The sequence below is a fragment of the Stenotrophomonas sp. Steno-C17 genome, assembly GCF_056393165.1.
Map to the genome: position 1 here is coordinate 56,717 of NZ_JBWJPD010000011.1, position 56,488 is coordinate 113,204.

Here is a 56,488-nt window from a genome sequence, read left to right on the forward strand (position 1 = left end):
GCGAACGCATGCTCGCCCGCCTGTGGGAGCCGGGTCTGGTCGGTTCGATGCTGGGCGCCGCCGGTGCCGAAGCCTCGCGTCCGGAAGACCTGCCCAAGGGCGTGGGCCTGATCGAGGGCGGCTACCAGCTGACCGAGATCCAGGCCACCCAGATCCTGGAAATGCGCCTGCACCGCCTGACCGGGCTGGAGCAGGACCGCCTGACCGAGGAATACAAGCAGCTGCTGGAAGTGATCGCCGGGCTGATCCACATCCTGGAAGATCCCGACCGCCTGCTGCAGGTGATCCGCGAAGAGCTGATCAACGTGAAGGCCGAGTTCGGCGACGAGCGTCGTACCGAAATCCGCCACAGCGAAGAAGACCTGGACATCCTGGACCTGATCGCGCCGGAAGACGTGGTGGTCACCGTGTCCCACGCCGGTTACGTGAAGCGCCAGCCGGTCAGCGTCTACCGCGCGCAGCGCCGCGGTGGCCGTGGCCGCAGTGCCGCGGCGACCAAGGAAGAGGATTTCATCGAACAGCTGTGGCTGGTCAATACGCACGACACGCTGCTGACCTTCACCAGTTCGGGCAAGGTGTTCTGGCTGCCGGTGTACCAGCTGCCCGAAGCCGGTTCCAACGCGCGCGGCCGTCCGATCATCAACTGGATCCCGCTGGAGCCAGGCGAACGCGTGCAGGCCGTGCTGCCGGTGCGTGAGTACGCCGATGGCCAGTTCGTGTTCTTCGCCACGAAGAACGGCACGGTGAAGAAGACCCCGCTGAGCGAGTTCGCCTTCCGTCTGGCCCGCGGCAAGATCGCGATCAATCTGGATGAAGGCGATGCCCTGGTCGGCGTCGGCCTGACCGACGGCGAGCGTGACATCCTGCTGTTCGCCTCCAACGGCAAGACCGTGCGCTTCGGCGAAGACAAGGTCCGCTCGATGGGCCGTACCGCTACCGGCGTGCGCGGCATCAAGATGCCGGCCGGCGAGGAAGTGGTCAGCCTGATCGTGGCCGAAAGTGCCGGTGGCATCGAGGACGAAAACGAGGACGACAACGGTGTCGAGGAAACCGCCGCCACTGGCGATGCGGTGATCGACGGTGCCGACGACGCCAGCGTGCAGTACATCCTCACCGCTACCGAAAACGGCTATGGGAAGCGCACCCCGCTGCCGGATTACCCGCGCAAGGGTCGTGGCACGCAGGGCGTGATCGGCATCCAGACCACCGAGCGCAACGGCAAGCTGGTCGCCGCGGTGCTGATGGGGTCGGGCGATGAAGTGCTGCTGATCTCCGACGGCGGCACCCTGGTGCGTACCCGCGGTTCGGAGATCAGCCGCGTGGGCCGCAACACCCAGGGCGTGACCCTCATCCGTCTGTCCAAGGATGAGAAGCTGCAGGCGGTGGAGCGCATGGATGCCTCGATCGACGAGGACGAGGACGAGGTGGCCGCTGCCGCCCCGGCCGAAGTCGCCGCACCCAGCGAGGACGCGCCGCAGGCGTAAGCCCGCGTCGCAACGCCCTCTCGACAACGCCGGCCTCGTGCCGGCGTTGTTGTTTCCGGACTCACAGCACGCGCACTTCACGGCGACGATGGGATAACAGGCCATGCTGCCCCCGGAGATCAACGATGTCCGCCACGCCGCAGTCCGCCGCCCCCGTTGTGTCCCGCCACCCGTTGGTGACCGTGCTGGCCCTGCTGCTGGTCGTGCTGGGGCTGGTGATCGGTGGCCTGGGGGCGTGGCTGGGTCAGCTGGGTGGTTCCTGGTACTACGCCATTGCCGGCGTCGGCCTGCTCGCCAGTGGCATCCTGCTGTGGGGCAATCGACGCAGCGGCGCGCTGGTCTACGCGGTGCTGTTCGTCGGCACCCTGCTGTGGACCTGGTGGGAATCGGGCAGCGACTATTGGCGCTGGGTGCCGCGGCTGGGCATGGTGACCGCGCTGGGCATCGTGCTGGCCTTCGTGGCGCCCACCCTGCGCACGCCGGTGCCCAAGCGGTTGTCGCGCAGCGTGGGTGGCGTGCTGGTGCTGGTGTTCGTGGCCGCCTTCGCGCTGGCGTTCGCGCCGCACGGCGAAGTGGACGGCCAGCAGCCGTACCCCGAAGCTGCGGTCAGTGCCGGCCTTGACCCGACGCGTGACACCACCGGGCTGCAGCCAGCCGACCAACCCGCCGAAGAGGACTGGTCCGCATGGGGTCGCAGCAATGCGGCCACGCGTTTTTCGCCGCTGCAGCAGATCACCCCGCAGAACGTGGGCACGCTGCAACTGGCCTGGCAGTTCCGCACCGGCGACGTACCCCGCAAGCGCTGGGGCGCGGAGACCACGCCGCTGAAGATCGGCAACCGGCTGTACCTGTGCAGTGCGCGCAACCAGTTGATCGCGCTGGATGCAGCCAGCGGCAATGAAGTCTGGCGGTTCGATCCCAAAGTGCGTGACGCCTCCATTCCCTATACCGCCGCCTGCCGCGGCGTGGCGTATTACGAACAACCCAGCGCGCCCACGGTGGCCGATGCCGTGCTGGCCGATGTGGCCGCCGACCTGGCGCTGCCGGCGCCGCCGCCCACGCCGGTCAGCCGCACGGCCGCGGGCGGCAGCCGGCCGTTCTGCAGTGCCCGCATCATCGAAGGCACCCGGGATGGCCGCCTGATCGCCGTCGATGCGGACACCGGCCGACCCTGCGCCGCCTTCGGCAACAACGGCCAGGTGGACATCACGCTGGGCATGGGCGAGGTGCCGCCGGGCTATGTGTCCATCACCTCGCCACCGGCCATCGTGCGCGGCCTGGTCATCACCGGCCACCAGGTGCTGGACGGCCAGCGCCGCGATGCGCCGTCCGGGGTCATCCAGGCCTACGACGCAATGACCGGCAAGCTGCGCTGGGCCTGGGACATGGACCAGCCCGAGCGCAGCGGGCTGCCGCCCCGCGACCAGACCTACACCCGCGGCACACCCAACATGTGGACCACGGCCACCGGTGATGAGCAGCTGGGCCTGGTCTACCTGCCGATGGGCAATTCGGCCGGTGACTACTGGAGCGGTTCGCGCACCGAAAACCAGAACCGCTACGCCACCTCGCTGGTGGCCATGGACGTGACCACCGGCAAGCCCGCCTGGCACTTCCAGGCCGTGCGCAAGGATGTCTGGGATTACGACCTGGGATCGCAGGCCAGCCTGATCGATTACCCCACTGCAGCGGGCAAGGTGCCGGCGATCCTGCTGCCGACCAAGCAGGGCGACCTGTACATCCTGGACCGGCGCAATGGCCAGCTGCTGACACCGGCCGAAGAGCGGCCGGTGCCGCAGGGCGGGGTGGAACCGGAACAGCGCTCACCCACGCAGTTGTTCTCGCTGTACCACACGCTGCGCCGCGACCATGACCTGACCGAGCGTGACATGTGGGGGCTGACCCCCATCGACCAACTGGTCTGCCGCATCCAGTTCCGCAAAGCGCATTACGAAGGGTTCTATACGCCGCCCACCAGCGACCGCCATTCCATCGAATACCCCGGTTACAACGGCGGCTCGGATTGGGGCAGCGTGGCCATCGATACGCGGCGCGGCATCATCGTCGCCAACTACAACGACATGCCCAACTACAACCGGCTGGTGCCGCGCGCCGAGGCCGACCGCAAGGGCTGGCTGCCGCGCGAACAGATCCGCGCCGACAACAAGGGCGGTGCCGAAGGGGCGGGCGACCCGCAGGTAGGCACGCCGTATGCGATCGACGTCAATGCCGGTTGGCGCCTGCCGTTCACCGGCCTGCTGTGCAAGCAGCCGCCCTATGGCGGCATCCGCGCCATCGACCTGCGCAGTGGCAAGCTGCTGTGGGACCGCCCGTTCGGCAGTGCGCGCGGCAACGGCCCGTTCGGTATCCGTTCCGGTCTGCCGATCGAGATCGGCACGCCCAACAATGGTGGCGCCGTGGTGACCGCCAGCGGGCTGATCTTCATCGCCGCCGCCACCGATGATCTGCTGCGCGCCATCGACCTGAAGACCGGCAAGGAACTGTGGCATGCCAAGCTGCCGGCCGGCGGCCAGGCCAACCCGATGGTGTACGCGCAGGGCGGCCGCCAGTATGTGGTGATCGTCGCGGCCGGTCACCATTTCATGGAAACCCCGAAGGGCGATTACGTGATGGCGTACGCGTTGCCGCAGTAAACGAGCCCGGTAGAGTCGACCGTTGGTCGACTGCCTTTCGCGACCACCTGACGCCCGCGCTGCGCGCGATGGTCGACCAACGGTCGACTCTACCCACGCATGGCCACGGCACTCCCTGATCGATGAGACGGCACCTCTCCGATGCCGAAGATTGCCAACAACGGGCACGCTGGTTGACATGCCCAGTCCACAACTCCTCGTCGGCCGCCGCTCCGTCATCGGCAATGTGTACGCCATCACGATGATCTGCAGGGATCGTCGTCCCATCTTCGAAGATCCCGGCCACGCCCACATCGCAATGCAGGTGCTGGACGCATTGGACCATCAAGGCCTGACCACCTCGGTCGCGTGGGTGGTCATGCCCGACCACCTGCACTGGCTCGTGCAGCTGCGAGAAAAGTCACTCGGCTACTGCGTGCAGCGGTTCAAGGGACGCAGCAGTTTCCTGATCAACAGGCTGCGGGAGCGTGAGGGAGCCTTGTGGCATCCTGGCTACTACGACCATGCCATCCGCAGTGAGGCGTCACTGCGAAAACAGGCGCGCTACATCCTGGGCAATCCCGTGCGGGCGGGATTGGCAACCCGGCTGGGCGAGTATCCGTATGGATGGTGCCGCTGGCCGCTGGACAACGAGGCGGGGTAGAGTCGACCGTTGGTCGACTATCGCGCGCAGCGCGGTGTCAGGTGATCGCGAAAGGCAGTCGACCAACGGTCGACTCTACCGCGCAGCGCGGGTGTCAGGTGATCGCGAAAGGCAGTCGACCAACGGTCGACTCTACCGCGCAGCGCGGGTGTCAGGTAATCGCGAAAGGCAGTCGACAAACGGTCGACTCTACCGCGCAGCGTGGGGGTCAGGTGATCGCGAGAAGCAGTCGACCGTCGTTGCCGCTGGCGATCGGCTAGGATGGCCGCACGCCCCGTCTGCGAAGGAATCGCAATGTCCGTGCGCTGTCTTGCTGTCCGGCCCGTGGTGTCGGCTCTGTTGTTGTTCCTGTACATGGGGGCTGCACCCGCTGCGCAGCCGGCGGAGGCACGCAGGCTGCCCAGCGGCGCCCAGCTGCTGGCCGGCGATGCGCGCCACCTGAGTCCGGCCTATGCCCCCTGCATGGCCAGCGCCGATGCGCTGGACGCCCGCCGGCGCTGCGTCGACGCCGAGTTCAAGGTGCATGACGATGCGCTCAACGCGGCTTACCTTGCCGCGCGATCGGCGATGTCCAGCAGCGACCAGGGCGTGCTGCGCGCCCTGCAGCGGCAGTGGCTGGCCCAGCGTGACAGCCGTTGCCCGGACAGAGGCGATGCCGCCGACCCGCTGGATGCGCAGCAATGCCGCACGCACATGACGCTGCTGCGCGCCCGTCAGCTGCAGGGCAGCGGGGCGGCGGCACTGGTTGCCGAAGCGAAGGCAAACCCGCCCACCCACGCGCAGGTCGCCGCCCTTACCGCCGATGCCGCGCCCGATGACCACGGCACGATCACCCTGCAGCCCGGCCCGGGGGTGATGTCGCCCGCGTTGCAGGTGACGTTCAAGGTGGCCGATTGCAGCGGTACCGACAACGTGACCACCTGCCAGGTACAGGCCATGGACGTGACCCGCGACGGTCGCGCGGTGGCCGTGACCGGCGTGCAGCCGCGGCTGACCCGTGCCGGTGACGATGCGCGTGGCGCGGCGGCGGTGCTGTTGACCGTTGCGGATCTGAACGGAGACGGCGCGCCGGATCTGCAGGTCTGGCAGGACAACAACGGTGTCTACAACGTCCCCGTCTACGCGTTCTACCTGTTCGATACCCACGGCAACCGCTATGTGCGTGCCAGCGCACTGGAAGCGGCCATTGCTGGGCGGGACATCGACCGGATCGACAATGGCAGGTTCGTTCTGCGCGCCCAGGTCAGCCCCTGCGTGCGCGAGGACAAGGTCATCCAGTTGCGCGCAAGCCAGACGCGCACGTTGCTGGATCGCCGCTACGACACCTGCAAGGGCGAAGCACCCACGGAACGGGAGCTGTTGAACCCGGAACTGCCCTGACGAACCAGCATCCGTGCGCCGGCGGCAGGGCAGTCACAGCGCCGCTTAAAGCGTCACCACCACCTTGCCGATCTGCTCATTCGATTCAAGGTAACGGTGTGCGTCCTGGATCTGTTCGAACGGGAACACTCTGGCGATCTTCGGTGCCAGCGTGCCCTTGTCCAGACCCTCCACGATGAACGCCTTGGCGCGCGCCAGGGCAGCGTCGTCTGCAACGATCTCCGAGTACAGGTAGCCCTTCAGCGTCAGCGATTTGCCCAGCACGTTGAACAACGGGAATGGGGTGGGATCGCTGCTGAGCGCACCGTACTCCAGCAGGATGCCGCCACGGGCCATGGCCTCGGTCAGCGGTACGAACTGCGGACCGCCAATGGGGTCGAACACCACGCGCGCGCCTGCGCCGTGGGTGATACGCGCCACTTCTGCTGCCAGGTCCTGCGCCTCGGTGGCAATGACATGGGCGGCACCGGCGTCCAGCAGGGCCTGGCGCTTGCCAACGCCGCGGGTGACGGCGATCGGCGTTGCGCCCACCGCATTGGCGATCTGGATCGCGGCCAGGCCGACGCTGCTGCTGGCGGCGGTGATGATGACGAAATCGCCGGCGGCCAAATGTGCCTGCTCCAGCAATGCGCCCCAGGCGGTGACGTACTGCATCCAGACCGCGGAAGCCGCTTCGAAGCCCAGCGCAGGCGGATGCTTGACCACCAGCCGTGCCGGCACGTTGGCCAGCTCACCGTAGGTGCCCCAGCGGGCGATATCCAGCGGCGGCACCACGCTGACCGCATCGCCTGCGCTGAAACCGCTCACCGCGCTGCCCGCCGCTTCGACCACGCCGGCTGCTTCGTAGCCCAGCCGGCTGGGAAACTGCGCTTCCTGCAGATAGGCGCCGTTGCGGAACATCACCTCGGCGCGGTTCAGGCCAATGGCCTTCACCCGGATCTGGATCTCGTCGGCGGCGGGGGCGGGCACATCGATGTCCTCGATGCGCAGCACCTCGGCGGTGCCATAGTCGTGAATGCGGACAATCCTGCTCATGGGGGGCTCCAGAAATAGGGGAGGGCGCGCGAGCGCCTGGGAAGGCTGCCCACTGTGCGCGTGGTCGACTCGGCAGAGAAGGGGTAATCTGGGGTTTCATTGAAAAACAATTGTTTGCAATGGACCTTATCGCGCCGCTTCGAACCTTCGCCAAGGTGGCCGAGGCCGGCTCCTTCGCCGCAGCCGCCGAAGCGCTGGACCTTTCACCGCAGCTGGTGGGCAAGCACATCCAGGCGCTGGAACAGCACCTGGGCGTGCGCCTGCTCAATCGCACCACACGCAAGCAGAGCCTGACCGACTTTGGCCAGGCCTACCTGACGCGTGCCCGGATCATCCTGGAGGAGGTGGAGGGCGCCGAGCAGTTGGCCGAAGTTGCGCGCGGACGGCCGATGGGCCGGCTGCGCATCAGTGCGCCGGTCACCTTTGGCGTGCACGCGCTCGGTCCAGCAGTGGTGGCCTACATGCAGCAGTACCCGGACGTGCAGGTGGACCTGAACCTGTCCAACAGCCTGGTGGACATCGTCGATGAGGGCTATGACCTGGTGTTCCGTACCGGTGACCTGGTCGACAGCGGCTTGGTGGCGCGCAGGCTGGGGCCGTATCCGCTGGTGCTGTGTGCGGCACCCGGTTACCTTGCCTCGCGCCCGGTCATTGCCCATCCCAGCGATCTGAGCCGGCATGAGTGCCTGGGCTTTGCCCACTCGGTCATACGCACGCGCTGGAGCTTCCGCGGCGGCGACGACCACGTGCTGACCGTAGCGGTGTCCAGTCGTCTGCTGGTCAATCAGGCGGAACCGCTGTTGACCGCCGCGCTCGGCGGCCTGGGGCTGGTCCTGCAGCCCTATGAAATGCTGGCCCCTGCGTTGGCGCGCGGTGCACTGGTGGAGGTGTTGCCTGACTACGTGCCGGTGTCACCGTGGGTGAACCTGGTGTACCCGCGTGATCGACAGCTGACCCCCAAGCTGCGCAGTTTCCTGGATTTCTGCCTGGCGCGCTTCAGTCCGCAGAGCATGGCACGGCCGGGCCGCGCGATCGGCTAGGATGTGCTGACGCTCCGTTCGCGAAGGAATCGCCATGGCTGTGCGCTGTCGTTCCGCCCGCCTGCTGCAGCGGGTGCTGTGGGCTCCACTGCTTCTGGCCCTGGTCGCCGCGAACGCGACGCCACCGGCGCCCGATGCCCGAACCGCCGCCGATGACTGGCTGGCCGCGTTCAATGCCGGCAGCCTGCAGCAACTGCAGTCCTTTGCCCAGCGCTATGCCAAGACCGAAGGCAGCACCCCGCAGGACTATCTGGAATTCCGCGACTCCACCGGGCCGCTGAAGCTGTTGGAAGTGCGGCAGAGCACGCCGATGCAGACCACCCTGCTGGTGCTGGGCGAGCGCAGCGAGCGCGCGCTGCTGGTACATGCACGGATGGATCCGGCCCATCCGGCACAGCTGAAGCAGTTCCAGCTGGAAGGCACGCCCACGCCGGAGCAGTACCAGCCGGCCCGCGTTCCGCTGCCGCAGTTGATGGCCGATGCGCGTGCGAAGCTGGATGCGCTGGCGGCCCAGGATGCGCTGTCGGGCAGCGTGCTGGTCGCGCAGAACGGGCGCGTGCTGCTGGACTGGACGGGCGGTATGGCCGACCGTGCCGCGAAGACGCCGGTGGCGGCGCAGACCCGCTTCCGGCTGGCGTCGTCCAACAAGATGTTCACCGCGGTGGCCATCCTGCAGCTGGTGCAGGCCGGCAAGCTTGGTCTGGACGATACGGTCGGCAAACACCTGCCGGACTACCCCAACACGACCGTCGCAGAATCGGTGACCGTGCGGCAGCTGCTGAACCACACCAGCGGCCTGGGCGATTTCTTCGCGGATGATTTCGAACAGTACTCCGCATCATTGAAGACGCTGGACGACTACGTGCAGCGCTTCGCCAAGGATGCGCCGCAGTTCACCCCGGGCAGCCAGGACAGCTATTCCAACTACGGGTTCATCGTGCTCGGGCGCCTGATCGAGGCGGTGTCCGGCCAGTCTTACTACGATTATGTGGATGCGCACATCCTGCGCCCGACCGGCATGACCGGCACCGGCTTCGAGCCGGAATCGGTAGAAGTGCCGCAGCGTGCCGTTGCCTACACCCGGGTGCAGGGGCAGTGGGCGCGCGAAACGAAGACGCTGCCCTGGCGTGGCATGTCCGCCGGCGGCGGCTACAGCACCGCCGCCGACCTGCTGAAATTCTGCGAGGCGCTGCGCAGCGGCGCACTGGTCGCGCCGGAGCTGCTGCAGCAGGCCACACGCGCACAGAACCACAAGGGCTGGTACGGCTATGGGTTCGTGGTGCAGGGGCAGGACCGCCAGCGCCAGTACGGGCACGAAGGCGGCGCGCCGGGGTCGAACAGTGCCATCGTGGTGCTGCCCGAGCAGGGTTATGTGGTGATCGGGCTGGCCAACGTCGATCCGGACGCGGTGGGCAATGTGGTCAACTACATCGCCCGGCGCCTGCCGCTTTGATCAACGCTTGCCGGGCACCGGCGCATCGGCGGCAATCAGTTTTTCCTGCTTCAGCTCGGCCCAGAAATCGGCGGGAATGGCGATGGCCATCGAGGCGACGTTCGCCTGCACCTGCTCGGCGCTGCGCGCACCGGGAATGATCGAGGACACCACCTCGGGTGCATCGGCGAACTGCAGGGCCGCGGTGCGCAGGTCGATGCCGTGGCGTTCGCAGATGGCGGCGATGCGTGCACGTTTGGCCGGTGCCCACTCGGGAACCGGACTGCCGTACAGGTAGCGCTCGCGGCCGGTCAGATAGCCGGCCAGCAGGGGAGAGCCGACCATCACCGACACGCCTTTCTCGGCAAGCTTCGGGAAGGTGTCGTGCAGGGTGGCTTCGTGGTCCAGCAGCGAGTACTGGCAGGCCAGCAGCATGATGTCCGGATCGGCTTCGGCCACCGCGCGCAACGCGGGCTGCGGCCGGTTCACCCCGAAGCCCCAGGCCTTGATCAGGCCTTCCTCGCGCATCCGCGTCAGCTCGGGCATGGCGCCCTTCAGGGCCTCGGCGAAGCGTTGTTCCCAGGGCATGCCCAGGTCGGTGTTCTCGGGCGAAAGATCATGGATCAGCACGATATCCAGCTGCGCCACGCCCAGCCGGTTCAGGCTGTCTTCCACCGAACGCCGCGTGCCGGCCGCGGAATAGTCGTAGGCGTAGCGGAACGGGGCCGGGTCGTGCCAGTTGGTTTTCTGCAACGGCCCGGCGGTGCCGGTCAGCAGGCGCCCGGTCTTGCTGGACAGCGTGTACTGGTCCGGCGCATGGGTATGCAGCTCGCGGCCCATGCGCCGCTCGCTCAGGCCCAGCCCGTACCACGGCGAGGTGTCGAACGTGCGGATGCCAGCGGCCCACGCGGCGGCCATGGTGGCCTGCGCGGCCGCATCGGTGGTGGGTGCCAGGCTGCCGCCCAGCGGCGCCCCGCCCAAGCCCAGGCGGGTCTGCGGGCGGTAACGGCCACCCGCGTGCGGTGCGTTGCGGGCCAACGTGGCCCCGGGGCGCGGTGTGCCGCGGGTCGGCAGCACGCTGCCCGGCGCAGGCGATTGCGCGAACAGCGGTGCAGTGGCCGAGAGCGCGGCCGCCGCAGCGGCCAGGGAAAGGAAGCGGCGTCGTGAGGTCACGTCAGTCTCCTGTGCGGAAGGCGGGCGGGTGTCTCGCAGAGCCGGTTCACTGTACCGCGCAGGTGTGTCGGGCGCGTTCACGCGCGGCGCCCGTTCGCTTGCTCAGCGCTGCGGCACCCGCACCATCCTGTTCATCAGGTGCTCCACCACGCCGGCCGGTTCGGCGCTGCGGCCCACGTGCGTGCTGGACATCTGCACGATGGAGCTGCGCTTGGCGGTGAGGAAATGGAAACGCGCGCGCGCGGGCAGCTGCGCGATCGGGCCCGCATTGGCGTCGCCGCGGCAGATCGCCACGATGGCGTCCAGCCACGGCTGCAACGCGTCCTGGTCAAGCGCAGGCGCGAACGCATGCAGCCGCGCCGCGTCGATCTCGATGGCCGCTTCAAGATGGCGTGCGCCGGGGCAGGAGACGATCACCCCGACGTTGATGAACTCTTCGCGTTCCACCCGCGGTACCACGCGGATGACCGCATAGTCATACGTGTGCAGCGTGGGCACGGATGGCCTCCTGCACGAACACAGCACGTACCTTCAGGCGGTGCTTGAGATAGTTGATGTAGCCCTGGCGATACGCCTGCGGGCTGTCGAAGGCCGGCTCGTTGACCAGCCAGCTGTCCGGTACCAGGCCGACGATGCGCTCGATTTCCGCATCGGGAAGGCGCGCGGCCAGTTCGGCATCCACCTCGGCGATGCGGCTGGCGAAGGACAGCAGCACGTGGTCGCGGATCAGTGTGAACGGCTTCTCGCACGCATCGGCGGCGTTGTCCCAGTCGTGATGAAAGTACATCGCCGCACCGTGGTCGATCAGGTACAGCTTGCGGTGCCAGACCATCAGGTTGGGGTTGCGCGTGGTGCGGTCCACATTGCTGGTGAAGGCATCGAACCAGACGATGCGCGAGGCCAGGTCGGCATCGACCGGCATGGCCGCCGGATCGTAGTTGATCGCGCCGGGCAGGTAGTCCAGGCCCAGGTTCAGGCCTTCGCTGGCGCGGATCAGGTCCTGGATCTCCGGGTCCGGTTCGGTGCGGGCGAATTCGCTGTCCAGCTCCACGAACAGGATTTCCGGAATCGGCAGGCCCACGCTGCGGGCCATCTCGCCGGCAATCAGCTCGGCGATCAGGGCCTTGGGCCCCTGGCCGGCGCCGCGGAACTTGAGCACGGCCATGCCGTCGTCGTCGGTCTCGACCACGGCGGGCAGGGAACCCCCTTCGCGGAGTGGGGTGATGTAACGGAGGGCATGGACGGTGCGCATGTGCGCATTCTAGCGTGGCGTGCGCAGGGAGCGCCGGAGGATCGTCCGCTGTGCCGGTGCCCGGCAGCCTCGGAGGGGCCGCCGACCGCCTTCTATTGCACGCTCACCAGGCGAACGCAGTCGTGCACTGCCTGGCCATTGGCTGCAGCGTGTTCCGGGACCGTGTCCACCTTGATGCTCAGCTGCGCGCGCGCAAAGCGGTGGTAGATGGTCCGGCCGTGCTCGCCGCGCACCGTTTCCCGGGCAAAACCCACCGCATGAAGCGCCATTGCGAAGCGGTTGAAATCCACCTGGCAGATGGCGGTGGCCTGCGCCTTCTGCTGTGGACCGGTGTCGATGAAGTTCAGATCCAGTCGCGCGTCCGGCGTGCCAGCCTGTTTTACTTCCAGGCCGTAGCTCCACTCTGAAGTGAGCGCGCCACCGTAGCCGAAGTGACCGGGTGCGAAGGTGCGGGCGGGCTCGCGCACTGCGGCGGATACGCGCTCGAGGGTCAGGTCGCTTGCGGAGGTTGTGGCCTGGATCAGGTCGAGCAGACGCAACAGCAACTGCTCGGCGCCCAGTGGTGTGCTGGGCAGGTTATCCGAGGCCGTTGCGACCGCGGTGCCAGGACCTTGCGCTGTCGGCGCGGTGCTCGCCTTGATGGTCATCCCGCGAATGCAACGCTTGCCTTTGGATTCCTGGGTGCCTGATGTTCCTATCGTATCAACGGATATATCTATTCCAGGCTTTGCAAATGCTTCAGACACCGGCCTCCCGTGCTCGCCATGGACGGTGGCATTCGAGAATCCCGACTGGACAAGTTCCGAGGAGGCCTGCTCAAAATCCATTGCGCAGATTGCTTCCGTGCTGGCAGACCTTGAGGGTGTCGAATCAAAGAAATCGAGGTCCAGGCGCTTGCCCGTCCTTTCATTTCCGGAAAGCTCCAGTGCGAACGTCCAGTCCGATCCGAGGTTGTCGCTGTAGCCAACGCGGCCATCGCCGAGATCTTCCGCGGGCGCGCCGAACATGGATGCAAGCGTTTCTCTGTCTATTTCATTCGGGGATGAAACGCTGGCGGCAAGTTCTACAACCCTTCTCAACAGCTGATCAGCGGCCAGTAGAGATTGCGCCATGGGCGCGGTGGGCGCAGTGGCGCTAGCCATCCTTGCTGGGTTCTTGCTTTCGTGCGCTTCTGAATAGTGGCTGCAAGAGCTTGAGAGCATGACCAGAATCACCGCGCAGAGGCGTACGGGTTGCCGTCTAACAGTCATGATTCCGGTCTCTCTGAGGGAGCTTTTCTGAGCATTGCGCGTTGCCGTTGAAGAGGCAATGAGCGATCGTTTGCTTCTGTGCATGACGATGGTTGATCGATGCGATGTGCGCAGTTTACGTTTAAGCCCCCCCGCCGCGACGGGCGTACGCGGTTGGCAACGGAATGGAGCAATGCGATGGCGTGGGGTGTTGACGAAATCTATCTGGCTGCGACAGAGCGGGCAATGGCTTGGGCTGCGTCATCGTCGTTCGCGCACCTGGCATACGTGGTGAAGGACCCGGTTGCATCGTTTTGGGCGCAGGACTTGCATCGCCACGAAGTTGGCAAGTCGGGCCTGCTGGTGCTCCGCGGTGTGGGCAGTCCGGAGGGGAGTCAGTCCGGGCGCACGCCGGGTGCGGTGCACTGGACCGGGCTGCTGCCGGATGCAGGCGCGGCGCCGGCCGATGCAACTGTCGGCGAGCAGCTCCAGGCCTATATCACGCAGGTGGACATGCGCGGCCTGGATGCGCCGGATACCTTCCGTATGTGGTTGCGCGATCTGTCGCACCGCCTGCAGCAGCCGGTGATGTTCTACACCGCATCAACGTTCGGTGGGTCATACGACTACGACTATGCGCTGACCTACACGCCGCAGGAGCGTCTGCATGCAACGCGTTTCGACGGCCTGCGTCCCTGCAGCCCAACGGCGCTGCAGTCAGGCCTCGCGTGCCTGTCGATCACGCTGCCAACTTCCTTTTTCGCGCTGCACGAGCGCGCTTTCGACTGGCCGTCGCGGGCGTTGCTGCGCTGAGCGAGCAGAGTCGGCTGTTGCTGCCGGAGTGACCACGGCCGTATGAATGCGGGGGGCTTCAGCTGTGCTTCCTGCAGTGGGTGAACGTACCAGAGGTCGCGCAGCGTCGGCGCTGAACGTAACGGCTGCTGTCTGCCAGTACCCGTGTCCCTGCATTGGACCCGATCTTCACTTCCCCCTGCCGCAGCCAATGGCAGCATCCAGCCGTGGGGAGACTGAACCGGCCAGGATGGCCGTGGTGTACGCAAGCTGCCATCCTTCAAGCGTTTCCACGATGTACTTGCAGGCTTTGGAGGTGCACCGATGAGCGACCAATCCATTCCCATGCTGCCGCCGCTGGACAACGCCAAGGCGGAGCAGATGATCGGCAAGGTGGTGCTGGTCGGCATCACCCGTTATGGCGGTGATGGCCAGATGCGCGATCAGCAGCAGTATTCAGGCACCGTGCTGCGCATCAGCGCCGAAGAGGGCGTGGTGCTGGCCGACGAGGACGATGGTCACGAGCATTATCTGCCGCCGATGCTGGACCAGTACCGGCCGGCCGAGCCAGGCGAATACCAGCTGCGCACCGGGGGCGCCATCGTGGTGGACCCCGATTACCTGACCACCTGGGATCTGCACGCCCAGCAGTAGAACACCGACTGTCTTTCGCCGGGCATGGCCCGGCGCTACCGGAGGTTGCCGACGCCCGTGGTAGCGCCGGGCCATGCCCGGCGTGCATTGCTTCCGGCCCATGGACGGCCGGGACAGGGGTGCTAGATTCGATGCATGCCCGTAGTGCGGGCACCGGATCGAACCCAGGGGTTGAGGATGCTCATTCGTCGTACGTCACTGGCAGCGGCCGTCGCCGTTGCTTCCTTCGGCCTGTTGGCCGCCGGCCCGGCCCTTGCCGATTACGCAAAGCCGCCGGAACAGCTGCTCAAGGTGCTGAAGGCGCCGCCGCCGCCGGTTCCCAGCATGGACCCCAGCGGCCAGCGCCTGTTGCTGACCACCGCGCAGACCTATCCCTCCATCTCCCGGGTGGCCCAGCCGTACCTGAAGCTGGCCGGTGTGCGCCTGGAGCCGAAGAACCGCAGCCGCCATGACACCCCCGGTGGTTACGGCATTCCGGCCTGCGTGGCCGACTTCAGCGTGGTGGAGATTGCCAGCGGCAAGACCACTCCGGTGACGCTGCCGCAGGGCTGTGCCGGTGGCGCGCAGTGGTCGGCCGACGGCCGTCACTTCGCGTTCCAGAATGCGGTGGCCGACAGCGTGCAGCTGTGGGTGGGCGATGCCGCCACCGGCCAGGTCAAGCAGGTGCCGGGCGTGCAGTTGAACCCGATCTTCGGCAGCACCGTGCAGTGGCTGGCGGGCAGCAACAGCCTGCTGGTGAAGCTGGTGCCGGCCAACCAGGGCGCCGCGCCGTCCAACGGCGGCGTGCCGACCGGCCCGGATGCACAGGAATCGCTGGGCAGCAGCGGCGAGAGCAGCACCTACGAAGCGCGCGATACGCTGACTAGCGTGCACGATGAAAAGCTGTTCGCCTACTACGGCGCATCGCAGTTGGCGGTGGTCGATACCGCCAGCGGCCAGGTGCGCCCGGTGGGCAGCGCCGCGATCTTCAACGACGTCAGCGCGGCGCCCGATGGCGTGCACGTGCTGACCGAATCGATCAAGGCGCCGTTCTCACACGCGGTCACCTACCAGCGCTTCGCCAACGATGTGGCGGTGCTGGATATCGCCACCGGCAAGAGCACGGCCATTGCCAGCCTGCCGCTGGCCGACCGCGTGCCGGTGCACGGCGTGCCCGAAGGCCCGCGTGGTTTCGACTGGCGCTCCACCGATCCGGCCACCCTGGTCTATGCCGAAGCGCTGGACAAGGGCGACTGGAAGGTGACCGTGCCGCACCGCGACCGCGTGCTGATGCTGAAGGCGCCGTTCAACGGCAAGCCGGTGGAAATCGCCCGTACCGCGCAGCGTTTTGAAGGCCTGGCCTGGTCGGCCGACCCGGCGGTGTCGTTCCTGTTCGAGAACGACGAGAACCGGCACTGGGTGCAGACCCGCATCGTCGATGTCGACCAGCCGAAGAAGGAAGGTCGCCTGCTGTGGGACATGTCCAGCGATGAGCTGTACGGCGATCCCGGCAACCTGGTGTCCAAGCGCCTGCCCAACGGTGCGGCCGTGGTGCGCCAGGACGGCAATTTCGTGTTCCTGCGCGGGCAGGGGGCTTCACCGCAGGGTGACCGCCCGTTCCTGGACCGCCTGGACCTGGGCTCGCTGAAGAGCGAGCGCCTGTTCCGCAGCGATGCCGATGCCTACGAGCAGTTCCTCGGCTTCAGCAACACGCCCGGCCGCTACCTGACCTGGCACCAGTCGGTGATGGACCCGCCGAATGCGTTCGTGCGCCAGCAGGGTGAGGCCGTGGCCGCTGCAAAGGACGGCGAGGCGCAGTTCGCCTCCACCGCCACCGCGCTGACCACGCTGACCGACCCGACCCCGGAAGTGCGGCAGATCAAAAAGCAGCTGGTGACCTACAAGCGCGCCGATGGCGTGGATCTGTCCTTCACCCTGTACACCCCGCCGGGCTACAAGGAAGGCCAGCGCGTGCCGGCCATCCTGTATGCCTATCCGGCCGACTTTGCCAACGCCGCGCAGGCGGGCCAGGTGTCCGGTTCGCAGCAGACCTTCACCCGCCTGCAGCCGTACCGGCTGATGCTGCTGGCCGGCTACGCGATCATCGACAACGCTTCGTTCCCCATCGTGGGCGATCCGAAGACCGCCTATGACACCTACCTGGAGCAGCTGGAAGCCGATGCCAAGGCGGCGGTGGACAAGGCCGTGGACATGGGCGTGGTCGACCGCAATCGCATCGGCGTGACTGGCCACAGCCACGGCGGCCTGATGACCGCCAACCTGATTGCGCACACCAACCTGTTCAAGGCCGGCGTGGCGACCAGTGGCTCGTACAACAAGACCTTTACCCCGTTCGGCTTCCAGAACGAGCGGCGCTCGGTGTGGCAGGCGCAGGACGTGTACCTGAAGGCGTCGCCGTTCTTCTACGCCGACAAGATCAAGCTGCCGCTGCTGCTGGTGCATGGCGAGGACGATGCCAACCCCGGTACCGAGCCGTTCCAGTCGCGCAAGCTGTACCAGGCGATCCGTGGCAATGGCGGTACCACCCGCCTGGTGATGCTGCCCAACGAGCCGCACTGGTACACCGCGCTGGAATCGAACGAGCAGCTGGTCTCGGAAATGCTCAACTGGTTCGACACCTACGTGAAAAACGCCCGGTAACGTCGAGCTCACTCGACTGCCCTTGTAGAGTCGAGCCATGCTCGACTGCCGTAAACAGGGCCGCCCCAGGGCGGCCCTTCCTGCCACGGACACTCATGACAAAGGCTGTACGGGAACTCTCAGGATGGGGATGGCTGCTGATCGGCCTGTTGTCCAGCGGCACCGCTGCCGTGGGCTGCACCGTGCTGGGTCGGTTTGCGCTACCGCAGTTCGTTGAGCGGTTCGCCGAAGCGGGCCAGCCGCTGCCGCTGATCACCCAGCTGTTCGCCAGCAGTTACGGGCTGGCCTGGCTGGGTCCGCCGCTGGTGGTTGCTGCCTGGGTGGCAGGGCGTGCGCGGCTGTCGGCGTTGATCGGCAGCGTGGCGGTGATGCTGGCAACTCCGCTCGCCATGTTTGCCGCCTACCTGCCGTTGTTCAAGCTGGGCACGTTGTACTGATCGGCGCGCGGCCCGATGGCCGCGAGCGTGACCGGATACCGTCAACCATGACCTACGGCCCGTCGCAGGCCGCTCAGGGCGTACTACCCTCGGTGATTCAAGGCGCGTGCGTGCCGCCTTCCACTGGAGTTGTCGATGTCCCGTTCGTTGCTGGTCGTCGTTTCCGCGGTGTTGACGTTGTCCCCGCTGCCGCTGCTGGCCGCCCGGGCGCCTGCACAGGACCTGGCCGCCGAGGTCAATCCTTTCATCGGCACCACCAACGCCGGCAACGTCTACCCCGGGCCGACGGTGCCCTTCGGGATGGTGGCCTTCAGCCCGGAGATGACCGCACTGCCGGGCAAGCGCTTTCCCATCGCCGCCCCCGGTGGCTACGAGTGGCGCAGCAACGGCGTGCGCGGTTTCAGCCTGACCCACGTCAACGGAACCGGCTGCACCGGTGCCAGCGGCGATATTCCGCTGATGCCGGTAACGCTGCCGGTGGAACTGTCGCCGTCATCGGCTGATGCCGGCATGCGTTACACCAGTCTGCTGGACCACCGTAAGGAATCGGCCAGCCCCGGCGCCTACACACTTACCCTCGACAACGGCGTGGCGGTCAGCCTGGCGGCCACGGCGCGTACTGCGGTCGGGCAGTTCCAGTTCCCGGCCGACAAGCCGGCCAACCTGCTGTTCCGTACCTCCGACAGCGAGGTGGGCAGCAGCGATTCGACCATCATCATCGACCCGGCCACGCGCACCGTGCGTGGTTCGGTCACCAGCGGCAACTTCTGCGGCTACCTCGCCGAGGACCGCCGTGAGAGCTACTACACCCTGCATTTCGTCGCCGAGTTCGACCAGCCGTTCGAAGTGGGCGGCACCTGGCGCGATGACACGGTGCAGGCCGGCGCGCGCGAGGGGGGCGGGGGCACCACCTATGGCAGCAAGGGCCACCCGCCGGCCGGCAAGGGCGCCGGTGGCTGGATCCGTTTCGATGCCACGCGCACGCCGGTGGTGACCGCGCGCATCGGTATTTCCTATGTGGATGAAGCCGGCGCGCGGGCCAACCTGCGCCGCGAGAGTCCGCAGGGCACCACCGTGGCCGCCACGCAAGCCGCCACGCGTGCGAAGTGGAACGATCTGCTGGGCCAGGTGCGCGTGCAGGGTGGAACGCCCGATGAGCGGACCGTGTTCTATACCGCGCTGTACCACGCCATGCTGGCGCCCAACCTGCACAGCGATGGCGACGGGCGTTACCGTGGCATGGACGGCAATGTGCATGCCCTGGCCAAACGGCAGCAGGCGCAGTACGCCAATTACTCGGGCTGGGATGTCTATCGTTCGCAGTTGCAGTTGCTGACCCTGCTGCAACCGCAGGTGGGCTCGGACGTGGCGCAGTCGCTGCTCAACCAGGCCGAGCAGAATGGCGGGGTGTGGGATCGCTGGACCCACATCACCGGCGCCACCGGCGTGATGAACGGCGATCCGTCGCCGCCGTCGCTGGCGGCCATCCATGCATTCGGCGGCCGAAACTTCGATCTGCAACGCGCCTACGCTTCACTGAAAAGGGCCGCGACGGTGCCCACCGCGCGCGATCTCGACACGCGTGGCTGCCCGGTATTGTGCGTGGGCCAGCGCCCGGGCCTGGACCGGTGGCTGGCGCTGAACTACATGCCCGAAGGGGCACCGGGGTGGGGGAGCGCGGCTGATACGCTGGAAATGGTCAGCGCCGATTTCGGCCTGTCCGAACTGGCGCTGGCCGCCGGTGATGCGCAGGGGGCGCGCCAGTTCCGTGAGCGCTCCGGTTGGTGGCGCAATCTGTACAACCCGAAGGCTACCGCGCAGCAGGGCTACATCCAGCCGCGCAATGCAGATGGCAGCTGGCCGCCGTTCGACCCGGCCGCCGACGAAGGTTTTGTCGAAGGCAGCGGTGCGCAGTACCTGTGGATGGTGCCGTTCGATCCGGCCGGACTGTTCGAGGCACTGGGTGGTCGGGAGGCCAGCATCGCGCGGTTGGACGCATTTTTCCGCAAGCCCGACGGTACGTGGGCAGTGACCAAGTCCGGCCCGCTGCACGCCGAGCTGGACAACGAACCGTCCATCGCCGCGCCGTGGCTGTACAACTTTCTCGGCCAGCCGTGGAAGACCCAGGAAACCGTGCGGCAGGCGATGCGCCAGATCTGGACCAACACGCCCGAGGGCATGCCCGGCAACGATGACCTCGGCCAGATGTCGTCGTGGTACGTGTGGTCGGCACTGGGCCTGTACCCGGTGTACCCGGGCCGCGCGGACCTGGTGATCGGCAGCCCGCTGTTCACCGAAGCGGTGATCACCCGCCCGGGCGCGAAGATCGTGGTGCGTGCACGCGGCGCAGCGATGGATGCGCCGTACGTGCAGTCGCTGCGGGTGGATGGCAAGGCCAGCAACGCAAGCTGGCTGCCAGCAAGTTTCGTGCAGCGCGGCGGTACCCTGGACTTCGAGCTGGATACCACCAAGAACGAGCAGTGGGGCGCGCAGGACGTTCCACCCTCGCATGGGCCCCACTGATCGATGCCCTGTGAGGATGAACCACCGGTAGATCCACGCCATGCGTGGATGAAGTGCCCCGACCGTGCTGGCCTCACCGTGCAACAGGCAAACGGCAGCCAGAGTCTCCAGGAACAACAATGATCCACTTTCTACGCACCCGATGCTGCGCCACCGCAGTGGCCCTCGCCATGAGCGCCACCTGCGCGCAGGCGCAGCCGCCCGTGGCGATCAATCCAATGCTGGTGAAGCCCGTGGACCAGCTCCGCCCGGATGAGGTGCGCTCCATGCAGCAGCGCCTGTCCGACTGGCCGGATCTGGGCCGCTACCGTGAAGCCAATGCGCGCGTGCCCGCCAAGCAGGCCGGCGTGCCGCGCGTGTTGTTCTTCGGCGATTCCATTACCCAGGGGTGGGGCGAAAAGGATCCCGCAGCGTTCTTCCCCGGCAAGGGCTACCTCAACCGCGGTATCAGCGGGCAGACCACGCCGCAGATGCTGCTGCGCTTCGGCCAGGATGTGATCGCGCTGCAGCCGGACGTGGTGATCATCCTTGCCGGTACCAACGATATCGCCGGCAACACCGGCCCCAGCACGCAGACGATGATCGAAGACAACCTGCACGCGATGGTCGACCTGGCGCGGGTGCACGGCATTCGCGTGGTCGTGGCCTCGGTGCTGCCGGTCAGTGAGTACCCGTGGATGCCCGGCATCGAACCGGCGCCGAAGGTGCGCGCCCTGAACGCAGCGCTCAAGCAGTACGCCGATGCGCAGGGGCTGGTGTACCTGGACTATTACTCGGTCTTGGCCAATGCCGCCGGTGGCCTGGATCCTGCCTTGGCCGCCGATGGCGTGCACCCCACCGCGAAGGGCTATGCGTTGATGGCGCCATTGGCTGAGGCCGCCATTGCGCGCGCGTTGGCCGAAAAGCCACGCCGCTAGCCTGCGCGCTGCTCAGGCGGTGCCGTCCTCGCGGGCGGGCAGTTCTGCGCACAGCCACTGGCAGAAACCCAGAACCAGCGCATCGTGCGCGCTGTCGTCGTGCACCAGCCAGCTCCACTGTGGTCCGCGCACATGGCCAGGGTCGAGCGCATGCAGCAGCCCGCGCTCGCGCGCAGCGGCCGACAGCAGCTCGCTGACCAGGCCAATGCCGAGGCCCTGGCAGGCCGCATCCAGAAGCTGCCCGGGCTCGGAAAAATTCATGCCGTCGCTGCGCTGGCCAACGTCATCGCCGCCCTGCACCTGCCATTGGCTCCAGTCCATTTCGCGCTCCCCATGCAGGGTCAGGCGCTGTGCGCTGGGGCGCGACATCAGGTCCGGATGGCAGGCGGGGTACAGCCGGTCCTGCAGCAGCACGCGGAACTGGCACTCGGCCTGTGCCTGCAGGTCGTCACGCACCGCGATATCCACGGTCTGGGTGCTCATGTCCGGCGGCTCTTCGCTGGTCAGCAGCCACAGGTCGGCTTCGGGAAAGCGCTCGGCGAAGGCGGCCAGCCGCGGCACCAGCCAATGGCGGGCGAAGGCAGGCGTGGTGTTCACGATCAGCTGGTTGGGCTTGCGGTATTGATCGAGCCGCCGGATGCCACTGGCCAGTTGCCACAGCAGGGCCTGGGTGGTTTCCAGCAGATCCATGCCGGCATCGGTCAGGGTCACGCTGCGCCCCTGGCGGAAGAACAATGGCTGCTGCAGGGTCTCTTCCAGGCCGCGGATCTGCTGGCTGATGGCCGATTGGCTCAGGTGCAGGGCCTCGGCGGCGCGATGGAAGCTGCCCAGCCGGGCAGCGGCCTCGAACCCCCGCAGGGCCGTGAGTGAGGGCCAGTGCTTGAGCATTTCAGATAAGCAGAAGTAATCAGGATGCCGCTGAATTTATCGTTTGTGCTTAACAGTGGGCAAGCGCAGCATGCATTTCATCCCTTGCGCCTTCCCGGAGCCCGTCATGAACACCCGCCGTCATTTCCTGAACCAACTGGCCGGCGCTGCCGGTCTGGGCGCCCTCGCGGCGCTGGGCCTGGGCGGCACGGCCACGCGTGTGCAGGCATCGACGGCGTCGGGCTGGCGCATGCCCGACGAGCATGGCCCGCAGGAACGGGTGTTCCTGGCCTTCGCCGCGCAGCCACGGGTCTGGGGGGCGCAGGCCGGTGCCGTGAACGAGGCCATCGCTCGCCTGGCACGCACCATCGCGCGTTACCAACCGGTCAGCGTGCTGTGCCGACCGGCCGATCTGCCGTTGGCGCAGGCACGTTGCGGCCGCGACAACATCGCGTTCCTCGACGTTGCGCTGGATGACATCTGGGTGCGCGATTACGGCGGCTGTTTCGTTACCGGTGCGCGCGGCGAACTGGGTCTGGTCGACTTCAACTTCAACGGCTGGGGCGGCAAGCAATCCGCACGCAACGATGGCGCGGTGGCGCCCTGGCTGGCAGATGCCACCGGCGCCACCCTGCTGGAAAGTGATCTGGTGGGCGAGGGCGGTGGCATCGAGGTCGATGGGCACGGTACGGCCATCCTCACCGAAAGCTGCTGGGTGAACCGCAACCGCAATCCAGGCTGGTCGCGTGCCGATATCGAAGCCGAACTGAAACACCACCTTGGCCTGCGCAGGATCATCTGGCTGCCGGGCATTGCCGGTGAGGACATCACCGATGCACACGTGGATTTCTACGCGCGCTTCGTGCGCCCGGGTGTGGTGATCGCCAATCTGGACAACGACCCGGAATCCTACGATTACGCGCTGACCCGCGAGCATCTGCAGATGTTGCGCCAGGCCACCGATGCCGACGGCCGCAGGCTGCAGGTGCATACGCTGCCGCCGCCGCTGCAGGGGCGCAACAACGTGCACACCCGCAGCAATGATGATCTGGCGCGTGGCTACATCAACTACCTGCCGATCAATGGTGCCGTGATCGCGCCACAGTTCGGCGATGCCAAGGCCGATGGTTACTGCCGTGAACTGCTGCAGGACCTGTATCCCGGTCGCACCATCGAGCAGGTGGACATCGATGCGATTGCCGGGGGCGGCGGTGGCATCCACTGCGTCACCAAGAACATGCCGCAGGTCTGAGCGGCGCTGCTCAGCCGTCGTCGCGCTTCAACGCGGCATCAGCCGCCAGCAGCGCTTCGGCGGCTGCACTCAGCGGCGGCGACGGCGGTGTGGTGCTGCCAATGGCGTCCATCATGCGTTCCATGCCGACGAACGCGCGCGCGCGCCGGTCGTAGATGCCGGTGACCAGCAGCGCCCGCGTGGCGACCTTCTGCTCCGGCCCGATCAGCACGCGCTGTTCCATGATCACCCGCGTGCCGACCCAGCCGGCCAGCCGCGTTTCCAGCGTGTAGCGCTGGAACGGGCGCAGTTCGCGGCGGAACTGGATGGTGCCGGCACCGACGATGGGCGCCCACTTCTCGCGCAGCGCCACTTTGCCTAGGCCCATGCGCAGGATCAGGTCCAGCCGGCCCAGATCGAAGATGTTCCAGTAGCGGCCATTGGTCATGTGCAGGTTGCTGTCCAGGTCGTTGGGCAGCACGCGGAACTGCAGGCGGGACACCCCGAACGGGGCATCCAGGCGCGGGCGGAACAGGCTGCACAGCAGCAGATGAAGCAGGCGGAACCAGAGATTCATGACTATGACGACTGTTATAGAACCGATGTTACGCTAATCTATGACGACTGTCCTAGCAAGGAGCGCAGCATGAGCCCACGAGCGAGCGATGCCCCCCAGCGTGTCATCGACGCGGCGGCGCAGATGCTGGCGCGGGTCGGGCTCAATGCCACCAGCATCCGTGAGGTCACCAAGCTGGCCGACGCCCCGTTGGGGTCGACCTATCACCACTTCCCCGGCGGCAAGCAGGAACTGCTGGCCAAGGCCACCACGGTGGCGGGTGACAAGGTGGAAGCCCTGCTGCTGGAGTTGCTGCGCGACGGCGCCGCACCTGGCCTGGAGCGATTCCTGGCGATGTGGCGCGAGCGCCTGCTGCGCTCGCAGTTCCGCGCGGGCTGCCCGGTGCTGGCCGCGGCGGTTGAAGAGCCCGTAGAGGCGGTTTCCAGCCAACCGCGCGCAGCGGCGGCCGAGGTGTTCGCCCGCTGGCAGAGCCATCTGGCCCAGGCCTTCATCGGCGACGGTCATGCGCCGGAACAGGCGGCCGGCCTGGCCAGCCTGGTCATCGCCAGCGTGGAAGGTGCGGTGGCGATGAGCCGCGCGCTGCAGGACATCGCCCCGTTCGATCAGGTGGCTGCGCAACTGCTGAAGGCGGCGCGCGCTGGTTGAACAGCGCCACGCCGCCACCGCGCTGTTTCGCGGTTAGAATCGGCCATCACCACCACCGCGTGCCCGGCAAGGATGTCCGCATGCTGCACCACCTCTCCCTGGGTGTCCGTGATCTGGATGCCGCCGCGCGTTTCTACGATGCCGCTCTGGCGGCGCTCGGTTTCCGCCGCGTGTTCGAGGATGACGAGGCGATCGGCTACGGCCTGATCGATGATGAAGACATTCTGTGCCTGAAGCAGCGCGATGATGCGTTGGTGCCCGGGCCGGGCTTCCATCTGGCGTTTGCCGCACCGTCGCGCGAAGCGGTGGATGCGTTCCATGCCGCAGGGCTGGCCACCGGCGGGCGCGACAATGGTGCGCCTGGCTTGCGTACTGATTACGGCGATCGCTACTACGCCACGTTCGTCGTCGACCCCGACGGTCATCGCATCGAGGCCGTCTACAAGGGGGCAGCGCCTTGACCTCGCGGCGGCGATTCAACGCCCGTCCGTTGAAATTCCCCATTACCCGCCGCGGTGAAGTGCTGAGTGCCCGCCGGCAACTGCAGCGCCACGGCTGGCCGCGATTGCAGATGGCGGCCATCGTGCTGCTGACCGGTGCAGCAGGCTTCCTGGCGGCGCATGCGCTGCGCCTGGCAGGCATGGAAATGATGCTGCTGCGCTACCCGATGGCGGTGCTGTTGGCGTACGGCGTGTTCCTGCTGCTGATGTGGTTGTGGATCCGCTGGCGCTGGGACGCCGTGGATGGCGCGCCGGACGTCGGTGGCGGCGGTGGTTCCGCACGCGATGCGCAGGGCCCGTCGTGGGGCGGGCAGGGCGGTCAGTCCGGTGGTGGCGGGGCATCGGCATCGTGGGCGGAGGGCTCGGGTCGCTCGGTGATCGACAGCGACGGTGCCTCCCTGCTGGACGCCGCAGATGGCGAGGCGGGTCTGCCCCTGCTGGCGCTGCTGGGCATCGTCGCCGTGGTCGGCAGTGCAGTGCTGGCCACTGCCTGGGTGGTGTGGTCGGCACCGCTGCTGATGGCCGAGCTGCTGGTGGATGCCGCGATTGTCGGTGGGCTGTACCGGCGCATGCAGGGCATGCAGGCGCAGGGCTGGTGGCGCCTGTGTGTGACCCATACCGTGTGGCCGCTGGTGGGGCTGCTGGTGTTCTTCGCCGCACTGGGCTGGCTGGCGCAGACGCTGGCGCCCGATGCGGTCACGCTGATGCAGGTCGCCCGCGCGCTGTAGCGTGGCGCAACGATTGCAGGACGGAGCAGGGAGGAACATGCACGCACGCATCATCTGCAAGCGCATCGTGTGCTGGGTCGTGGCCATGCTGGCGGTGGTGCTGCTGGTCGAGCGCGTGTGGCAGGCGCCAGCGGTGCGGATCGGTCCAGTGCCCGTCGTGCTGGGCACTGCGCAGATGCAGGCCGAGGTGATGGCGCTGGCTATCCGCCAGGTGCGTCCCCCCTTTCCGCCGATGGCCCCGCCGCCCCTGATCGTGAGGGCGTTGTCGATGCAGGAGGCCGCAACCTTGCCGCCCCGGCCCGTGCCGCGTAGGCAGGCAGCAGTTCCAGCGCCATCGGCGAACGTGGCCACGCTCGCCGGCCCCGGGGCTGCAGTAAAGGATGTCGGGCGCTGGCGGCCACCGCGACAGCCCACGCTGGATACCCCGGCGCCTTCCTGGGCCAGGGTGATGGAGTGGACGCTGCCCTTCTGCCGGCAGCGCCGCGCCATGACCGATTGCCAGGATGATGCTCCGCTGGCCCGCTTCCCCGATGATGAAGGTGCGGCGCTGTTCCGGCTGCGGCAGGAGCTGGAGGCTGCGCAGGGCGCCGCCAACGCGCGGCGTTCGCGCGTACCCGAGCAGGCACTGGCGGGTGTGCAGCGGATGACCCATCAACAATTGCAGAAGATGAAGGTGGAGCGCGGGCCGGGCTGCAACCGGGACGTGACGCAACAGCAGTTGCAGATCGTTTCGCTCTCACGCCCGGTGTTCAGTATCGACGGGCAGTGGGCGATGATTTCGGTGGTCAGTGGCAGCTGCTTTGATGGATTTGGCATCCGGGAAAAGTTCCTGCTGCACCGTGAGGATGGCCGCTGGGTGTTTGAGCGGGCGGACTGGGGCGGCGGCGTGCGCAGCAGCCCTGGCACATGGCCCTACACGTGGTGAACAGATCAATTGACAGGAAGGAGACGCGACATGGATATCGCAATGCACAGCAACAGCATCTGGCTTCGATGGACGTTGGGGGTGGTTCTGGCGCTGCTGCTGCCGTTCACCGTCCTGGCACAATCGTCGCCTCCCGCTGCGGTGCCGGCCACCGAAGCGGCGACCGCCAGCGAAGAGGCGAAATGCCGTGCCTGCAGCTACGAACGCATCGGGCGCAAGGTGGATATCGCCCTGGTGGCCGTGATGGCCGCGTTGATCATCGGCATGCTGGTGGCCGTGTCCCGTGAGTGGGGAACTCCCTCGCAGCGTTGGACCTGCCGCAGCACGGCCCTGTTCCTGGCGGCCATGGGCCTGGTGTTCGTGTGGCGCGCCGGCAGCGTGCTCTACCTGGGCTACAACCCCTGGCAGGAGGTGCCGCCGGTGGTTGAGGCCGGGTGGGTCAACGGCCTGCTGACCACGTCGCCGCGCTGGCTGATGGCCCTGCTGTTGATCGCCGCAGCGCCGCTGATCTGGAAGCGCAGCGAGCGCCTGCCACGCTGGCGCATCGCCTGAGGCAGCGCCGGGCAATGCCCGGCGATGTCCCGCGCGTGTTCAGTCGAAGCGCCAGCGCATGCCCGCGTACACGCCACGGCCTTCGCCCGGCGTCGAGCGGGCTACGTCCTTGCCGGCGTCGTCATAGCCGGGCGTGACCGTTGCCGCGTAATGGCGGTCCCCGATGTTGCGCACTTCGGCCCAGGCCTGCCAGTGGCCACTGGGGGCGTCATAGCCAACGCGGCTGCCGAAGATCACATGGCTGTCGGCCCAGTAGCTGTTGGCATAGTCCACCGCGATGCGCGAGGCATACTCGGTGTTCAGCGCCGCGTACACGCCCGAGGCGTGGTCGAAACGCAGTTCAGCCTGGTAGCTGTGCTGCGGCAGGCCGGGCAGGCGGTTGCTGCCGAAGCGTGCATCGTGGCGGTAGCGGAAATCGCTGAAGGTGTAGGCCTGGCGCAGCGACAGCCGGCCCGGTAAGCCCTGCCACAGGGTGCTGTCCAGGCCGGCTTCGATGCCGCGGTGCACGGTGGGGCTGGCATTGTTCTCGGCAATGAACAGGTTCGGCACCGGCTGCAGTTCCACCGTCAGCAGTTCGTGGTTCACGTGCGCGTAGTAGCCGGTCAGCTCCCAGCGCCCCAGTGCGGCGTCACCGCGCGCGCCCAGTTCCAGCGTGGTGGCGGTCTGGTTCTGCATCGGCACCGGGCTGCGCTGGCGGCCGGTGGACGGCCCGTTGCCCGCAGCGAAGTACTGGTTCGAACCCCAGATCATCGACCACGGGTGCGGCGCTTCCACCGAACGGCTCAGGTTGCCGAACCACTGCGTCTGCGCGCTGTGCTGCCAGGTAAAGCCCAGGCGTGGCGCGTAGTCCCAGTCGTGGTCGCGCAGGCGGCCACCGCTGCTGGGCCAGGTCACCTGCACGTCGCGCTGGGTGTTGACCAGGGCCAGCCCGGTCTGCATGCGCAGGCGCTCGTTCAACGCCAGGGTATTGCCGATGTGCAGCGTGCTGTCGGTGCCGTGGTGGCGGAAGTCACGCGTGCGCGTGCCGGCGGCGTAGCCGTTGCTGGCAAAGCGCAGCGACTCGCGCACGTCGGCTTGAAGATCGTGGGTCACGCGCAGGCCGACCGTGGTTTCGCTGTCCCGCCCGAACAGCCGGTGGCGATGGCGGTAGTCCAGCGTGGCATTCAGATTGGCGTAGTCCAGCTGCTGGCGGTACAGGCTTTCGTTCAAGTCCATCGGATATTTGTGATAGACCAGCCCGGCCTGCAGCGAGGAATCCTCGTCGATCTGCAGCGTGGTCATGTTGCCGATCCAGGTGCTGCCCGGCTGTGGGCGGCGCGCATCAATGGCCAGGTTGGCGGCGTTGGCCGCACGCGGGTCGTTGCGGATCTGCGCGCGGGTCAGGCGGCCCGGTGTTTCGTGATCGGTCTCGCGGTAGCGCACGAAGAAGCGGGTCTGCAGGTCGGGGCTGATCTGCCAGCCGATGTTGGCCATCGCGCCCTTGCCCTCGCCACGTGCGTGATACTGGTAACCGTCGAACTCGGTATCGGTATAGGCGAGGAAGTAATCGACATCGCCGCTGACGCCGCCCCAGCTGATGCCGCGCTTCTGGTAGCCACGGCTGCCGGCTTCGTAATGCAGCTGCACGCCCGCCGAATCGCGGCCGCTGCGGCTGACGTAGTCGATCGCACCGCCCAGCGCCAACGCACCGCGCTCGAAACCATTGGCGCCGCGCAGCACTTCCACCCGCGACAGCCACAGCGGTTCCAGCAGTTCGTAGGGCGTGCCGCCCGCGCCGGTCAGCGGCAGGCCATCGAGGGAAACGGCGATGCCCGAGGCGTGCGCGCCGGGCCCGCGGTTGATGCCCGAACCGCGGATCGACACCTTGGTGCCTTCGTTGCCCGGCGACTGCGCGCTGATACCCGGTTGGTAGGCCAGCACATCGGCACTGCTGGAAAGCCGGCTGTCAGCCTTGGCCACGTCAATGACATTGCTGGCACCGGGCACGCGCTTCAGCGCCGCGCCCGCCTGCGCGCTGGCATCGGCAGCGGTCACCTGCACGGCATCGAGGGTGGTGGCCTGCGGGGCGGCATTGGCCGTGGCAGCGAGGCTGAAGGACACGGCCAGGAACAGCAGGGACAGGGTAGGGCGGTAAGACGGAAGCGACATGCAGGCAAGCTGTAAACCACGAAAGTGGCGCGCAAGTTAACAGTTCGCGCGCCTCACGTCACCCACCGGCAGCGTATGGCCTGCCCGGTCTGTCGCGAACGCCCCTTAAACCCTGCCGACACATCAGCTACAAAAGCGCCATCAGTCCGCGCTGCCGACATGGCCGTGCAAGGGAAGAACAATGGAAGACGATCAGGATTTCGCACTTTTCATCGAAAACTTCGGCGAGGCGACGGCACACGACCCTGTGCCGGAGGCAAGTTTCCGCAGGTGGGCGGGCATCCTGCCCGAATCGCTGTTGCGCTATTGGCGGCGTGATGGATGGGCGAACTATGGCAACGGACGCTTGTGGACGGTGAACCCGGAAGACTACGAAGACCAGGTACACACGTGGTTGGAGAAAACGCCCTTTCCCCAGATCGATTCCTACCACGTGTTCGCCCGGAGCGGGTTCGGAAGGCTTTACCTGTGCGGCGAAGCATCAGGTGTCGGTGTGAGCATCGATCCGATCCGCGGTGAAGTATTCGCTCTCCAGAACCGCCTGAGATTGAAGTCTCTCGCGCAGCAGGAAGGTGGCATCAAGGCCTTCTTCGCCTGCGCCGAGCCCGACGACTTCGATCTGCTGGATGCGGACGAGGCACTGCTCTTTGCCAGGGCCATGAGCACATGCGGCCCCTTGCAGGCAGACGAGATGTATGGCTTCGAACCGGCGCTGGTCTGCGGTGGCGAGGTTGCCCTTGGCAACCTGCGCAGGCTCAAGCTTCAGCCCCACCTGCACATGCTGAGGCAGTTCGCCGCGCCTGCGTTTCCACGCTATGCGATTGATGCGAAGCCGCTGGCCCGGAAATGATTGTGCGGGGGCAGCCTTGTAGAGTCGAGCTTGCTCGACTGGCCTTTCCCAGGACGGCGGGAAAAGCAGTCGAGCATGGCTCGACTCTACATGCGACTGCGTTTCCACGCTATGCGGTCGATGCGAAGCCGCTGTCCCGGAATTAATTGCGCGGGGGCAGCCTTGTAGAGTCGAGCATGGCTCGACGCTACATGCGATGTTCGATCAGCGCAGAATCCCCGGCAGATCCAAACCCTTCTCCTTCGCGCATTCCACCGCAATCTCATACCCCGCATCGGCATGGCGCATCACGCCGGTGGCCGGGTCGTTCCACAGCACGCGGCCAATCCGCTTCGCCGCCGCTTCGGTGCCGTCGCAGACAATCACCATGCCCGCATGCTGCGAGAAGCCCATGCCCACGCCGCCGCCATGGTGCAGCGACACCCACGTGGCGCCGCTGGCGGTGTTCAACAGGGCATTGAGCAGCGGCCAGTCGGACACCGCATCGGAGCCGTCGGCCATCGCTTCGGTTTCGCGGTTCGGCGAGGCCACGCTGCCGCTGTCCAGATGGTCGCGGCCGATCACCACCGGCGCCTTCAGTTCACCGTTGGCCACCATCTCGTTGAAGGCCAGGCCCAGGCGATCGCGGTCGCCCAGGCCGACCCAGCAGATGCGTGCCGGCAGCCCTTGGAACTTGATCTTCTCGGCGGCCATGTCCAGCCAGCGGTGCAGGTGCGGGTTGTCCGGAATCAGTTCCTTCACCTTGGCATCGGTCTTGGCGATGTCGTCCGGATCGCCGCTCAGTGCGGCCCAGCGGAACGGGCCGATGCCGCGGCAGAACAACGGGCGGATATAGGCCGGCACGAAGCCGGGGAAATCGAAGGCGTCTTCCACGCCTTCCTCCAGCGCCATCTGCCGCAGGTTGTTGCCGTAATCCACGGTCGGCACGCCCAGCGCGTGGAAACCGAGCATGGCGCGGATATGGTTGGCCATCGATTCGCGCGCGGCTTTTTCCACGTCCTTGGGCGCGGAAACGCGCTTCTGGTCCCATTCCTCCACCGTCCAGCCCTGCGGCAGGTAGCCGTTCACCGGGTCGTGTGCCGAGGTCTGGTCGGTCAGCAGGTCCGGCTTCACCCCGCGGATCAGCAGCTCGTCCAGCACGTCGGCCACGTTGCCCAGCAGGCCCACCGACAGCGGCTTCTTGGCCGTGCACGATTCCGCGATCAGGCGCAGCGCTTCGTCCAGGTTGTCGGTCCAGGTATCCAGGTAGCCGGTGCGCAGGCGCATGTCGATGCTGCTCTTGCGGCATTCCACGGCCAGGCACGAGGCACCGGCCATCACCGCGGCCAGCGGCTGCGCGCCGCCCATGCCGCCCAGGCCGCCGGTGAACAGCCACTTGCCGGCCAGGTTGCCGTTGTAGTGCTGGCGGCCCATTTCCACGAAGGTTTCGTAGGTGCCCTGCACGATGCCCTGCGCGCCGATGTAGATCCAGCTGCCGGCGGTCATCTGGCCGTACATGGCCAGGCCCTTCTTATCCAGCTCGTTGAAGTGGTCCCAGTTGGCCCAGCGCGGCACCAGGTTGGAATTGGCGATCAGCACGCGCGGTGCATCGGCGTGGGTGCGGAACACGCCCACCGGCTTGCCCGACTGCACCAGCAGGGTCTGGTCATCGTCCAGCCGCTTCAATGTTTCAACGATGGCATCGAAGCTTTCCCAGTCGCGCGCGGCGCGGCCGATGCCGCCGTACACCACCAGTTCCTGCGGGCGCTCGGCCACGTCCGGGTGCAGGTTGTTCATCAGCATGCGCAGCGGCGCTTCGGTCAGCCAGCTCTTGGCATTCAGCGTGGTGCCGGTCGGCGCGGTGATGGTGCGGCTGGGGTCGTTGCGGGTCATGCGGCGCTCCGGTTCGTAGCGAATTCAAGGCAGGCGGTGAGCACCTGCGCCAGGGTGTGGCGCAGCGGTGCAGCGTGATCGGGGTCCAGCGGGGTGGGCCAGCTGTGCTCGTCCACCTGGCCGGGCAGCGGCTCGTGCATGTAGCCGCGGCAGGCCAGTTCCATCTGCAGCGAATGCACGCCGCCGGGGATGTCGCTGTAATGCCGGGTGATCCAACCGCCCTTGAAGCGGCCGTTGCGCACCTGGCTCATGCCGCTGATCTTCAGCAGGTTTTCCACCACATCGCTGAGCGCGTTGTCGCAGGACGTATCTGGCGCGCCGGACGGACCGGCGGTGCCCAGGTTGAACTGCGGCAGTTCGCCCTCGAACAGATGCGGGATATGCGAACGGATCGAATGCGCGTCGTACACCACCACCGTGCCGTGCTGCGCGCGCAGACGCGCGATCTGTGCGGCCAGTTCATCGTGGTAGGGCGCGAAATACGTGTCGCGGCGGCGCGCGATTTCCGCTTCGTCCGGCTCGCGACCTGCGTGGTACAGCGGCTGGTTGTCGAAGGTGGTCAGCGGGCACAGGCCGGTGGTGTTCTGGCCCGGGTAAAGCGAAACGCCGCTGGGGTCGCGATTGAGGTCGATCACCGAACGCGAGATGGCCGAACGCACCGTGGTCGCGCCCATGCCGCGCGCGAAATCGTACAGGTCGTGCACCCACCAGTCCGCATCGCGCCGCGCCAGCCAGGGTGAGTGGTAGTCATCCATCAACTCGTGCGGCAGTTCGCTGCCGGTGTGCGGGAAGCTGACGATCAGCGGGGCATCGCCCTCGTGCACCGTCAGCCAGTCGGGGCGGGCACTCATGCCTGCGGCTCCACGGTTGGCAAGACGTCGGCCAGGCCCTTTGCCAGCGCACCGCTGCGCACCAGATCGGTGGCGGCCACCATGTCCGGGTGGAAGTAGCGATCCTCTTCCAGCGTGGGCACGTGCGCGCGCAGGGTGTTGCGCACGGTTTCCAGCGCGGCGCTGGAGCGCAGGGGCGCGTGGAAATCGCAGCCCTGGGCGGCGGCCAGCAGCTCGATGCCGATCACGTTGGCCGCGTTCTCGGCCATCTGCAACAGGCGGCGCGCGCCGTGCGCGGCCATCGACACATGGTCTTCCTGGTTGGCCGAGGTCGGGATGGAATCAACACTGGCCGGATAGGCACGCTGCTTGTTTTCCGAGACCAGCGCGGCGGCAGTCACCTGCGGAATCATGAAGCCGGAATTCAGGCCGGGGCGCGGGGTCAGGAACGCAGGCAGGCCGGACAGCGCAGGGTCGACGAGCATCGCCAGGCGGCGCTCGCTGATCGAACCGATCTCGCACACGGCCATCGCCAGCATGTCGGCGGCAAAGGCCACTGGCTCGGCGTGGAAGTTGCCACCGGACAGTGCCTCGCCGGTATCGGTGAACACCAGCGGGTTGTCGGACACGCCGTTGGCTTCGATTTCCAGCGTGGTGGCGGCCTGGCGCAGGATGTCCAGCGCTGCGCCCATCACCTGCGGCTGGCAGCGCAGGCAGTACGGGTCCTGCACGCGTACATCATTGTCGCGATGCGATTCGCGGATGTCCGAACCCTGCATCAGCGTGCGCAGGGTCGCGGCGGTGGCGATCTGCCCGCGCTGGCCACGGATGGCGTGGATACGCGGATCGAACGGCGTATCCGAACCCTTGGCCGCTTCCACCGACAACGCACCGGTGACCAGCGCGGCCTGGAACACGGTTTCGATCTCGAACAGCCCGGCCAGCGCATACGCGGTGGAGAACTGGGTGCCGTTGAGCAGGGCCAGGCCTTCCTTGGCGTCCAGTTCCACCGGCTGCAGGCCGGCACGTGCCAGGGCATCCTTGGCCGGCAGACGCGCATCGGCGACAAAGGCCTCGCCCACGCCCAGCATCACGCTGGCCAGGTGCGAGAGCGGCGCCAGATCGCCGGATGCACCCACCGAGCCCTGCGCGGGGACCACCGGCAGCACGCCCTTCACCAGCATGGCTTCCAGCAGCAGCAGGGTTTCTTCGCGCACGCCCGACGCACCCTGCGCCAGGCTGACCAGCTTCAGCGCCATCATCAGCCGCACCACGCTGGCCGGCATCGGTTCGCCCACGCCCGCGGCATGCGACAGCACGATGTTCCGCTGCAGGGTGGCCAGGTCTTCGCGCTCGATGCGCACGCTGGCCAGCTTGCCGAAGCCGGTGTTGATGCCATACACCGGCGCGCCCTTGGCGACGATGGCGGCCACGGCGGCGGCACTGGCGCGCACCACCGGCAGCGCGGCCGGGTCCAGTGCAAGCGGCGCGCCGCGGTAGACCTGCCGCCACTGGGCAAGGGTGACATGGCCGGGGCGAAGAACCAGGGTGTTGCTCATGTGTTGCTCCAGGAAGCAGGCAGGTCGGGCTGCCCGCGCACCACGCGCGCGTGCAGCGGGTTGAATCCCATGCGATAGACCAGGTCGGCCGGTGCGTCGATGTCCCAGATCGCCAGGTCGCAGTCCATGCCCACGGCCAGGCGGCCGATGCGTTCGCTGCGGCCCAGCGCGCGCGCCGCTTCACGGGTGAAGCCGGCGATGCATTCGTCCACGGTCAAGCGGAACAGGGTGGCGCCCATGTTCATCGCCAGCAGCGGGCTGGTCAGCGGCGAGGTACCGGGGTTGCTGTCGGTGGCCAGGGCCAGCGGCACACCGGCCGCACGCAGCGCGGCAATCGGCGGCAGGGTGGTATCGCGGGTGAAATAGAAGGCGCCGGGCAGCAGCACGGCCACGGTACCGGCGGCCGCCATCGCGTCAATGCCGGCCTGGTCCAGATGTTCGATATGGTCGGCCGACAGCGCGCCGAAGCCGGCGGCCAGTTCGGCGCCATGCTGGTTGCTCATCTGTTCGGCGTGGATCTTCACTGCCAGCCCGTTCGCGCGGGCGGCCTCGAACACCTGCCGCGCCTGTGCGGGCGAGAAGGCGATGGTCTCGCAGAACACGTCCACTGCGTCGGCCAGGCCTTCGGCGGCGATGGCCGGAATCATCACCTCGCACACCTCATCGGTGTACTCCTGCGCCTGCCGGCCCGGCGGCACCGCGTGCGCGCCCAGGAAGGTGGTGGCCACGTTCACCCGGCATTCCTCGCCCAGCGCACGCGCCACCTGCAACTGTTTGCGCTCGTCGGCCAGAGTCAGGCCATAGCCGGATTTGATCTCGACCGTGGTCACCCCTTCGGCCCGCATCGCCAGCAGGCGCGGGCGGCTTTCGGCGGCCAGCTGCTCCGCACTGGCGGCACGGGTGGCGCGCACGGTGGAGACGATGCCGCCGCCGGCGCGGGCGATATCGGCATAGCTGACGCCCTGCAGGCGCTGCTCGAATTCGTTGGCGCGGTTGCCGGCGTAGACCAGGTGTGTGTGGCAGTCGATCAACCCCGGCGACACCCAGCGGCCCTCGCCATCGAAGCGCGTGGTCGGGCGCAGGTGGGCATCGCTGCCGGCCGGGCCGATGTGCGCGATGCGGCCGCCGGCGCAGGCCAGCACGCCATCGCGGATGATCCCCAGGCCCTCGCCATCGAGGGTCATCAGGTGGACATTGGACCAGAGGGTGTCGACGTGCATGGCATCCAGTACGCGGCTGTGCTTATATGTCTATACAATATAAGCGTCCCTTTCGGGTTGTCCAGCCATGTCCGATTCGCGTTCCCCTGCCGCTTTCCACGTCGCCCATGCCTTGCTGGCCGACGGCTGGGCCCGTGATGTGCGCCTGCAGGTGCAGCACGGGCGCATTACGGCGATCAGCACGGGGCAGGGCGCGGAAATGGGCGACACCCGCATCGGCATCGCCGTGCCGGGCCTGCCGAACCTGCACAGCCACGCCTTCCAGCGCGGCATGGCCGGGCTGACCGAGATCGGCGGCGGCGATGGCGACAGCTTCTGGAGCTGGCGTGAGCTGATGTACCGCTTCCTGGCCCACCTGCGTCCCGATGCCGTGCAGGCCATCGCCGCCCAGGCGTACATGGAAATGCTGGAAAGCGGCTTCACCCGCGTGGGCGAATTCCATTACCTGCACCACGACGCCGACGGCCAGCCGTTTGCGAACCGTGCCGAGATGAGCGCGCGCATCGCCGCGGCGGCGGCGCAGACCGGCATCGGCCTGACCCTGCTGCCGGTGTTCTATGCCCATGCCGATTTCGGCGGCGCGCCGCCCAATCCCGCGCAGCGCCGCTTGATCCACGACGTGGACGGTTTCGCGCAGCTGCTGGATGCGGCGAAGCCCGCCCTGGCCACGCTGCCCGATGCCGTGCTGGGCATCGCACCGCACAGCCTGCGTGCCGTGACCGGCGAAGAGCTGGGCGGGCTGCTGCCGTTGACCGATGGCCCCGTGCATATCCATATCGCCGAACAGGTGCGCGAAGTCGACGCCTGCCTGGCCTGGAGCGGTCAGCGCCCGGTGCAATGGCTCTACAACCATGCGCCGGTGGACGCGCGCTGGTGCCTGGTGCATGCCACCCACATCACCGACGACGAGCGCGCCGCGATCGTGGCCAGCCAGGCGGTGGCCGGGCTGTGCCCGATCACCGAGGCCAACCTGGGCGACGGCCTGTTCCCGATGCAGGCATTCGCGCGCGAGGGCGGGCGCTTTGGCGTCGGCTCCGATTCCAACGTGCTGATCGACGCGGCCGAAGAGCTGCGACTGCTTGAATACGGCCAGCGCCTGAGCCTGCGCGGCCGCAACGTGCTGGCGCCCGATGCCCGCCGCAGCAGTGGCCGTTTCCTGTTCGACGGCGCCCTGCACGGCGGTGCGCAGGCGCTGGGCGTGGCCGCCGGGCTGCAGGTCGGCGCCAGTGCCGATCTGCTGGAACTGGACGCCGCGCACCCGGCCCTGCAGGCGCGACAGAATGACGCATGGCTTGACAGCTGGGTCTTCGCTGCACGTAATGGCGCGCTGCGTTCGGTCTGGCGCCATGGCCGCCAGGTCGTGGCCGACGGCCGCCACCTGCAGCGCGAGGCCATCAGCACCGCCTTTGCCGCCGCGTTGCGTGGCGTGCTGGGCTGATCGCCTCCCTGTTTGTCGAGATCCTCATCGAGACCCCCGCCCCCGTGAAGGCCCGCAAGTCCGCCACGCTCAACCAGCGTATCCGCAGCGATCTGGAAAGCCGCATCCTCAGTGGAGAGTGGGCGCCGGGTTTCCGCATTCCGTACGAGCACGAGCTGATGGAGCAGTACGGCTGTTCGCGGATGACGGTGAACAAGGTGCTGACCGCGCTGGCCGAGAGCGGCATGATCGAGCGCCGGCGCCGTGCCGGTTCGTTCGTGGCCCGGCAGCCGCCGCACCTGGAACAGGTGGCGCTGGAAATTCCCGATATCGCCATGGAAGTCGGCTCGCGCGGCCACCAGTACGGCTACCGCCTGCTGCAGCGTGAACTGCGCGCGGCCGCGGCGGGCAATGTGGGCGAACAGGAGCTGGCCGGCACGGGTTCGCTGTTGGCGATGCGCTGCCTGCATCTGGCTGACGACCGACCGTTGGCGCTGGAACACCGCCTGATCAGCCCGGCGGGCGTGCCCGAAGTGCTGGAGATGGATTTCAGCACCACCGCCCCCGGCAGTTGGTTGCTGCAGAACGTGTCCTGGACCCGCGCCCAGCACCGCATCAGTGCGTGGGGCGCTGACGCCGCGTCGGCCAAGCTGCTGCAGGTGGCGCCGGGCACCGCCTGTCTGGTCATCGAGCGCCTGACCTGGCGCGGCGATCAGCCGATCACCCGGGTGCGGCAGGTGTTCCTGGGCGATGCCTGGGACCTGGTGGCCCGCTTCGCGCCGGGCGGGCGCTGAGGTACCTTCCCGGAGGGCCGAGCCGTGCCCAGCTGCGCGGGCCAGACGCGTGGCTTGTCGCGTGCTCCTCTTTCGCGAGGATGCTGGGGCTCTTACTGTGCCTCCTACACGGTTTCAGGAGGCTCCCATGCGATATCCAGTCTTGATCGAAGCCGGTGATGAACGCACAGCCTGGGGCGTGGTAGTGCCGGATCTCCCGGGCTGCTTCTCTGCCGCGGACACGCTCGATGACGCCCTGCGCTCGGCGGAAGAGGCTGCACTTGCCTGGATTGACGCCGCATTGGATGCCGGGCACTCGATTCCAACACCGTCGGCACCCCAGAAACTGGTCGCCGACGCGGCATGCGGGACGCAATGGATTCTTGCCTACATCAGCATTGATCCAGCACTGTTGGATGACACCATCGAGCGGGTGAACATCAGCCTGCCGCGAAGGATCCTGTCCAGGTTGGATGCGCAGGCCAAGGCGGCCGGGGAAACACGTTCCAGCTACATCGCCCATCTTGCTGCGTTGGCTTGACGACGGCGGGCGGCACAACCATCCACGCATGGCGTGGATCTACTGGGTGCGACCAAGCAGGGATGATCCACGCAATGCCGGGTAGATCCACGCCATGCGTGGATGGCGCACCCTCAATACGTGGCGCACTGCCGCCAGCGCACCGGCTCGTCCACGCCCGGGCGGGCGTTGAGCTGCACGCGCACGGTGCGCAGGGCGGGGTAGCGCAGCACTTCCTGGCAGACGCGCGGCCAGACCTGTTCCAGCTCGCCGGTACGGTTGATGGCCAGGGTCTGGCGGGTCAGCCAGACGCCGCTGGCAATGCCGCTCTGGCCGGCCAGAGCACGGGCCAGTTCGGCCTGGTAGCGCTCCAGCGTGGCTGCATCGGGGTTGGGGTTGCTGCGGCCGTCGTCGTTGCTGGCGCTTGCCGAAGGCGCGGCAGGCGCGCTGGCCGCGGCGGTTTCCGCGGCCGGTGACGGTGCAGGCGCCGGTGCGGCGACCGGCGCAGGTGCCGCCACCGGTGTGTTGGCGCTGGCCACAGGCGTGGGTTCGGCGGCGGCAACCGGTGCATCGGCGTGCAGCCCCTGCAGGCTCACCCCCACCAGCAGGCCCACGGTCACCGCGCCCAACGCGGAAATGGCGATGCGGCGCACGGCCTCGTGGCGCGCGCTGGCACGCACGCGGCTTTCGATATCGCCGGGCAGGTAAGGCTGCAGCAGCGGCCACAGGCGCGGGCCGTCCAGCACTTCCACGGCCTGCTTTTCGGCGGCGGCCAGGCCATCACGCTCCACCCGCCCCTCGGTGATGAGCAGGCCACCCTTGGCGCCGCCCAGCCGTGCAGCCGCGCCCAGTTCGTTCACCGCCGCCGTGCCAATGCGGTAGGCCAGGCCGTGCTTGCACCAGACCATCCAGGTGTTGGGGCCGTCGGTCAGCACGAAATCGCTGCGTGGTTCGCGCGCGTCCTCGTCGGCGTCATGCGCCTCGCGCAGGCCGCGCTGCTCGCTCAGCATGCGCTTGATCAGCGTGGAAAACTCACGCCAATGCATGCCGGCCAGGGCCTGCAGGCCCAAGCGCATTTCCGTTTGCCGCCGCTTCACCCACCACAGATAGACAACAGCCAGGGTGCAGATGAGCAGGGCCGACAGCAGGGCCAGAATCCAAGGGAGCATGCAGGTGCGAACGGAAGGAAAAATTCAGAAGCCGACAGTGTAAAGGCCACACTGGGCGATTGCGTCAGGGCGTTCCCGACAAGAAGCGTGATGCAGCGCGCAGATCAGCGCTGTGCAGACACGAAAAAACCCGCCAATCCTGAAGCCGTGAGGGGAGGGAACAAACGGCAGGCGAAGCGATTGGCGGGTTCTCGCGATTGTCAGACAAATTTTATTGCATTGCAACAATCCGCCGGTCAGGCCGCGCCGGGCCCCTGGTGGCTGCCGGGGGCGGGGGCATCCGTGCCTGATGCGGCGCGGTTTTCCAGCTTGGCCAGGCGCGCGTGCAGCGCGTCCAGGCGCGCTTCAAGCGCAGCCACATCCTGCGCGGTCGGCACATGCATGCGCTTCAGCACGCCCTGCACCTGCTCGTCGAAGGCCTTTTCCACCTTCGTCCAGGTGCCCGACGCCTTTTCGCGGGCCTCGTCCAGCGACTGCTCCACATTGTCGCGCCAGCCGGGGCCCTGTTCGTCGCTGCGTTCGCGGCGGCGCGCTTCCCACGCCTCGCCTTCCTTCACCAGGCCATCGAAGAAGCGGTTGCCTTCGGCCTGCGCGCGCCCCAGTGCACCCAGCCCGGCCAGCCAGACCTGTTGCGCGGAGTCACTCAACTTGCGCGAAAAGCGCCCGGCCTGTTCGCCGAAACTGGCGTCGTCGTCGCGGCGGTCGTCATTGTCGTAGGTGTTCATCGCGCTCCCGGGGAGGTTGGGCCTGCCCCGAGAGTAGCGCGGCGTTGCGTTGCTGGGCCGTGATGGCCCAACGCTGGGGTTCAGCCCAGCTTTTCCTTCAGCACCCGCTGGATCTCGGTTTCCACCATGCCCTTCATGGCCGACAGCAGGAAGCCCAGCTTGGCCGTGACCCGCACCGCGCCCGGCTGCAGTTCGATGGCACCGTCCACGCCGCTGCCGCTGAAGTTCAGCACGTCGGCCGCCCAGCTCGACTTCAGGCCGAAGCGTTCGGACAGCTTGGCGGCCACCTGTTCGATGGCCTCGCGCGCCTGCGCGTCGGGCAGGGAGTGGGCGTGGCGGACGTCGATGCTGGACATGCAGGCTCCTGGCGCAGGGCCGGGTTGTAGTTAGAGGGCGGCCATTGTGCGCATCGGCGGGCGCTGCGCCAAGCACTCAGGCGGGGTTCTTCTGCGTTGGCGGCCAACCTGCTAGTCTGCGCCGCGTGCAGAACCTGCTTGTTCACTTCAGTCAACACCAACAGCCCGACCAGCCGCTGCGGCCCGGGGTGCAGCGCATCGTGCGCCAGGCCAATGGCAGCGTGCGGCTGGGCGATGCCGGCAACGGCGCCCTGCTGCTGGCGCAGTTCTGCCTGGATGATCGTGGGCTGTGGCTGCAGGTCGGCAACGGCATCCGCGGCATCCACGTGAACGGTCGCCCGGTGCGGCGCATGGCGATGCTGCGCGCCGGCGATGCGGTGTATGTGGATGGCGTGGAAATGGTCCTGCAGGGCGAGGTGGAAACCCTGCTGCAGGCACCCGCGCCGACCGCGCTGGCCGATCCGGGCATCGACGAACAACGCCTGCTGCGTGGCGTGGGCGGGCTGCACCATGGGCGCGGCTTCACTCTGGCGCGGCCGCGGGTGATCGGTCGCGGCGACGATGCCGATATCGCCATCGATGAGCCGGCCTTCGCCGACCAGCATGCACGGGTGGAACTGCACGGCGAGCGCGTGCTGCTGCGCGATCTGGGCAGTGCCGAAGGCAGCCGGGTGAACGGCGTGGCCGTGCGCCACTGCTGGCTGCAGGCCGGTGACCAGCTGGTGTTCGACGGCCAGCATCGCTTCGTGTTGGAAGTCCCGCACGACCCGCGCCGACGCCCGGCACCCAGCCCGGAAGACGAGGCGGCAGACAGCGAACAGGCGCCGGTGGTCCCGGCAACCCCGCGTCACGTGCGCCGCTGGCCGTGGCTGCTGGTCAGTGCCCTGCTGCTGGCCGGCGTGCTCAGCCTGTTGCTCTGGTTCGGCGCGCGCTGAACCCATTCCGCCGGGCATGGCCCGGCGCTACCGCCCGACCCAACCCGCTCCGGTAGGTGCCAACCTTGGTTGGCACGATGCCCCCGGTCGCATGACGCCCTGACCGCTTTGGTAGGTGCCAACCTTGGTTGGCACGATGCCCCCGGCCGCATGACGCCCAACCCGCTTTGGCAGGTGCCAACCTTGGGTGGCACATTGCGCTCGCCGGCAATTGGATACGAATGCAACCAAATTTCCCTTGCGCGACAAGGCCGCAAGGCTGGTGCGCTGCGGCATACTAGGGGTCTTGCCCCACAGGTGTGACATGACGCGCGCGTTCAACTTCAGTGCCGGCCCTGCAACCTTGCCGGAATCGGTCCTGCGCCAGGCGCAGGCGGAAATGCTGGACTGGCACGGTGCCGGCGCCTCGATCGTGGAAATGAGCCATCGCGGCCCGGAATTCATGTCCGTGGCCGCCGAGGCCGAGGCCGACCTGCGCCGCCTGCTCGATATCCCCGACGACTACGCGGTGCTGTTCCTGCCCGGTGGTGCCACCACCCAGCAGGCGCTCATCCCGCTCAACTTCGCCAAGGCCGGCCAGCGTGCCGACTATGTCGTAAGTGGCCATTGGGGAAAGACGGCGGTCAAACAGGCCGGCCCCTATGTGGATGTGAACATCGCCGCCAGCAGCGAAGCCAACGGCTATCGCGAACTGCCTGCGCGCGAGGGCTGGCAGCTCTCGGCCGATGCGGCCTACGTGCACATCACTGCCAACGAGACCATCCACGGCGTCGAATTCCGTGATGTGCCCGATACCGGCACGGTGCCGCTGGTGGCCGATTTCAGCTCGTCCATCGCCAGCGAACCGCTGGATGTGCGCCGCTACGGCATCATCTACGCCGGCGCGCAGAAGAACCTGGGCCCGGTCGGCATCGCCGTGATGATCATCCGCCGCGACCTGCTGGAGCGCGCCGGCCAACCGCGTGCAGACATCTTCGATTACCGCTCGCACGTGGCCCGCGATTCCATGCTCAACACTCCGCCCACCTGGAACTGGTACCTGGCCGGCCTGGTGTTCAAGTGGATGCTGGCCGAAGGTGGCGTGGTCGAGTTCGCCAAGCGCAATGCGGCCAAGGCCGCGCTGGTGTACGGCGCCATCGATGCCTCCGGCGGCTTCTATCGCAATGAAGTGGCACCCTCGGCGCGCTCGCGGATGAACATTCCGTTCTTCCTGCCCAGCGCCGATCTGGACGCGCGCTTCGTGGCCGAAGCCAAGGCCGCTGGCCTGCTGGCGCTGAAGGGCCACAAGGTGGTGGGCGGCATCCGCGCCTCGCTGTACAACGCCATGCCGCTGGCCGGGGCCGAGGCGCTGGTCGCCTTCATGGCCGATTTCCAGCAGCGTCACGGTTGAGCATTGAACGGTGCGCACCGCCCGGTGCGCGCCCTGCAACAAGGAACTCCAATGGCAAGCAAACCCGCCAAGAAGGCGCCCGCCAAGGCTGAAAAGTCCAAGGCCGACGCCGCGCCCAAGGGCAAGAAGACCGCCACCGCGGCCCCCACGCTGGCACCGCTGGCGCTGGCCGATGTGCGCGCCAAGATCGACCAGATCGACCGCGACATCCAGGGCCTGATCGCCGAACGCGCGCAGTTTGCCCACCAGGTGGGCAAGGCCAAAGGCAAGCTGGCCGCCGCCGTCGATTACTACCGCCCCGAGCGCGAAGCCCAGGTGCTGCGCATGGTGGTGGACCGCAACGAAGGGCCGCTCAGCGACGAGCTGCTGGTGCACGTCTTCCGCGAAATCATGTCCGCCTGCCTGGCCCAGCAGGAACCGCTGAAGATCGGTTACCTCGGCCCGGAAGGCACCTTCAGCCAGCAGGCCGTGCTCAAGCACTTCGGTCGCTCGGCGCTGGGCCTGCCGATGGCCAGCATCGAAGAAGTGTTCCAGGAAGTGGAAGCGGGCAACGCCGATTTCGGTGTGGTGCCGGTGGAAAATTCGGGGCAGGGCACCATCCAGATCACTCTGGATATGTTCCTGACCTCCAACCTGAAGATCTGCGGCGAAGTGGAACTGCGCGTGCATCAGTACCTGATGTCGCGCAGCGGCCGCATCGAGGATGTCGAGCGTGTCTACGGCCACCCGCAGTCTTTCATGCAGACCTCGGCATGGATGCGCGCCAACCTGCCCAAGGCCGAGAAGATTCCGGTGTCCAGCAACGCCGAGGGCGCGCGTCGTGCACGCAATGCCGACGATGCCGCGGCCATCGGGGGCGAGAGCGCCGGCCACGTGTACGGCCTGAAGAAGGTCGTCACCAAGCCGATCCAGAACGATGCCGACAACACCACCCGTTTCCTGGTGGTGGGCCGCAACATCTTCCCCACCTCCGGCCACGACCGCACCTCGGTGCTGGTGTTCATCCATGACAAGCCTGGCGCGCTGTTCGATGTGCTCAGCCCGTTCGCCCGCCACGGCATCAGCATGAACCGCATCGAGTCGCGCCCGTCGCACCACGGCAAGTGGGAATACGGCTTCTTCATCGATCTGGCCGGCCATATCGACGACGCCCCCATGCAGGCCGCGCTGGCCGAACTGGAAGCGCACTCGGCTCAGATCAAGGTGCTGGGTTCCTACCCGGTGGCCGTGCCCTGATGGCTGCTGCGGCCATGTGCCGCGTCTCTTGAAGCACCGCCGGCCCGCCGGCGTCTACGGAACAATCGAACGATGAGCAACGCGCAACACTGGATTGCCCGCAAGGGCCAGCCCCTGCAGGGCAGCCTGACCATTCCCGGCGACAAGTCGGTGTCGCACCGTTCGGTGATGTTCGCCGCGCTGGCCGATGGCACCTCGCAGATCGACGGCTTCCTGGAAGGCGAAGACACCCGCGCCACCGCGCGCATCTTCAGCCAGCTGGGCGTGCGTATCGAAACCCCCAGCGCTTCGCAGCGCATCGTGCATGGCGTCGGCATCGACGGCCTGCAGGCGCCCAGCGCGCCGCTGGACTGCGGCAACGCCGGCACCGGCATGCGCCTGCTGGCCGGTCTGCTGGCCGGCCAAGCGTTCGACTGCACGCTGGTGGGTGATGAATCGCTGTCGGGCCGTCCGATGCGCCGGGTCACCGGTCCGCTGTCGCAGATGGGCGCGAAGATCGACACGCAGGACGATGGCACCCCGCCGCTGCACGTGCACGGTGGGCAGGCGCTGCACGGCATCGACTTCGCCTCGCCAGTAGCCAGCGCGCAGGTCAAGTCGGCGGTCCTGCTGGCCGGCCTGTATGCGCAGGGCGAAACAAGCGTGGTTGAACCGCACCCGACCCGCGACTACACCGAGCGCATGCTGTCGGCATTTGGCGTGGACATTGAATTCTCGCCGGGCAAGGCCCGCCTGCGCGGCGGCCAGCGCCTGCGCGCTACCGACATCGTGGTGCCGGCCGACTTTTCCTCGGCGGCGTTCTTCCTGGTGGCCGCCAGCATCATTCCTGGCTCGCATATCCGCCTGAAGCAGGTGGGCCTGAACCCGCGCCGTACTGGCCTGCTGCACGCACTGCGGCTGATGGGCGCGGACATCACCGAAGAAAACCCGGCCGAGCAGGGCGGGGAAGCGGTGGCCGATCTGGTGGTGCGCCATGCCCCGCTGAAGGGCGCGCGCATTCCCGAGGCACTGGTGCCGGACATGATCGATGAGTTCCCGGCGCTGTTCGTTGCCGCGGCGGCCGCCGAAGGCCAGACCGTGGTAACCGGAGCGGCCGAACTGCGGGTGAAGGAATCGGACCGTCTGGCCGCCATGGCCACCGGCCTGCGCGCGCTGGGCATGCAGGTGGATGAGACCGAAGACGGCGCCACCCTGCACGGCGGCGTGACCCTGGGCAGCGGCACCATCGAAAGCCACGGCGACCATCGCATTGCCATGGCGTTTGCCATTGCCGGGCAGATCAGCAGCGGCGAAGTGCGCATCAACGACATCGCCAATGTCGCGACCTCGTTCCCGGATTTCGACGGCCTGGCCCGCAGCGCAGGCTTCAACCTGGCCTGACCGCCTTTGTAGAGTCGAGCCATGCTCGACTGCTGTACACCGTCAGTCGAGCATGGCTCGACTCTACAGGGCATCAAAAAAAGGCGGAGGCCGAAGCCTCCGCCACATCACGAACCCCTCGTCCGCGATCAACGCTGTTCGGTACGGAAATCCACCGGCACCCGCACCACGCTGGCCACCGCACGACCCTCCTGCATGGCCGGCTGGAACTTCCAGCCCTGCACGGTATTGATCACCGCGCGGTCCAGATCGCGGCTGCGCTCGCCGCTGCGCGACACGATGCTGGCCTGGGTCACATTGCCGCGGGTATCCACGTTCAGGCTGGCCACCACGCTGCCCTGCACGCCGCTACGCAGCGCCGCAGCGGGGTAGGTCGGCTTGGCATTGCTGGCCAGCGGGCGCGCCTCACGGTTGCTCACGGCCGGAGCGCTGCGTCGGCTGCTGTTGGCCGGTGCCGCCGTTCGGGCCGCCGGCGCCGTAGTGGCGACCGGGGTCTCGGTGGCCGGCAGCATGCGCTCGCCCACCGGGGCCGGCGCCACGTCTTCCTGGTTGGCAAAGCGCAGCCAGACGAAGGCCGCGGCAAACATCGCCACAATCAGCGCCATCCACAGCCACGGCGAAGTCGGCCGGTGCGGCACGTCCTGCTGCAGCTGGGGCGAATGAAGGTTTTCGTGGGTAGTAGCCGTCATTGCTTGCTCCTCGCGTCTGTAACGACGCCCCGAGTCTGGACCGGGCAGCAGTGGCAATGTGTCAGCGTTGCGTCAACGCAACCGGCAGGGTTCAGGTTGCCTGCCGGGCAGCGTTCAGTTACTGCGGCTTGAAGTCGAACGGTACTTCAATGCTGCCCGGCACGGCCTGGCCGTTGCTCTGCGCCGGGGTGAAACGCCAGCGGCGCACGGCGTCGGTGGCGGCGCGGTCGAGGTCACGCGAACCGCTGCGCTGGATGACCGTCACGTTGTTCGGATAGCCGGTGGCGTCCACATCCACCCGCACCACCACGCTGCCTGCTTCGCCACGGCGCAGGGCGGCCGGCGGATAGCTGGGCGCGGGTGACTGCTCGGCAATCGGCATCGGCTGCGAGGTTGCTGCAGCCGGCGCGGCCGTACCGGGGGCCGGCGCGGCCGGGTCCACTGCCGCGGGCGGCGGCGGGGCGGTTTCCACCAGCTTCGGCGCCTCGTCCTCGGGCAGCGGCGCCGGCTTGGCATCGGGCATGTCGCTGGAGCCCGCGGCGGCCGGCAACGGCTCGGGCAGCGGCTCGATCTGCGCCGTTTCCTGCGGGGTGGCCGTGGCCGGGTCGGCGCGGAAGAATTCCTTGTCGCGGCCGGTCAGCCAGACCACCACGAACAGCGCAATGCCCACGCCGAAGGCGATGCCGGCGATCTTCAGGGCGTTGCGCGGAATGTGCACAGTGAACGACTTGGCAGAGGACGAGCGGGGTGCAGACATGGACCAGACCAGCGTGGGATACCCCGATTCTGCCATGCCCGGAATGAACCGGGCGGCAGAAATCCGTATAACAGGCGATAATCCCGTCCCTGTTACCCACCACGACACCTGCCATGCTTGATCCAGCCCTGCTCCGCCACCAGCCCGCCGACCTCGCCGAACGCCTGCGCACCAGCCGCGGCTTCGAGCTCGACGTGTCTGCCCTGGAGTCCCTGGAGGCCGATCGCAAGCGTATCCAGGTGCGTACCCAAGAACTGCAGAGCCTGCGCAACAGCCGTTCCAAGGCCATCGGCCAGGCCAAGGCCAAGGGCGAGGACGTCTCGGCCATCATGGCCGAAGTGGCCGCGTTCGCCGACGAGCTGAAGGCCTCGGAAGTGGCGCTGGACGCGCTGCGCGAAAAGATCGAAACCATCGCCGCCGGCATTCCCAACCTGCCGGCTGACGATGTGCCGGCCGGTGCCGACGAGAACGACAACGTGGAACAGGCGCGCTGGGGCACCCCGCGCAGCTTCGATTTCCCGGTGCTGGACCACGTTGAGCTGGGCGCACGCAACGCCGGCCTGGACGCCGAAACCGCCGCCAAGCTGTCCGGCTCGCGCTTCACCGTGCTGCGCGGCCAGGTGGCCCGCCTGCACCGCGCCCTGGCCCAGTTCATGCTGGACCTGCACGCCGGTGAACACGGCTACGAAGAAACCAACGTGCCGCTGCTGGTAAACGCCGATTCGCTGCGCGGCACCGGCCAGCTGCCGAAGTTCGAGGACGACCTGTTCAAGACCGCCGTGGGCGATTCCACGCGCTACCTGATCCCGACCTCGGAAGTGCCGCTGACCAACCTGGTGCGCGACGAGATTGTCGACGCCGAGCGCCTGCCGCTGCGCGTGACGGCCCATTCCATGTGCTTCCGCGCCGAAGCCGGCAGCGGTGGCCGCGACGTGCGCGGCATGATCCGCCAGCACCAGTTCGAGAAGGTGGAACTGGTGTCGATCTGCCGCCCGGAAGACAGCGACGCCGAGCACCAGCGCATGACCCGTTGTGCCGAAGTGGTGCTGGAAAAGCTGGGCCTGCCGTACCGCAAGGTGCTGCTGTGCACCGGTGACATGGGCTTCTCGGCCATCAAGACCTACGACCTGGAAGTCTGGCTGCCGTCGCAGAACACCTATCGCGAGATCAGCTCGTGCTCCAACACCGGTGATTTCCAGGCCCGCCGCATGCAGGCCCGCTGGCGCAACCCGGCCACCGGCAAGCCGGAGCTGGTGCACACCCTGAACGGCTCGGGCGTGGCCGTCGGCCGCGCCATGATCGCGGTGATGGAGAACTACCAGAACGCCGACGGCACCATCACCGTGCCGGACGTGCTGCGCCCGTACATGGGCGGTATCGAAACCATCGGCTGAACCCGCTGGGGTGGGTGCCATGCTTGCATGGCACTGCTTCAGCCTTGGTAGGTGCCATGCTTGCATGGCACCGCATCCACGCAGGGCGTGGATCTACTGCATCCACGCCCTGCATGGATGAACCCCCGCGATCACCCCACCACCCGCACCTTCTCCAACGGCACCCACCCGGGCTCGCCGTCTTCCGGCACACACCACGCCCATCCATTCAGCGTGCGCAGCCCTCGCAATCGCTGGCCCGGGTCCACATCCAGCTCCCGCGCGCAGTAATCCTGCGTGGCAAATGCGCCACCGTGCGCATCGCGCCCGATCACCGGTGCCGGCACGAACCCGGGCTGCTGCCCCTCGGCCTGGCATAGAAACCAGTCTTCCCAGCCCTCAGGGCCCTCATAACGTTCACCCACCACCAGCGCCTGCCCACGGCGCAGGGTGATCGGCTGCGGAAATTCGCTGCGGTGCGCAGTCGTCACGATGTAATCCATGCCCCCAGCCTACCGGCCGCACGCAACAAAAAACGGCCCCGCAATGCGGAGCCGTCAGGGTGGGCCGGGATGGGGGAGGGGCTCCCGGCCCGCAATCAGCGCCCCCGACGAGGAGGGGGGAGGGCGCCGATCGCTGGAACGCAGGCCTCAGGCGGCCACTTCTTCCGCAGCGTGCGACGGCAGGGCCGACAGCGCGCCGGCAATGGCGTCTTCACGGTGCTTGGGCGAGTAGGCAATGCCCTCGGCGCGCACGAACTCCACGTTGTCGATGCCCATGAACGCGAACACCTGGCGCAGGAAGGGCTCCTGGAAGTCGGCCGGCGAATCGGTGTAGATGCCACCGCGGGCGCTCACCACGATCACGCGCTTGCCACCGGCCAGACCCACCGGGCCGTTCTCGGTGTACTTGAAGGTGCGGCCGGCCACGGCCACGCGGTCAATCCAGGCCTTCAGCGTGGACGGAATGCTGAAGTTGTACATCGGCGCGCCGATGACAAGGATGTCGGCAGCCAGGAACTGCTGCATCACCTGTTCAGCATCGGCCGCTTCGGCGGCATCGGCGCCGGCCAGCGAACCGCTGCGCAGATGGGGTACCGGGTTGGCGTCCAGATCGCGATAATCGACCTGCAGGCCGTCGATCTGGTCCTTGAACTGGGCGACCACCGCCGCAGTCAGCTGGCGCGAGACGGAGTTGTCGCCAAGCACGCTGGCGTCGAGATGCAGAAGCTTCATGGCAGTCACCTATGTTCGGGAAGGAGGGGCGGGTTCGCCGCCGACGGAGAGAACGATAGGTTGTTGCATGGGCGGGATAAAGGTGGTTCAATGCCACGAATTGTTCTAGATATGGAACTCGGGTATGCATGACCTGAATGACCTGTACTACTTCGCCATGGTCGTGGACCACGGCGGTTTCGCCGCCGCCGAGCGCGCCCTGGGTATCCCCAAATCGCGCCTGAGCCGCCGTATCAGCCAGCTGGAAACCGACCTGGGCGTGCGCCTGCTGCAGCGTTCCACGCGCCGCTTCGCCGTCACCGACGTCGGCACCAGCGTGCACCGCCATGCGCAGACCATGCTGGCCGAGGCCCAGGCCGCGCGCGAAGTGGTAGACCGCCTGAGTGCCGAGCCGCGCGGCGTGGTGCGCGCCAGCGTGCCGGTGTCGCTGGCGCAGATGCAGCTGCCCAAGCTGCTGCCCAAGTTCCTGGAGCAGTACCCGAAGGTGCGCCTGCAGTTGAACATCAGCAACCGCCGCGTGGACATCATCAATGAAGGCTACGACGTGGCCCTGCGCGTGCGTTCGCGCCTGGACGACGACGGCAGCCTGGTCATGCGCAGCTTCGGTCAGGTGCAGGAACTGCTGGTGGCCAGCCCGAAGTACCTGGACCGCGCCGGCCGTCCGAAGGACCCGGAAGAGCTGACCCAGCATGTCACCCTCAGCATCAGCGAAGACGAGGCGCGCCAGCGCTGGGAACTGCATGGCCCGGAAGGCGAAGTGCGCCGGGTGGACCTGCAGCCGCGCGTGGCCGGCTTCGACTTCCCGCTGCTGCAGAGCATGGTGAAGGACGGTTTCGGCATCACCATGCTGCCGGAAACCGTGTGCGCCGAAGCCGTGCGCAACGGTGAGCTGGAAGTGGTGCTGCCGGACTGGTCGCTGCCGCAGGGCGTGTGCCATGCCGTGTTTGCCTCGCGCCGCGGTCTGCTGCCGGCAGTACGCGTGTTCATCGACTTCCTGGCCGAACACCTGCCGCCGCAGCTGGAGGCCTCACGCCTGGACTGTGGTGGCGCGTGCGAGAAGGCCAAGGAGAAGATCAAGGCCAGCGCTCTGGGCGCTTTGGCCGTGGATGCGGGCTGAGCCCTGCCGATAGCGCCGGGTCACGCCCGGCGTTACGCCGGTCTTGGGCAAATCGCCCGGCCGTGCGAGAATGCGTGCCCGGCTAGCAGGCTGGGCCGATACGGAGAGATGGCCGAGCGGTTTAAGGCACCGGTCTTGAAAACCGGCGAAGGGTTAAACCTTCCGTGGGTTCGAATCCCACTCTCTCCGCCAATCATGTCTACTGCATTGATTCCTTGTGGGAATTCTTGATGCGCCCTGATTGGGAGGCGGATAGCATGCAGAGGCGACAATCGCATGCGCATCCCTCACCCTTTGAGTCGGTCCGAAACCGGGCGCTAGCTCGCGTTGGGAAAGGCGCGCGACGCGTTCCTGGCGACGCTCAAGCCCTCAACCCTCCCCAAGACCTACACGATCAAAAAGACCGCGATCGAGGCATTTGTGGCGTTCTTGGGGCCAACGGCCAAGGTCCACGCGATCACGCGCTCGCACTTGGCCCGCTTGTATCGGGACATGCGGGCGAAGGGGACTCCACGCCAACCCTGATGTTCGGTGACAAGATCCGAAGAGTGCTAGGACATTTTCATGACTGACTCAAAAAATAAGCTTCTGCCGCTAGCTTGCGGTATGAGATGGCCCGGTGGGTCCTACATCGAGGTGGCGAGGCTAGCCATCACGGATTCCCATCTGAAGGACTACTTTGGCCGCGATCTGATCATCGGGGATGAACCCGGTCTGGGCCCTTGGCGATCGATCGGAATGCTGAGTGCGTCCGGTGCCACTGCGGAGTTGATTTCCTATGACGCGGAGCAGGGGCAGGGGTTCACGCTGAGGATTGACGCTACTTCGGATCCTTGCAGCGTTTTCAACGAGGTTGTGGCTGAGCTTGTGCCGGGCACGGGCGGCGTCCTATGGCGAAGCCCGCTGATTTCGTCAGCGCGAGGGCATCGTCGAGTTGCGGATTGATCCTGGCGGCAACCATCGCCGCGTCGACCCCTCCATCCAGCATTGGCTGGCGATCAAATTCGGTGCCGCGATGGGCGATAATGACTTCGTTCGTTGCCAAGCTGCGATAGATGGTGCCCTGATATCCAGTTATTGAGTCGCTTCTAGCCAAAACCTCGTACTTGACGCCCGCAACGGTGATCACGTTGTCGTCTGAAGGGGGGGGGCTCATACGTGCTGTTTGAGAGTGCCGCGGCCGTTATAGGGTTCATCGAATTTCTCCTTCATCCTTTCTGGAAATATCGATAGGGAAGTACTTTGATTGCTCAGTCGGGGGGAGGTCCTGGAAGAGGTTGTCGGGCCATATGCTCGCTCGCTCAGGTATCTGTCCTGGGATCAGCGGTTCAAGGGCCCTTTCAACGTATGTAGTAGAGCGTCCCTCATCTTCGATCTCTGGAAAGAAGGCGGGAACAGATGCCCTGATTGGGCGACCGCCAACATCGAGCGTGAACGATGCTTGCACAGAACGTGGCGTCCAGTTACATGGGCCACGGCCATAGTAGTCGGCGACCTCCATTCCATCCTTGAACACGGTGGCAGTGAAATCAGTCTTGCTGATGCGTTGCACTGGGAACTCCACAGACCGGCGTCGCGGCGCGTACTGCACCCCCTCGTAGTTTTCGATCGGCGGGAGACAGAGCGGGTCTATCTCGTAGGAGACAACGACCTTGGGAACAGGGACGTCCACCGGCGCATCGTGTACCCGGATGACGATCGCCAGTGCATCCTTGGGTGCGGGATTCTCGCGGTAGACCGGGTACGAACGGTCCTTGTTGCAGCCTGGGACGGCAACTGTGATCAACATGACACGAGGGAGGGTCAGGAACGATGTCAGCATGTTCGGTCCATGTCGCTGATTGAGCTGCTGTTGGGTGGCGCCAGTACAGGCTCACTACAGAACATGGGTTTCAGGGCGTGAGGCAGTTGGCCGGATTACCAGATCGTTGATCAGCTGGACGAAGAGTTCGGCTACGGAGAATGGACTCGGAAACGGCCCTCGGTGCGATTGCGGCAATTCGCGTTATGTCGTCTGGATGGTCCATCCTAGAGCCTTGTCGAGATATCTATCGCGAAGTACTTGGAGTGATCGTCGAGCGGGCGCTTATCAAACATGGTCTGGGACAAGGTCCAGGCCCGTTCAGGTTTTTGGCCGGGAATCAAAGGTGTTAGAGCCTTCTCCACGTATGTAGTTGAGCTGCCCTCATCTTTGATTCTCTGGAAATCGGCGCCAACGGTCGCGTCGATTTCGCGGCCATCCATGACCATTGGAAATGAAGCTTGCACCATGTTGGGCGTCCAGTTGCACGGACCGCGGCCGTAGTAGTCAGCTACGGCCATCCCGTCTTTGAACGCTTTACTGGTGAATTCGGTTGAACTGATGCGTTCCACCTGCAATTGAACAGAATGCCATTTGGGCTCGTAATTGACGCCCTCGTAGTTATTGATCGGCGGCAGGCAACCCGGGTCAATCTCGTACAAGACGGTTACCTTGGGGGTTGGGACGTCCACCGGCGCATCGTGTACCCGGATAACGATCGCCAGTGCATCCTCGGGTGCGGGATTCTCGCGATAGACCGGGTACGAACGGTCCTTGTTGCAGCCTGGGACGGCAACTGTGATCAACATGATCAACATGACACGAGGGAGGGTCAGGAACGATGTCAGCATGTTCGGTCCATGTCGCTGATTGGGGTGCTACTGGGCGGCGCAAGTACAGGCTTACTACAAGACATGGCTCTCAGGGCGTGACGAAGTTGGCTGTATCGCTCAGATCCTGGAACAGCTGGGCAAAGAGTGTTGCCCAGAAAGACGAAGCCCCGAAGGGGTTCTCGGGCCAATGCGACATTTCGCGACCCGTGGCTGCCGGCTCCCGTCCCCTCTGTACCTGCGGGCGCGCGACACGCAGTCTGCCCAGTCTCCACGGCCTTGGCCCCGCATGCCTCCGCAACGGCGCGCTGGGGCCGAGTGCCTTTCTCCTACCCCCGACGCCCACCCTTCGGCTTGTTATGGCACAACGGGTAACTGGAACACGACCGGAACGCCCCATGCGGCCCATTCCTTTCCACGAACACGCCCACCTTGCACACCGGGCAGCGTTCCTCATTGATCGCCACACCCGACAGGCTCGTAACTTCCACCACGCCATCCTCCACCAGCTCATCCAGGAACGGCGAGCGCTTGCCCTGCAGCGTGAACATCGCAACACTCCGCCGCGCACGCGTCAGCGCTACATAGAACAGCCGCCGTTCTTCACCCAGCGGGAAGGTATCGCCTTCGGGCATCGCCAGCGAAAGCACCGGGTCATCCGCTCGCAGGCTGGGGAAACCGCGGTTCACCATTCCCGGCAGAATCACATAGTCGGCCTCGCGCCCCTTTGAACGGTGCGCGGTCAGGAACTCGACGTCCATCGTGCTGCCAAACGCCGTCTTCCAATCAGCCGGCAGTGCGCTGCGCTCATTCCGGTAGCGGCCCAGAATGAACACCGTCACGCGCCCGCTGCGGCCGCGAGGCACCGCGCCGGACAGGAGTTCCTGATGCAGCGTCGCCAGATACTGGCGAACGCCATCCTGCACTTCTTCGCGCCGGGTCATCTGGAATGCCTGCAGCACCGGTCCAACAGGCGCGGTCGCAGAACGCACCGCCTTGGCAATCTGCGCCGGGTTGCGGCTGATGAAGCGGCTGGAGATATCGCACAGCTCCTGCGGGCAGCGGAAGGTCTGCTCCAGTTTCAGTACCTGGCCATGCCCCATCCATTCGCGGAAACCGGTCATTACCGAAACATCGGCACCGGCGAACCGGTTGATCGACTGCCAGTCGTCGCCCACCGCAAACAGATAACGGCCCGGGCGGTTGACCAGGGCGCGGCACAGTCGGGCGCGGGCGCGCGAGGCGTCCTGGAATTCGTCGGCCATCACCAGTTCGTAGGGCGATTCATAATGGCCCTTTTCCAGCAGTCCGGCGGCCATGTTCAACATGTCCTCGAAATCGATGCTGCGTTCGTCGGCCAGCGCGTCATCCCACGCCTGGAACACGGGCCCGGCGATTTCCAGGAAGCGCCGGTAGCGTTCCTTGAACTGGTCTTCGGGCATCTGTCGCAGGCGCTCGGCCATGTCTTCCAGGCTCAGGCAGTTGCTCTTGGCATGGGCAATGAAGGTGCGCATCAGCCCGATCAGATCCGCATCGGGCATGGGCTTGGCGCCGGCGTCGGGCAGCTCGCGATCCGGGTTGGGGTCCAGTTCGATGCGCGATTCGCCCAGCCGTTCCGACAGATGGTGCAGGGCCTCGCCGCTGCGCAGCCCGAACGAGGTGGTCTCGACCAGCGCGGTCCCGCGTGCGGCATGCTGCTCGCGCTTCCAGCGCACGCCCTCGGCGTAGTGGGCGAACTGCGGCGGCGGCTGGCCGTCGGCATCCAGCGCGAAGTGCTCGTGGTACAGCGCGGCGTCCGGGTAATAGAAGTCCGGGCGGTATTGGCGATGGGTATCGGTGGCGGTGTCGAATTCGTAGCGCCGCTCGTAGTCGTAGGCCACGCCGTTGTAGAACAGCCAATCGGCAATCACGCACTCTTCCAGGCTCTTCACCCGCTCGCCCTGCAGGGTGCGGATATACGGCGTGCCATCGCGGTCGTAGCCATCGGCCAGCATCTGCGCGCCCAGCGGCGGCAGGTCGCGCCCGAATACCAGCCGGAACATGTCCCACTGGGTGCGGAAGTGTGCCGAGCGGTCCTTCAGGTCGTCCACCAGCTCGGCCAGCTTGGTGAAGCCCAGCGTTGCATCGATGGCCCATGCGGGAATGTCGGGCTTGCGTCCGGTCGCCTTGGCGATGATCGACAGGCCCAGTGCGTGGAAGGTGCGCGCCTCCACCACGGTATCGCCCATGCCCAGCCGGTCGAAAGAGCGCTGCGCGCGTTCTTCCAGTTCCTTGGCCGCATCCTTGTTGAAGGCCAGCATCACGATGCGCTCGGGCGCCACAAAGCCACGGTCGATGGCATAGGCGGCCTTGGCCACCATCGTCGAGGTCTTGCCCGAGCCGGCTGCGGCGACCACCTGCACACGGTTGTCGAAGCAGATGACCGCGCGGGCCTGTTCTTCGGTCAGCGGCTTGCTCTCCACCCGGTGCAGGAAGCTGCGGGCCAGCACCAGCTCGCGCGTTGCCATGGTTGCGTTGGCCTCGGCCCAGACGGATGGCCAATCCAGTTCCCAGTCGTGCAGGGCATCGAGCGCGGCACGGTGGCTGGGCGCGTGCAGGTCCTCGTGCACGGCATCATCGAGGAACAGCCGCCGCAGCTCGTAAGGCGACACAGGCAGGGCGGGACGCTCGGTCAGCAGCGTCTGTTGCTGTTCGTGGCTGATCCAGCGGCGGCCGGCGCTGCCGCGGTCGGTCAGCGCATCTGCCTCAGCCAGCCAAGACTGGATCCGCGCCAGGATGTCTGCAAACAGCGCCTTGCGCCCACGGGTCGTGCAGGTGAACAGGACCTGCTGTACGGCTGACGCAAGCTGGGACGCCTGGCGGTTGGGCAGGCCATCGACGGACAGCGTTTCGCCGTCTTCGGTCTGGAGCGCAACCTTGGCCCAGAACAGGCCGGGAAGGACCCGCACCCGCTCGTCGCCATCCACGCGCTGTCGGTACTGCCGGCCCCCAATCAG

General features: G+C 66.8%; 51 protein-coding genes, 1 tRNA gene and 1 pseudogene (2 of these 53 cut by a window edge). 30 read left to right on the forward strand and 23 right to left on the reverse strand.

From position 1 onward, the window contains the following. From gyrA to AC06FA_RS11730, 4 genes are all read left to right on the forward strand, one after another. Positions 1–1,484: the 3' portion of a DNA gyrase subunit A gene (gene gyrA, locus AC06FA_RS11715; protein ID WP_478068439.1), read on the forward strand. It extends 1,216 nt beyond the left edge of the window; only the last 1,484 of its 2,700 coding nucleotides appear in the window; its start codon lies beyond the left edge, outside the window; the stop codon is at positions 1,482–1,484. Between the two features lie 125 nt (positions 1,485–1,609). Continuing rightward, positions 1,610–4,138 (forward strand): membrane-bound PQQ-dependent dehydrogenase, glucose/quinate/shikimate family, encoded by a 2,529-nt coding sequence (locus AC06FA_RS11720; protein WP_478068440.1) that lies wholly within the window; start codon positions 1,610–1,612, stop codon positions 4,136–4,138. A gap of 178 nt (positions 4,139–4,316) precedes the next feature. Continuing rightward, positions 4,317–4,781, forward strand: coding sequence for an REP-associated tyrosine transposase (locus AC06FA_RS11725; RefSeq protein WP_478068441.1), 465 nt, complete (start codon positions 4,317–4,319; stop codon positions 4,779–4,781). A gap of 294 nt (positions 4,782–5,075) precedes the next feature. Then, entirely contained in the window at positions 5,076–6,161 is a 1,086-nt protein-coding gene (locus tag AC06FA_RS11730) for a lysozyme inhibitor LprI family protein (RefSeq protein ID WP_478068442.1), read from the forward strand. A gap of 45 nt (positions 6,162–6,206) precedes the next feature. Here AC06FA_RS11730 and AC06FA_RS11735 read toward each other — a convergent pair whose 3' ends face one another. Beyond that, positions 6,207–7,196, reverse strand: coding sequence for a zinc-dependent alcohol dehydrogenase family protein (locus tag AC06FA_RS11735; protein ID WP_478068443.1), 990 nt, complete (start codon positions 7,194–7,196; stop codon positions 6,207–6,209). A 119-nt stretch (positions 7,197–7,315) separates the two neighbouring features. Here AC06FA_RS11735 and AC06FA_RS11740 point away from each other — a divergent pair, with 119 nt between their 5' ends. Together AC06FA_RS11740 and AC06FA_RS11745 are read left to right on the forward strand one after the other, a co-directional pair. Continuing rightward, the gene (locus AC06FA_RS11740; protein WP_478068444.1) at positions 7,316–8,236 is read left to right on the forward strand and encodes a LysR substrate-binding domain-containing protein; all 921 of its coding nucleotides are present in this window, start codon (positions 7,316–7,318) and stop codon (positions 8,234–8,236) included. 34 nt (positions 8,237–8,270) lie between these two features. Further along, positions 8,271–9,689 carry a serine hydrolase domain-containing protein gene (locus AC06FA_RS11745; protein WP_478068445.1) on the forward strand — a complete coding sequence of 473 codons (1,419 nt, stop codon included), beginning with the start codon at positions 8,271–8,273 and terminating at the stop codon, positions 9,687–9,689. On the opposite strand, the gene AC06FA_RS11750 is transcribed toward AC06FA_RS11745, so the two are convergent. The 4 genes from AC06FA_RS11750 to AC06FA_RS11765 all read right to left on the reverse strand — a co-directional run bounded on the left by AC06FA_RS11750 (position 9,690) and on the right by AC06FA_RS11765 (position 13,235). Continuing rightward, positions 9,690–10,841, reverse strand: a complete 1,152-nt coding sequence (locus AC06FA_RS11750; RefSeq protein ID WP_478068446.1) for an aldo/keto reductase — start codon at positions 10,839–10,841, stop codon at positions 9,690–9,692. A 102-nt stretch (positions 10,842–10,943) separates the two neighbouring features. Next, positions 10,944–11,339 carry a DUF3037 domain-containing protein gene (locus AC06FA_RS11755; RefSeq protein WP_478068447.1) on the reverse strand — a complete coding sequence of 132 codons (396 nt, stop codon included), beginning with the start codon at positions 11,337–11,339 and terminating at the stop codon, positions 10,944–10,946. Then, positions 11,317–12,093, reverse strand: a complete 777-nt coding sequence (locus tag AC06FA_RS11760) for a HipA family kinase (protein WP_478068448.1) — start codon at positions 12,091–12,093, stop codon at positions 11,317–11,319. Before AC06FA_RS11760 ends, AC06FA_RS11755 begins: the two co-directional genes overlap by 23 nt. 92 nt (positions 12,094–12,185) lie before the next feature. After that, positions 12,186–13,235: a hypothetical protein gene (locus AC06FA_RS11765; protein WP_478068449.1), complete on the reverse strand. Its 1,050-nt coding sequence runs from the start codon at positions 13,233–13,235 to the stop codon at positions 12,186–12,188. Between the two features lie 285 nt (positions 13,236–13,520). On the opposite strand from AC06FA_RS11765, the gene AC06FA_RS11770 reads away from it, so the two are divergent. The 6 genes from AC06FA_RS11770 (at position 13,521) to AC06FA_RS11795 (ending at position 21,285) form a co-directional block, all read left to right on the forward strand. Further along, positions 13,521–14,135, forward strand: coding sequence for a hypothetical protein (locus AC06FA_RS11770; protein ID WP_478068450.1), 615 nt, complete (start codon positions 13,521–13,523; stop codon positions 14,133–14,135). 303 nt (positions 14,136–14,438) lie between these two features. Further along, the gene (locus AC06FA_RS11775; protein WP_478068451.1) at positions 14,439–14,768 is read left to right on the forward strand and encodes a hypothetical protein; all 330 of its coding nucleotides are present in this window, start codon (positions 14,439–14,441) and stop codon (positions 14,766–14,768) included. Positions 14,769–14,945: 177 nt separating this feature from the next. Next, entirely contained in the window at positions 14,946–17,408 is a 2,463-nt protein-coding gene (locus tag AC06FA_RS11780; protein ID WP_478068452.1) for a S9 family peptidase, read from the forward strand. 95 nt (positions 17,409–17,503) lie between these two features. Further along, positions 17,504–17,845, forward strand: a complete 342-nt coding sequence (locus AC06FA_RS11785; RefSeq protein ID WP_478068453.1) for a hypothetical protein — start codon at positions 17,504–17,506, stop codon at positions 17,843–17,845. Positions 17,846–17,980: 135 nt separating this feature from the next. After that, positions 17,981–20,368, forward strand: coding sequence for a GH92 family glycosyl hydrolase (locus tag AC06FA_RS11790; protein ID WP_478068454.1), 2,388 nt, complete (start codon positions 17,981–17,983; stop codon positions 20,366–20,368). Between the two features lie 170 nt (positions 20,369–20,538). Then, positions 20,539–21,285, forward strand: coding sequence for an SGNH/GDSL hydrolase family protein (locus AC06FA_RS11795; protein ID WP_478068455.1), 747 nt, complete (start codon positions 20,539–20,541; stop codon positions 21,283–21,285). 12 nt (positions 21,286–21,297) lie between these two features. Here AC06FA_RS11795 and AC06FA_RS11800 read toward each other — a convergent pair whose 3' ends face one another. After that, the gene (locus AC06FA_RS11800; protein ID WP_478068456.1) at positions 21,298–22,173 is read right to left on the reverse strand and encodes a LysR family transcriptional regulator; all 876 of its coding nucleotides are present in this window, start codon (positions 22,171–22,173) and stop codon (positions 21,298–21,300) included. A 106-nt stretch (positions 22,174–22,279) separates the two neighbouring features. Between AC06FA_RS11800 and AC06FA_RS11805 the strand changes: the two genes are divergently transcribed. Continuing rightward, complete coding sequence (locus tag AC06FA_RS11805) at positions 22,280–23,404, forward strand: agmatine deiminase family protein (RefSeq protein WP_478068457.1); 1,125 nt, start codon at positions 22,280–22,282, stop codon at positions 23,402–23,404. Positions 23,405–23,414: 10 nt separating this feature from the next. On the opposite strand, the gene AC06FA_RS11810 is transcribed toward AC06FA_RS11805, so the two are convergent. Next, on the reverse strand, positions 23,415–23,960 hold the full coding sequence (locus AC06FA_RS11810; protein WP_478068458.1) for a thioesterase family protein: 546 nt from the start codon (positions 23,958–23,960) through the stop codon (positions 23,415–23,417). Between the two features lie 69 nt (positions 23,961–24,029). On the opposite strand from AC06FA_RS11810, the gene AC06FA_RS11815 reads away from it, so the two are divergent. From AC06FA_RS11815 to AC06FA_RS11835, 5 genes are all read left to right on the forward strand, one after another. Continuing rightward, positions 24,030–24,605 carry a TetR/AcrR family transcriptional regulator gene (locus AC06FA_RS11815; RefSeq protein ID WP_478068459.1) on the forward strand — a complete coding sequence of 192 codons (576 nt, stop codon included), beginning with the start codon at positions 24,030–24,032 and terminating at the stop codon, positions 24,603–24,605. Between the two features lie 80 nt (positions 24,606–24,685). Next, entirely contained in the window at positions 24,686–25,066 is a 381-nt protein-coding gene (locus AC06FA_RS11820; RefSeq protein ID WP_478068530.1) for a VOC family protein, read from the forward strand. Positions 25,067–25,095: 29 nt separating this feature from the next. Next, a complete protein-coding gene (locus AC06FA_RS11825; protein WP_478068460.1) occupies positions 25,096–25,833 on the forward strand; it encodes a hypothetical protein in 738 nt (245 codons plus the stop codon). A gap of 37 nt (positions 25,834–25,870) precedes the next feature. Beyond that, a complete protein-coding gene (locus tag AC06FA_RS11830) occupies positions 25,871–26,758 on the forward strand; it encodes a hypothetical protein (RefSeq protein WP_478068461.1) in 888 nt (295 codons plus the stop codon). 30 nt (positions 26,759–26,788) lie between these two features. After that, a complete protein-coding gene (locus tag AC06FA_RS11835; protein WP_478068462.1) occupies positions 26,789–27,310 on the forward strand; it encodes a hypothetical protein in 522 nt (173 codons plus the stop codon). A 39-nt stretch (positions 27,311–27,349) separates the two neighbouring features. Here the strand turns inward: AC06FA_RS11835 and AC06FA_RS11840 are convergent, their stop codons facing one another. After that, complete coding sequence (locus AC06FA_RS11840) at positions 27,350–29,458, reverse strand: TonB-dependent receptor family protein (RefSeq protein ID WP_478068463.1); 2,109 nt, start codon at positions 29,456–29,458, stop codon at positions 27,350–27,352. Positions 29,459–29,639: 181 nt separating this feature from the next. Between AC06FA_RS11840 and AC06FA_RS11845 the strand changes: the two genes are divergently transcribed. Further along, the gene (locus AC06FA_RS11845) at positions 29,640–30,308 is read left to right on the forward strand and encodes a GAD-like domain-containing protein (RefSeq protein ID WP_478068464.1); all 669 of its coding nucleotides are present in this window, start codon (positions 29,640–29,642) and stop codon (positions 30,306–30,308) included. 204 nt (positions 30,309–30,512) lie between these two features. Here AC06FA_RS11845 and hutU read toward each other — a convergent pair whose 3' ends face one another. From hutU to hutI, 4 genes are read right to left on the reverse strand one after another with little or no spacing between them, the layout of a single operon-like run. Continuing rightward, positions 30,513–32,180 carry a urocanate hydratase gene (hutU, locus tag AC06FA_RS11850; RefSeq protein ID WP_478068465.1) on the reverse strand — a complete coding sequence of 556 codons (1,668 nt, stop codon included), beginning with the start codon at positions 32,178–32,180 and terminating at the stop codon, positions 30,513–30,515. Beyond that, positions 32,177–33,031 (reverse strand): N-formylglutamate deformylase, encoded by an 855-nt coding sequence (hutG, locus tag AC06FA_RS11855; protein WP_478068466.1) that lies wholly within the window; start codon positions 33,029–33,031, stop codon positions 32,177–32,179. The genes hutU and hutG overlap by 4 nt, the downstream gene beginning before the upstream one ends. Then, on the reverse strand, positions 33,028–34,569 hold the full coding sequence (gene hutH / locus AC06FA_RS11860; RefSeq protein ID WP_478068468.1) for a histidine ammonia-lyase: 1,542 nt from the start codon (positions 34,567–34,569) through the stop codon (positions 33,028–33,030). The genes hutG and hutH overlap by 4 nt, the downstream gene beginning before the upstream one ends. After that, entirely contained in the window at positions 34,566–35,789 is a 1,224-nt protein-coding gene (gene hutI, locus AC06FA_RS11865) for an imidazolonepropionase (RefSeq protein ID WP_478068469.1), read from the reverse strand. The genes hutH and hutI overlap by 4 nt, the downstream gene beginning before the upstream one ends. 67 nt (positions 35,790–35,856) lie before the next feature. On the opposite strand from hutI, the gene AC06FA_RS11870 reads away from it, so the two are divergent. The 3 genes from AC06FA_RS11870 to AC06FA_RS11880 all read left to right on the forward strand — a co-directional run bounded on the left by AC06FA_RS11870 (position 35,857) and on the right by AC06FA_RS11880 (position 38,520). Then, on the forward strand, positions 35,857–37,227 hold the full coding sequence (locus tag AC06FA_RS11870; RefSeq protein ID WP_478068470.1) for a formimidoylglutamate deiminase: 1,371 nt from the start codon (positions 35,857–35,859) through the stop codon (positions 37,225–37,227). Between the two features lie 44 nt (positions 37,228–37,271). Further along, positions 37,272–38,000 carry a histidine utilization repressor gene (gene hutC / locus AC06FA_RS11875; protein WP_478068471.1) on the forward strand — a complete coding sequence of 243 codons (729 nt, stop codon included), beginning with the start codon at positions 37,272–37,274 and terminating at the stop codon, positions 37,998–38,000. A 127-nt stretch (positions 38,001–38,127) separates the two neighbouring features. Then, positions 38,128–38,520 (forward strand): type II toxin-antitoxin system HicB family antitoxin, encoded by a 393-nt coding sequence (locus AC06FA_RS11880; RefSeq protein WP_478068472.1) that lies wholly within the window; start codon positions 38,128–38,130, stop codon positions 38,518–38,520. Positions 38,521–38,633: 113 nt separating this feature from the next. Here the strand turns inward: AC06FA_RS11880 and AC06FA_RS11885 are convergent, their stop codons facing one another. From AC06FA_RS11885 to AC06FA_RS11895, 3 genes are all read right to left on the reverse strand, one after another. Continuing rightward, positions 38,634–39,668 carry a restriction endonuclease gene (locus tag AC06FA_RS11885; protein ID WP_478068473.1) on the reverse strand — a complete coding sequence of 345 codons (1,035 nt, stop codon included), beginning with the start codon at positions 39,666–39,668 and terminating at the stop codon, positions 38,634–38,636. Between the two features lie 236 nt (positions 39,669–39,904). Beyond that, positions 39,905–40,393, reverse strand: coding sequence for a phasin family protein (locus AC06FA_RS11890; protein WP_478068475.1), 489 nt, complete (start codon positions 40,391–40,393; stop codon positions 39,905–39,907). A gap of 80 nt (positions 40,394–40,473) precedes the next feature. Next, on the reverse strand, positions 40,474–40,749 hold the full coding sequence (locus AC06FA_RS11895; RefSeq protein WP_478068476.1) for a polyhydroxyalkanoic acid system family protein: 276 nt from the start codon (positions 40,747–40,749) through the stop codon (positions 40,474–40,476). Between the two features lie 125 nt (positions 40,750–40,874). Here AC06FA_RS11895 and AC06FA_RS11900 point away from each other — a divergent pair, with 125 nt between their 5' ends. From AC06FA_RS11900 to aroA, 4 genes are all read left to right on the forward strand, one after another. Continuing rightward, entirely contained in the window at positions 40,875–41,684 is an 810-nt protein-coding gene (locus AC06FA_RS11900) for an FHA domain-containing protein (RefSeq protein ID WP_478068477.1), read from the forward strand. Positions 41,685–41,988: 304 nt separating this feature from the next. After that, positions 41,989–43,074 (forward strand): 3-phosphoserine/phosphohydroxythreonine transaminase, encoded by a 1,086-nt coding sequence (gene serC, locus AC06FA_RS11905; protein ID WP_478068478.1) that lies wholly within the window; start codon positions 41,989–41,991, stop codon positions 43,072–43,074. Positions 43,075–43,125: 51 nt separating this feature from the next. Further along, positions 43,126–44,310: a prephenate dehydratase gene (gene pheA / locus AC06FA_RS11910; protein ID WP_478068479.1), complete on the forward strand. Its 1,185-nt coding sequence runs from the start codon at positions 43,126–43,128 to the stop codon at positions 44,308–44,310. Between the two features lie 72 nt (positions 44,311–44,382). Then, positions 44,383–45,690, forward strand: a complete 1,308-nt coding sequence (aroA, locus tag AC06FA_RS11915) for a 3-phosphoshikimate 1-carboxyvinyltransferase (protein WP_478068480.1) — start codon at positions 44,383–44,385, stop codon at positions 45,688–45,690. 128 nt (positions 45,691–45,818) lie between these two features. Here aroA and AC06FA_RS11920 read toward each other — a convergent pair whose 3' ends face one another. Both AC06FA_RS11920 and AC06FA_RS11925 read right to left on the reverse strand, forming a co-directional pair. Then, positions 45,819–46,379, reverse strand: coding sequence for an energy transducer TonB (locus tag AC06FA_RS11920; protein WP_478068481.1), 561 nt, complete (start codon positions 46,377–46,379; stop codon positions 45,819–45,821). Positions 46,380–46,497: 118 nt separating this feature from the next. After that, positions 46,498–47,136 carry an energy transducer TonB gene (locus AC06FA_RS11925; RefSeq protein ID WP_108763435.1) on the reverse strand — a complete coding sequence of 213 codons (639 nt, stop codon included), beginning with the start codon at positions 47,134–47,136 and terminating at the stop codon, positions 46,498–46,500. Between the two features lie 113 nt (positions 47,137–47,249). Between AC06FA_RS11925 and serS the strand changes: the two genes are divergently transcribed. Continuing rightward, the gene (gene serS / locus AC06FA_RS11930; RefSeq protein WP_478068483.1) at positions 47,250–48,530 is read left to right on the forward strand and encodes a serine--tRNA ligase; all 1,281 of its coding nucleotides are present in this window, start codon (positions 47,250–47,252) and stop codon (positions 48,528–48,530) included. Between the two features lie 131 nt (positions 48,531–48,661). Here serS and AC06FA_RS11935 read toward each other — a convergent pair whose 3' ends face one another. After that, the gene (locus AC06FA_RS11935; protein ID WP_478068484.1) at positions 48,662–49,012 is read right to left on the reverse strand and encodes an SH3 domain-containing protein; all 351 of its coding nucleotides are present in this window, start codon (positions 49,010–49,012) and stop codon (positions 48,662–48,664) included. A 147-nt stretch (positions 49,013–49,159) separates the two neighbouring features. Next, positions 49,160–49,744 (reverse strand): FMN-dependent NADH-azoreductase, encoded by a 585-nt coding sequence (locus AC06FA_RS11940; protein ID WP_108753482.1) that lies wholly within the window; start codon positions 49,742–49,744, stop codon positions 49,160–49,162. 124 nt (positions 49,745–49,868) lie between these two features. Here AC06FA_RS11940 and AC06FA_RS11945 point away from each other — a divergent pair, with 124 nt between their 5' ends. The 3 genes and pseudogenes from AC06FA_RS11945 to AC06FA_RS11955 all read left to right on the forward strand — a co-directional run. Continuing rightward, positions 49,869–50,861 (forward strand): LysR family transcriptional regulator, encoded by a 993-nt coding sequence (locus tag AC06FA_RS11945; protein ID WP_079222336.1) that lies wholly within the window; start codon positions 49,869–49,871, stop codon positions 50,859–50,861. Between the two features lie 102 nt (positions 50,862–50,963). After that, a tRNA-Ser gene (locus AC06FA_RS11950) sits at positions 50,964–51,053 on the forward strand. A gap of 129 nt (positions 51,054–51,182) precedes the next feature. Continuing rightward, positions 51,183–51,385: pseudogene (locus AC06FA_RS11955) on the forward strand (integrase); the annotation flags it as partial. A 320-nt stretch (positions 51,386–51,705) separates the two neighbouring features. Here the strand turns inward: AC06FA_RS11955 and AC06FA_RS11960 are convergent. The 4 genes from AC06FA_RS11960 to AC06FA_RS11975 all read right to left on the reverse strand — a co-directional run. Then, complete coding sequence (locus AC06FA_RS11960; RefSeq protein ID WP_478068486.1) at positions 51,706–52,017, reverse strand: hypothetical protein; 312 nt, start codon at positions 52,015–52,017, stop codon at positions 51,706–51,708. A 36-nt stretch (positions 52,018–52,053) separates the two neighbouring features. Then, positions 52,054–52,683 carry a hypothetical protein gene (locus tag AC06FA_RS11965; protein WP_478068487.1) on the reverse strand — a complete coding sequence of 210 codons (630 nt, stop codon included), beginning with the start codon at positions 52,681–52,683 and terminating at the stop codon, positions 52,054–52,056. 206 nt (positions 52,684–52,889) lie between these two features. Continuing rightward, positions 52,890–53,513, reverse strand: a complete 624-nt coding sequence (locus AC06FA_RS11970; RefSeq protein WP_478068488.1) for a hypothetical protein — start codon at positions 53,511–53,513, stop codon at positions 52,890–52,892. 308 nt (positions 53,514–53,821) lie between these two features. Then, positions 53,822–56,488: the 3' portion of a UvrD-helicase domain-containing protein gene (locus tag AC06FA_RS11975; protein ID WP_478068489.1), read on the reverse strand. 87 nt of this gene lie beyond the right edge of the window; only the last 2,667 of its 2,754 coding nucleotides appear in the window; its start codon lies off the right edge, out of view; it ends in the stop codon at positions 53,822–53,824.

Bases quoted from the DNA above. Each gene is read 5' to 3' on its own strand.
- AC06FA_RS11720 (WP_478068440.1), top strand. From the start codon at position 1,610: ATGTCCGCCACGCCGCAGTCCGCCGCCCCCGTTGTGTCCCGCCACCCG.
- AC06FA_RS11725 (WP_478068441.1), top strand. From the start codon at position 4,317: ATGCCCAGTCCACAACTCCTCGTCGGCCGCCGCTCCGTCATCGGCAAT.
- AC06FA_RS11730 (WP_478068442.1), top strand. From the start codon at position 5,076: ATGTCCGTGCGCTGTCTTGCTGTCCGGCCCGTGGTGTCGGCTCTGTTG.
- AC06FA_RS11735 (WP_478068443.1), bottom strand. From the start codon at position 7,196: ATGAGCAGGATTGTCCGCATTCACGACTATGGCACCGCCGAGGTGCTG.
- AC06FA_RS11740 (WP_478068444.1), top strand. From the start codon at position 7,316: ATGGACCTTATCGCGCCGCTTCGAACCTTCGCCAAGGTGGCCGAGGCC.
- AC06FA_RS11745 (WP_478068445.1), top strand. From the start codon at position 8,271: ATGGCTGTGCGCTGTCGTTCCGCCCGCCTGCTGCAGCGGGTGCTGTGG.
- AC06FA_RS11760 (WP_478068448.1), bottom strand. From the start codon at position 12,093: ATGCGCACCGTCCATGCCCTCCGTTACATCACCCCACTCCGCGAAGGG.
- AC06FA_RS11765 (WP_478068449.1), bottom strand. From the start codon at position 13,235: ATGGCTAGCGCCACTGCGCCCACCGCGCCCATGGCGCAATCTCTACTG.
- AC06FA_RS11770 (WP_478068450.1), top strand. From the start codon at position 13,521: ATGGCGTGGGGTGTTGACGAAATCTATCTGGCTGCGACAGAGCGGGCA.
- AC06FA_RS11775 (WP_478068451.1), top strand. From the start codon at position 14,439: ATGAGCGACCAATCCATTCCCATGCTGCCGCCGCTGGACAACGCCAAG.
- AC06FA_RS11780 (WP_478068452.1), top strand. From the start codon at position 14,946: ATGCTCATTCGTCGTACGTCACTGGCAGCGGCCGTCGCCGTTGCTTCC.
- AC06FA_RS11785 (WP_478068453.1), top strand. From the start codon at position 17,504: ATGACAAAGGCTGTACGGGAACTCTCAGGATGGGGATGGCTGCTGATC.
- AC06FA_RS11790 (WP_478068454.1), top strand. From the start codon at position 17,981: ATGTCCCGTTCGTTGCTGGTCGTCGTTTCCGCGGTGTTGACGTTGTCC.
- AC06FA_RS11795 (WP_478068455.1), top strand. From the start codon at position 20,539: ATGAGCGCCACCTGCGCGCAGGCGCAGCCGCCCGTGGCGATCAATCCA.
- AC06FA_RS11800 (WP_478068456.1), bottom strand. From the start codon at position 22,173: ATGCTCAAGCACTGGCCCTCACTCACGGCCCTGCGGGGGTTCGAGGCC.
- AC06FA_RS11805 (WP_478068457.1), top strand. From the start codon at position 22,280: ATGAACACCCGCCGTCATTTCCTGAACCAACTGGCCGGCGCTGCCGGT.
- AC06FA_RS11810 (WP_478068458.1), bottom strand. From the start codon at position 23,960: ATGAATCTCTGGTTCCGCCTGCTTCATCTGCTGCTGTGCAGCCTGTTC.
- AC06FA_RS11815 (WP_478068459.1), top strand. From the start codon at position 24,030: ATGAGCCCACGAGCGAGCGATGCCCCCCAGCGTGTCATCGACGCGGCG.
- AC06FA_RS11820 (WP_478068530.1), top strand. From the start codon at position 24,686: ATGCTGCACCACCTCTCCCTGGGTGTCCGTGATCTGGATGCCGCCGCG.
- AC06FA_RS11830 (WP_478068461.1), top strand. From the start codon at position 25,871: ATGCACGCACGCATCATCTGCAAGCGCATCGTGTGCTGGGTCGTGGCC.
- AC06FA_RS11835 (WP_478068462.1), top strand. From the start codon at position 26,789: ATGGATATCGCAATGCACAGCAACAGCATCTGGCTTCGATGGACGTTG.
- AC06FA_RS11840 (WP_478068463.1), bottom strand. From the start codon at position 29,458: ATGTCGCTTCCGTCTTACCGCCCTACCCTGTCCCTGCTGTTCCTGGCC.
- AC06FA_RS11845 (WP_478068464.1), top strand. From the start codon at position 29,640: ATGGAAGACGATCAGGATTTCGCACTTTTCATCGAAAACTTCGGCGAG.
- hutU (WP_478068465.1), bottom strand. From the start codon at position 32,180: ATGACCCGCAACGACCCCAGCCGCACCATCACCGCGCCGACCGGCACC.
- hutG (WP_478068466.1), bottom strand. From the start codon at position 33,031: ATGAGTGCCCGCCCCGACTGGCTGACGGTGCACGAGGGCGATGCCCCG.
- hutH (WP_478068468.1), bottom strand. From the start codon at position 34,569: ATGAGCAACACCCTGGTTCTTCGCCCCGGCCATGTCACCCTTGCCCAG.
- hutI (WP_478068469.1), bottom strand. From the start codon at position 35,789: ATGCACGTCGACACCCTCTGGTCCAATGTCCACCTGATGACCCTCGAT.
- AC06FA_RS11870 (WP_478068470.1), top strand. From the start codon at position 35,857: ATGTCCGATTCGCGTTCCCCTGCCGCTTTCCACGTCGCCCATGCCTTG.
- AC06FA_RS11880 (WP_478068472.1), top strand. From the start codon at position 38,128: ATGCGATATCCAGTCTTGATCGAAGCCGGTGATGAACGCACAGCCTGG.
- AC06FA_RS11885 (WP_478068473.1), bottom strand. From the start codon at position 39,668: ATGCTCCCTTGGATTCTGGCCCTGCTGTCGGCCCTGCTCATCTGCACC.
- AC06FA_RS11890 (WP_478068475.1), bottom strand. From the start codon at position 40,393: ATGAACACCTACGACAATGACGACCGCCGCGACGACGACGCCAGTTTC.
- AC06FA_RS11895 (WP_478068476.1), bottom strand. From the start codon at position 40,749: ATGTCCAGCATCGACGTCCGCCACGCCCACTCCCTGCCCGACGCGCAG.
- serC (WP_478068478.1), top strand. From the start codon at position 41,989: ATGACGCGCGCGTTCAACTTCAGTGCCGGCCCTGCAACCTTGCCGGAA.
- pheA (WP_478068479.1), top strand. From the start codon at position 43,126: ATGGCAAGCAAACCCGCCAAGAAGGCGCCCGCCAAGGCTGAAAAGTCC.
- aroA (WP_478068480.1), top strand. From the start codon at position 44,383: ATGAGCAACGCGCAACACTGGATTGCCCGCAAGGGCCAGCCCCTGCAG.
- AC06FA_RS11920 (WP_478068481.1), bottom strand. From the start codon at position 46,379: ATGACGGCTACTACCCACGAAAACCTTCATTCGCCCCAGCTGCAGCAG.
- AC06FA_RS11925 (WP_108763435.1), bottom strand. From the start codon at position 47,136: ATGTCTGCACCCCGCTCGTCCTCTGCCAAGTCGTTCACTGTGCACATT.
- serS (WP_478068483.1), top strand. From the start codon at position 47,250: ATGCTTGATCCAGCCCTGCTCCGCCACCAGCCCGCCGACCTCGCCGAA.
- AC06FA_RS11935 (WP_478068484.1), bottom strand. From the start codon at position 49,012: ATGGATTACATCGTGACGACTGCGCACCGCAGCGAATTTCCGCAGCCG.
- AC06FA_RS11940 (WP_108753482.1), bottom strand. From the start codon at position 49,744: ATGAAGCTTCTGCATCTCGACGCCAGCGTGCTTGGCGACAACTCCGTC.
- AC06FA_RS11945 (WP_079222336.1), top strand. From the start codon at position 49,869: ATGCATGACCTGAATGACCTGTACTACTTCGCCATGGTCGTGGACCAC.
- AC06FA_RS11960 (WP_478068486.1), bottom strand. From the start codon at position 52,017: ATGAGCCCCCCCCCTTCAGACGACAACGTGATCACCGTTGCGGGCGTC.
- AC06FA_RS11965 (WP_478068487.1), bottom strand. From the start codon at position 52,683: ATGCTGACATCGTTCCTGACCCTCCCTCGTGTCATGTTGATCACAGTT.
- AC06FA_RS11970 (WP_478068488.1), bottom strand. From the start codon at position 53,513: ATGCTGACATCGTTCCTGACCCTCCCTCGTGTCATGTTGATCATGTTG.